Source organism: Rummeliibacillus pycnus, from assembly GCF_050459865.1.
GTDB classification, from domain to species: Bacteria; Bacillota; Bacilli; order Bacillales_A; family Planococcaceae; genus Rummeliibacillus; species Rummeliibacillus pycnus_B.
In genome coordinates this window covers 56,408-97,414 of sequence record NZ_JBCMNM010000047.1, presented here as the reverse complement: position 1 = coordinate 97,414, position 41,007 = coordinate 56,408, and the positions used below count along the sequence as shown (strand labels likewise).

The 41,007-nt window shown below is 34.8% G+C and carries 40 protein-coding genes, 1 pseudogene and 1 riboswitch; of the genes and pseudogenes, 30 read left to right on the top strand and 11 right to left on the bottom strand.

The features are described from left to right. Together ABE048_RS11775 and ABE048_RS11770 are read left to right on the top strand one after the other, a co-directional pair. Nucleotides 1-208 (top strand): hypothetical protein (locus tag ABE048_RS11775; protein WP_430311465.1); only part of this gene is annotated, 208 nt, incomplete at its 5' end. Further along, on the top strand, nt 205-639 hold the full coding sequence (locus ABE048_RS11770) for a VOC family protein (protein ID WP_430311464.1): 435 nt from the start codon (nt 205-207) through the stop codon (nt 637-639). The genes ABE048_RS11775 and ABE048_RS11770, both read left to right, overlap by 4 nt. Before the next feature lie 58 nt (nt 640-697). Here ABE048_RS11770 and ABE048_RS11765 read toward each other — a convergent pair whose 3' ends face one another. Both ABE048_RS11765 and guaC read right to left on the bottom strand, forming a co-directional pair. Then, nucleotides 698-2,659 (bottom strand): methyl-accepting chemotaxis protein, encoded by a 1,962-nt coding sequence (locus ABE048_RS11765; protein WP_430311463.1) that lies wholly within the window; start codon nt 2,657-2,659, stop codon nt 698-700. A gap of 328 nt (nt 2,660-2,987) precedes the next feature. Further along, the gene (gene guaC, locus ABE048_RS11760; RefSeq protein ID WP_430311462.1) at nt 2,988-3,971 is read right to left on the bottom strand and encodes a GMP reductase; all 984 of its coding nucleotides are present in this window, start codon (nt 3,969-3,971) and stop codon (nt 2,988-2,990) included. 341 nt (nt 3,972-4,312) lie between these two features. Between guaC and ABE048_RS11755 the strand changes: the two genes are divergently transcribed. The 4 genes from ABE048_RS11755 to ABE048_RS11740 all read left to right on the top strand — a co-directional run bounded on the left by ABE048_RS11755 (nt 4,313) and on the right by ABE048_RS11740 (nt 8,664). After that, entirely contained in the window at nt 4,313-5,779 is a 1,467-nt protein-coding gene (locus tag ABE048_RS11755; protein ID WP_430311461.1) for a PepSY domain-containing protein, read from the top strand. Between the two features lie 126 nt (nt 5,780-5,905). After that, nucleotides 5,906-6,090: riboswitch (Lysine riboswitch) on the top strand. A 129-nt stretch (nt 6,091-6,219) separates the two neighbouring features. Next, nucleotides 6,220-7,074, top strand: a complete 855-nt coding sequence (locus ABE048_RS11750; RefSeq protein ID WP_430311460.1) for a transporter substrate-binding domain-containing protein — start codon at nt 6,220-6,222, stop codon at nt 7,072-7,074. 83 nt (nt 7,075-7,157) lie between these two features. Further along, the gene (locus ABE048_RS11745; protein ID WP_430311459.1) at nt 7,158-7,907 is read left to right on the top strand and encodes an amino acid ABC transporter permease; all 750 of its coding nucleotides are present in this window, start codon (nt 7,158-7,160) and stop codon (nt 7,905-7,907) included. A gap of 22 nt (nt 7,908-7,929) precedes the next feature. Next, nucleotides 7,930-8,664, top strand: a complete 735-nt coding sequence (locus tag ABE048_RS11740) for an amino acid ABC transporter ATP-binding protein (RefSeq protein WP_430311458.1) — start codon at nt 7,930-7,932, stop codon at nt 8,662-8,664. A 178-nt stretch (nt 8,665-8,842) separates the two neighbouring features. Here ABE048_RS11740 and ABE048_RS11735 read toward each other — a convergent pair whose 3' ends face one another. The 5 genes from ABE048_RS11735 to ABE048_RS11715 all read right to left on the bottom strand — a co-directional run bounded on the left by ABE048_RS11735 (nt 8,843) and on the right by ABE048_RS11715 (nt 13,469). Continuing rightward, a complete protein-coding gene (locus ABE048_RS11735) occupies nt 8,843-9,544 on the bottom strand; it encodes a pirin family protein (RefSeq protein ID WP_430311457.1) in 702 nt (233 codons plus the stop codon). Between the two features lie 155 nt (nt 9,545-9,699). Next, nucleotides 9,700-10,707 (bottom strand): FecCD family ABC transporter permease, encoded by a 1,008-nt coding sequence (locus ABE048_RS11730; protein WP_430311456.1) that lies wholly within the window; start codon nt 10,705-10,707, stop codon nt 9,700-9,702. Continuing rightward, nucleotides 10,704-11,717: a FecCD family ABC transporter permease gene (locus tag ABE048_RS11725; RefSeq protein ID WP_430311467.1), complete on the bottom strand. Its 1,014-nt coding sequence runs from the start codon at nt 11,715-11,717 to the stop codon at nt 10,704-10,706. Before ABE048_RS11725 ends, ABE048_RS11730 begins: the two co-directional genes overlap by 4 nt. Before the next feature lie 28 nt (nt 11,718-11,745). Continuing rightward, the gene (locus tag ABE048_RS11720; RefSeq protein WP_430311455.1) at nt 11,746-12,675 is read right to left on the bottom strand and encodes an iron-hydroxamate ABC transporter substrate-binding protein; all 930 of its coding nucleotides are present in this window, start codon (nt 12,673-12,675) and stop codon (nt 11,746-11,748) included. Next, nucleotides 12,675-13,469 carry an ABC transporter ATP-binding protein gene (locus ABE048_RS11715; RefSeq protein WP_430311454.1) on the bottom strand — a complete coding sequence of 265 codons (795 nt, stop codon included), beginning with the start codon at nt 13,467-13,469 and terminating at the stop codon, nt 12,675-12,677. The genes ABE048_RS11720 and ABE048_RS11715 overlap by 1 nt, the downstream gene beginning before the upstream one ends. A 149-nt stretch (nt 13,470-13,618) precedes the next feature. Between ABE048_RS11715 and ABE048_RS11710 the strand changes: the two are divergent. The 18 genes and pseudogenes from ABE048_RS11710 (at nt 13,619) to ABE048_RS11625 (ending at nt 31,985) form a co-directional block, all read left to right on the top strand. Beyond that, nucleotides 13,619-14,673, top strand: a pseudogene (locus tag ABE048_RS11710) (NAD(P)/FAD-dependent oxidoreductase). 147 nt (nt 14,674-14,820) lie between these two features. Further along, complete coding sequence (locus ABE048_RS11705; RefSeq protein ID WP_430311453.1) at nt 14,821-16,089, top strand: ATP-binding protein; 1,269 nt, start codon at nt 14,821-14,823, stop codon at nt 16,087-16,089. Nucleotides 16,090-16,091: 2 nt separating this feature from the next. Beyond that, nucleotides 16,092-16,988, top strand: a complete 897-nt coding sequence (locus ABE048_RS11700; protein WP_430311452.1) for a response regulator — start codon at nt 16,092-16,094, stop codon at nt 16,986-16,988. A 199-nt stretch (nt 16,989-17,187) separates the two neighbouring features. Beyond that, nucleotides 17,188-18,474 carry a cation:dicarboxylate symporter family transporter gene (locus ABE048_RS11695; protein WP_430311451.1) on the top strand — a complete coding sequence of 429 codons (1,287 nt, stop codon included), beginning with the start codon at nt 17,188-17,190 and terminating at the stop codon, nt 18,472-18,474. A 159-nt stretch (nt 18,475-18,633) separates the two neighbouring features. Then, nucleotides 18,634-19,254 carry a methyltransferase gene (locus ABE048_RS11690; RefSeq protein WP_430311450.1) on the top strand — a complete coding sequence of 207 codons (621 nt, stop codon included), beginning with the start codon at nt 18,634-18,636 and terminating at the stop codon, nt 19,252-19,254. Next, nucleotides 19,251-19,850: a class I SAM-dependent methyltransferase gene (locus ABE048_RS11685; protein WP_430311449.1), complete on the top strand. Its 600-nt coding sequence runs from the start codon at nt 19,251-19,253 to the stop codon at nt 19,848-19,850. The genes ABE048_RS11690 and ABE048_RS11685 overlap by 4 nt, the downstream gene beginning before the upstream one ends. A 160-nt stretch (nt 19,851-20,010) precedes the next feature. Next, nucleotides 20,011-20,433 carry a MarR family winged helix-turn-helix transcriptional regulator gene (locus ABE048_RS11680; protein ID WP_430311448.1) on the top strand — a complete coding sequence of 141 codons (423 nt, stop codon included), beginning with the start codon at nt 20,011-20,013 and terminating at the stop codon, nt 20,431-20,433. A gap of 11 nt (nt 20,434-20,444) precedes the next feature. Then, nucleotides 20,445-21,644 carry an MFS transporter gene (locus ABE048_RS11675; protein ID WP_430311447.1) on the top strand — a complete coding sequence of 400 codons (1,200 nt, stop codon included), beginning with the start codon at nt 20,445-20,447 and terminating at the stop codon, nt 21,642-21,644. A 397-nt stretch (nt 21,645-22,041) separates the two neighbouring features. After that, nucleotides 22,042-23,244, top strand: a complete 1,203-nt coding sequence (locus ABE048_RS11670; RefSeq protein ID WP_430311446.1) for an ABC transporter substrate-binding protein — start codon at nt 22,042-22,044, stop codon at nt 23,242-23,244. 82 nt (nt 23,245-23,326) lie between these two features. Next, nucleotides 23,327-24,202, top strand: a complete 876-nt coding sequence (locus ABE048_RS11665) for a branched-chain amino acid ABC transporter permease (protein WP_430311445.1) — start codon at nt 23,327-23,329, stop codon at nt 24,200-24,202. Between the two features lie 13 nt (nt 24,203-24,215). Next, nucleotides 24,216-25,163 (top strand): branched-chain amino acid ABC transporter permease, encoded by a 948-nt coding sequence (locus ABE048_RS11660; RefSeq protein ID WP_430311444.1) that lies wholly within the window; start codon nt 24,216-24,218, stop codon nt 25,161-25,163. Then, entirely contained in the window at nt 25,156-25,932 is a 777-nt protein-coding gene (locus ABE048_RS11655) for an ABC transporter ATP-binding protein (RefSeq protein WP_430311443.1), read from the top strand. Before ABE048_RS11660 ends, ABE048_RS11655 begins: the two co-directional genes overlap by 8 nt. A gap of 1 nt (nt 25,933) precedes the next feature. Then, a complete protein-coding gene (locus ABE048_RS11650) occupies nt 25,934-26,641 on the top strand; it encodes an ABC transporter ATP-binding protein (RefSeq protein WP_430311442.1) in 708 nt (235 codons plus the stop codon). Nucleotides 26,642-26,782: 141 nt separating this feature from the next. Next, the gene (locus ABE048_RS11645; RefSeq protein WP_430311441.1) at nt 26,783-27,556 is read left to right on the top strand and encodes a tyrosine-protein phosphatase; all 774 of its coding nucleotides are present in this window, start codon (nt 26,783-26,785) and stop codon (nt 27,554-27,556) included. 457 nt (nt 27,557-28,013) lie between these two features. Further along, a complete protein-coding gene (locus tag ABE048_RS11640) occupies nt 28,014-28,763 on the top strand; it encodes a YveK family protein (RefSeq protein ID WP_430311440.1) in 750 nt (249 codons plus the stop codon). Between the two features lie 3 nt (nt 28,764-28,766). Next, entirely contained in the window at nt 28,767-29,468 is a 702-nt protein-coding gene (locus tag ABE048_RS11635; protein ID WP_430311439.1) for a CpsD/CapB family tyrosine-protein kinase, read from the top strand. Between the two features lie 616 nt (nt 29,469-30,084). Beyond that, nucleotides 30,085-31,602: an acetaldehyde dehydrogenase ExaC gene (gene exaC, locus ABE048_RS11630; RefSeq protein WP_430311438.1), complete on the top strand. Its 1,518-nt coding sequence runs from the start codon at nt 30,085-30,087 to the stop codon at nt 31,600-31,602. 20 nt (nt 31,603-31,622) lie between these two features. Continuing rightward, entirely contained in the window at nt 31,623-31,985 is a 363-nt protein-coding gene (locus tag ABE048_RS11625; protein ID WP_430311437.1) for a DUF779 domain-containing protein, read from the top strand. Between the two features lie 160 nt (nt 31,986-32,145). On the opposite strand, the gene ABE048_RS11620 is transcribed toward ABE048_RS11625, so the two are convergent. Beyond that, a complete protein-coding gene (locus ABE048_RS11620) occupies nt 32,146-32,970 on the bottom strand; it encodes an aminoglycoside N(3)-acetyltransferase (RefSeq protein WP_430311436.1) in 825 nt (274 codons plus the stop codon). Between the two features lie 153 nt (nt 32,971-33,123). Here ABE048_RS11620 and ABE048_RS11615 point away from each other — a divergent pair, with 153 nt between their 5' ends. The 3 genes from ABE048_RS11615 (at nt 33,124) to ABE048_RS11605 (ending at nt 36,451) form a co-directional block, all read left to right on the top strand. Continuing rightward, nucleotides 33,124-34,551 (top strand): aldehyde dehydrogenase family protein, encoded by a 1,428-nt coding sequence (locus tag ABE048_RS11615; RefSeq protein ID WP_430311435.1) that lies wholly within the window; start codon nt 33,124-33,126, stop codon nt 34,549-34,551. Nucleotides 34,552-34,671: 120 nt separating this feature from the next. Next, a complete protein-coding gene (locus ABE048_RS11610; RefSeq protein WP_430311434.1) occupies nt 34,672-35,166 on the top strand; it encodes an acyl-CoA thioesterase in 495 nt (164 codons plus the stop codon). Between the two features lie 337 nt (nt 35,167-35,503). Further along, the gene (locus ABE048_RS11605; protein ID WP_430311433.1) at nt 35,504-36,451 is read left to right on the top strand and encodes a hypothetical protein; all 948 of its coding nucleotides are present in this window, start codon (nt 35,504-35,506) and stop codon (nt 36,449-36,451) included. 101 nt (nt 36,452-36,552) lie between these two features. Here the strand turns inward: ABE048_RS11605 and ABE048_RS11600 are convergent, their stop codons facing one another. Next, on the bottom strand, nt 36,553-37,863 hold the full coding sequence (locus tag ABE048_RS11600; protein WP_430311432.1) for a protoglobin domain-containing protein: 1,311 nt from the start codon (nt 37,861-37,863) through the stop codon (nt 36,553-36,555). A 310-nt stretch (nt 37,864-38,173) separates the two neighbouring features. On the opposite strand from ABE048_RS11600, the gene ABE048_RS11595 reads away from it, so the two are divergent. After that, nucleotides 38,174-38,365, top strand: coding sequence for a hypothetical protein (locus ABE048_RS11595; protein ID WP_430311431.1), 192 nt, complete (start codon nt 38,174-38,176; stop codon nt 38,363-38,365). A gap of 75 nt (nt 38,366-38,440) precedes the next feature. Here ABE048_RS11595 and corA read toward each other — a convergent pair whose 3' ends face one another. Both corA and ABE048_RS11585 read right to left on the bottom strand, forming a co-directional pair. Then, the gene (corA, locus tag ABE048_RS11590; RefSeq protein WP_430311430.1) at nt 38,441-39,403 is read right to left on the bottom strand and encodes a magnesium/cobalt transporter CorA; all 963 of its coding nucleotides are present in this window, start codon (nt 39,401-39,403) and stop codon (nt 38,441-38,443) included. 197 nt (nt 39,404-39,600) lie between these two features. Further along, nucleotides 39,601-39,843, bottom strand: coding sequence for a hypothetical protein (locus ABE048_RS11585; protein ID WP_430311429.1), 243 nt, complete (start codon nt 39,841-39,843; stop codon nt 39,601-39,603). A 180-nt stretch (nt 39,844-40,023) separates the two neighbouring features. Between ABE048_RS11585 and ABE048_RS11580 the strand changes: the two genes are divergently transcribed. Together ABE048_RS11580 and ABE048_RS11575 are read left to right on the top strand one after the other, a co-directional pair. Beyond that, nucleotides 40,024-40,341: a DUF4870 domain-containing protein gene (locus ABE048_RS11580; RefSeq protein ID WP_430311428.1), complete on the top strand. Its 318-nt coding sequence runs from the start codon at nt 40,024-40,026 to the stop codon at nt 40,339-40,341. 165 nt (nt 40,342-40,506) lie between these two features. Beyond that, a complete protein-coding gene (locus tag ABE048_RS11575; protein WP_430311427.1) occupies nt 40,507-40,977 on the top strand; it encodes a CtsR family transcriptional regulator in 471 nt (156 codons plus the stop codon). Nucleotides 40,978-41,007: the final 30 nt, after the last annotated feature.

The following is a 41,007-nucleotide window of genomic DNA, read 5'->3' as shown; positions in this document are numbered from 1 at the left end:
CGAGGAGGCTCAACGCTCGCCCGCGGAAAGCGAAGCTGATTCCACATCATGTGTTGAAATGGTCGTATTTAATAACCGAAAATGGATTTATGAAATTGATTTATATGAAAAGTATTTTTATTGTAAATATTTCAAGTTTGACCCAACTAATAGCTTTCAAATAAAATATATATGTACTATAAAAAGGTTAGAGGAGTGTAATCAATGACAGTAAATGCGTATTTAATTTTTAATGGGAATACTCGTGAAGCAGTGGAGTTTTATAGTAAAGCGTTTCAAACAGAAAAGCCTCAAATTATGACATTTGGTGATGCTGACAATGATCCAAATTCTAAATTACCAGAGGAAGCAAAAAATTTAGTAATGCATGCCAATATTAAACTTAGTGGCAGTGATATCATGTTCTCTGATACATTCCCAGGAAATCCGTATACTGTCGGAAATAATATCACTTTAGCTATTGTGAGTGATGATGAAGCGTATATCCGTTCATCGTTTAGTGCATTGCAAGAAGGTGGAGAAGTAACAATGGAATTACAAAAGACATTCTGGAGTCCATGTTACGGAAGCGTGAGAGATCGATTTGGTGTGGAATGGCAGTTTAATTTAGATGATGGAACAGTCTTTCAACCAGAATAACCAACTTTAAACCCAAAAAGCTCTAGCGCAGTTTGAACTGGCTAGAGCTTTTTTATTATTATTTAGTTTTAAATCGACGAACAACATTTTGCAATTCTTCAGACATGTTCAGTAATTGACCAGCAGCTGTTTCCATTGATTCCATAGATGATAATGTTTCCTCAGTAGCAGCAGATACTTCTTCTGAAGCGGCAGCAGTATCTTTGGCATGGTCGTTTAGATTATTGGCAGTACCAGCTATTTCTTGAATAGATGCAGCTATTTGTTGAGATGTTGCAGAAACATTTTCAACTTTTGGTGTTATTTCGCGCATGCTTGAAATAATGGCTTCAAATTTTTGCGCAGTGTCTTGTGAAATGGTAATACCTTCTTCTACATTTTCTAAAGTTTGACTCATAATTTGCACAGCTTCTCCAGAATCCTTTTGCACAGCAGTGATAAGCCCAGCAATTTTTGAAGCGGATTCTTGAGAGCTTTCAGCAAGCTTGCGTACTTCTGAGGCAACAACAGCAAAACCTTTACCATGTTCACCTGCACGCGCAGCTTCAATTGATGCATTGAGTGCGAGTAAATTTGTTTGACCGGCAATGTCTCCCATGATATCTAAAATGGCACCAATTTCTTTTGTACGGTCATATAAAGACTTAATTTTAGTATCTGATTGAGTGACAAATTGATAAATTGAATCCATTTGTGATACAGTATGCTGAATTGATTGTCCTCCGTCTTCCGCTTGTTGTGTAGCTTGCATTGAAAAATTAGAGACTTGTGAAGCATCTTCAGCAATTGCTGTAACACCTGTTGCAATTTCTTCTACGGAATTTGCATTTTGTTCGATTCCGTGTGTTTGTTTTTCGGTACTTATGGTTACTTGTTGCATGGCAGCAGCAATTTGTTGTGATGCAGCAATATTTTGGCTAGCACTTGCTGATAATTCTTCTGATGAAGATTGAACGAGTGTTGAGCTACTATTTACTTTTTGAATTAATAAAGAAAGATTGTTTTTCATCGTGTTAAATGATTTGGCGAGTTCCCCAATTTCATCATTTGAATGAATATCAATTTCCTCTGTTAAGTCCCCTTCACCCATTCTGTGTGCACTAGCTTTTAATTTGTTGATTGGATTTATAATTGAACGAACAATGAAAAGTATTAAAATGCTACCAATAACGATAAAAATGATTTCTACTATTATTTCAATTTGTAACGTCTTAGAAGCAGCGGTTATCGCTTCAGATTTATACGTTGTAGCAATTACTTTCCAACCAGTATCATTATTAGTCTGATATAGTATTTTTTGATCTTGATTATCTATTTGACCAAACGGTTTAGATAAAACTTGATTGATATAGGATTCCTTTGCTGCATTGCCACTCTTATTATGAGGATGCGAAATATAGTTTCCGTTATTATCAATCAAAGAAACAAATCCTAATTTACCAATTTTAACTTTATTAGCGATTTCCTGAAGTTTTTCAATATCAATATCAACACCAACTACACCCGATCCATCCGCTAGTACCTTTGAAATTGTAATGACTAAATTTCCACTTGTAGAGGATGTATAAGGCTCTGTAATTACAACATCGCCGTTACTTTGAAGTGCTTCTTTATACCATGGGCGTTCACGTGGGTCATAGTCCTTTGGATATTCAAAATATGGCATACGAATCATTTTGCCTTTAGATGTACCGACATAAGCCATTGCAGCTTCCGGATGCTCATTGACATATTGGTCTAAAATATTTCGGAGATTTGAATCCTTTGAAGCATCTAATAATGATGATGTTATTTTTTTAGATAAATAACTTACATCATGAGTTTTAGGTTGGACTGTATCCGTAATATTTGAATTTAATAATTTAATGGTTGATTGGGCGCTATTAATTTGTTCAGATTCAATTTGTTTTTTTGTACTGTCATATGAAATTGCACCTAGAATAATAGAAGGAATCACTAAAGTTAGTAAGAATGCAATGAATAATTTTTTGTGGAGATTCAAATTTAATAATTTTTTCAAATAAAGATACCTCGCTATTCTGTTGATTAATTTTAGTATTTCTCGTTTCTCTCCCGTTTGAATCAAGTTCATACTCTAAGTTAATTAGTACAAATTTATTTAATAGCTAGTAGTATTTAATGATTCAAATGATAGAGGTTGATGAGTCAATTCTACCACAATAATATTTATTTGATTGTAAATAAATGAAAATAGTGTAAAAAAGATAAAAAAATATCAAGAATAATATGATTAGTCTGAAAATTATAACGATAAAAAATAATAAAAAACTACACCGCCAATTGTAATAATTGATGATGTAGCTCTAATAGGTATGAAATGGTGTTTCCTAGTACACTTTATCTCCATTGAAAATAGAGTTTTTAACGACTACATAATCTACATTGCGAATCGAATCAAGTTTTGTACCACCGGCATATGAAATAGAAGATTGAAGATCTTGTTCCATCTCAATTAGAGTATCTCTTAAATGCCCTTTATGTTCGACGTGCATTTTTTTACCTTCGACGTTTTTCTTTTCGCCTTTTTGGAATTCAGATGCAGAGCCGAAATATTCTTTATATAATTTACCATCGAGTTCAATAGTTTTACCTGGAGATTCTTCATGACCAGCAAATAGTGAGCCAATCATCACCATTGTAGCACCGAATCGAACTGATTTTGCAATATCACCATTTGTACGAATACCACCATCGGCAATAATTGGTTTTGTTGCGGCTTTTGAACACCAGCGAAGTGCAGCTAATTGCCAGCCACCTGTACCAAAGCCAGTTTTAATTTTAGTAATGCATACTTTACCTGGTCCAATTCCCACTTTTGTTGCGTCTGCGCCTGCATTTTCAAGTTCACGTACAGCTTCTGGTGTACCAACGTTACCTGCAATGACAAAAGTTGTAGGGATTAGTCTCTTAATATGTTGAATCATGTTAATCACGGCATTTGAATGACCGTGAGCAATATCAATTGTAATATAATCTGGAGTTAAATTTGCTTTAGCTAAATCTTCAATAAAAGTGTATTCTTCAGGTTTTACTCCGACACTAATTGAAGCGATTAGGCCACGAGATTGCATATCTTTTATAAAGTCTGCACGTTTTTCAGGATTGAAGCGGTGCATAATATAGAAGTAACCATTTTCAGCTAATTTAATTGCGATATTTTCATCTATAATTGTTTGCATATTTGCAGGAACAACTGGAAGTCTGAATTTGTGACCACCAAGCATTACACTTGTATCACATTCAGAGCGACTATTAACAATACATTTTGCGGGAATTAATTGAATATCTTCGTAATCAAATACATTATCCATCAAACACACTCCTAAAAACGAATATTATTTTTTTATTGAATGAAAATGTTCGTCCTTTGGTAATTTACATTATTTTCATCGCAATGTCAAAATATTTTCTTACATTTTTCAAAGAAATTAATAAAATAGAATTTTGATACGAAATAAAATGATATAGGTTCTGCTAGAGAAGGAACTTTTTTTATCTGAACAACTTAGGACGAACTAACAGATTTATGTTAAAATCAGGTTTTGAGGGATATAGGAAAAAACGAGACATATAAGTTATTTCCTACTTTTACATAAAAAATCAAAAAGATTAAATTTCAATATATAAAGAGATTAATGAGAGGAAGCAACTGATGAAAAATTGGGAAATTGTATTACGAGATTATATCATTGGACGTCCAGTAATTACGATTGAGTATGATGAGGATGATTCTACAGTTGGAGAGATTATAGATGCTCATAGAGAGTTAGTGTATGGTCATATTGAATTATCGGATAATGGGAAACTAACCTCATTTATGATAGATTTAGATGAAATTATGGAAAATAATGATGTTTCTCTAGATGAGTTTGAAGAGTTGACTCCGGATGAATTAATTGGCTGTGCAGAAGATTTTGTACATGAATTTTGCCGCGACAGTCTTCATTTTAATATGATGACAGAATGGAATGGCGAATCCTATTTAATCGTGTTCGAGGCAAAGGACGTAGCCTTAAATTTATTTTTGCCTAATTCAGGAGCGACAATCGAAATTAATAAGCAAGGATTTATTATTTCAGCAACATTATTCCAATCATACTACCAATTATCCTATCCAGATATTCAAATTTCAGCCGATGATGCAAAAGATACCTTATGCCAATATCCTTTAGTGGAACTTGGAATTAACGAAGATAACGGTGAAATGAAATTAGCCTATTTCCCAAAACGTGATTATATGGCAGTCCATGTAGATGGTCATATTGTATCTTCAGGAGGATTTTTGGAAGAGGAAATTGTAGAGGCAAGAACATTTGGAAAAGTAACCGTTACGGAAACAATTGAAAGTTTATTGGGTGTTACAAGTGATATGTATTTGGTAGGAAAGGGAGACAGTCGTTATTGGTATAAAGCAGAAGATGGAGAAAACATCGAACAAGCAGAACCAATTATTAAAGTTGAATATTCTGATGAAATTCAAGTAGATTATGAAGCATCTGTTGATTGGGTAGAATTGGAAAGTGAATTACCTGAGAAAGTTTTAGAAGAAAAGGCAAAAATGTTCTTAGAAACAGTTGTTGGTAATATTCACGAAAAATATTTACTTGAAGATCAGTTAGAATATGATGACGATTTTGATATTTTAAGCGAAGAGGAATTGTCAGAGGAGGAACGTCAATTCTTTGAAGAACTTGAAATGATGGAAGACGATGAAGAAGATTTTGAAGAAGAGGAAATGGACTTTGAGCCATTCACAACATTTACATTTATACGCAATCATAAAGGAATTCGTATTGAAGAATATTCTATACATGTAAACGTTGGTGTCTATACGGGGATTATCCGTGATTGTACAATCCTATTACCAAATGAAGAGAAATTAATATCTTTGGATATGAATCCTGTATTGTCATTAGAACAAGCTGATGCAATATTTAAAAATCAAATACATATGAAACTTGCTCGTACTTCTAGTTATGATGATGAAGAAGAGGAAGTGGCAGTGTACGGTTTAGATTATATAATGTATTTCCCACAAGGAAGAGCGATTGAAAAAATCGATGCTACTACTGGAGAAATTCAATATACTAATGCAGATATTTTAAAAGAGGGAGAATAATCTAGTGGGTAAAAAGAGAAATTAGAAATCTCTTTATTTTATAAATAATCTGATAATGGACAGTTGACAGGTAAATAGCTAGTATTGTAGACTGTTCACAACAAGTAAATACGACCTCACTTATATTGGTGAGGTAGAGGCGCGATATTTAATAGTTCTTAGCGGAGTTAGAGAAAGCGATGAAACTGGGAAGAAGGAAATGTTGCCGAAGTGTGTAATTGATCTCGAGATTACATGCTGGGTCTGCAGTGAATAATTGCAGGACTGTCTCAATAAACTACCCCGGTTTATTGAGTTGTGCTATCTCATTAAGGGATAAAAGTAGAGGATTTAGGACTAGACATATTCTGGGACCTGAGTTCAACTCAGGTTCCTTTTTTATAGTCTTTTTTTCTTATTACACACATATGATAGATATCATTTCTAAAGGAGAGGGAAACATGAAAAAAACATGGGCATTATTATCGGGTGTTTTATTAATGGCCATCCTAGTTTTAGCTGGATGTGGATCAAACGATTCTAAAAAGTCGGAATCATCAGGAAATAAAGATGGTAAAGATACGTTTGCAGTGGGTATGGAAGCAGGATATCCACCATTTAACTGGACTCAATCAGACGATTCTAATGGCGCAGTTGCTATTCAAGGAAATGCAGAATACGCTGGCGGTTATGACGTACAAATTGCAAAGAAAATTGCTGACGGCTTAGGTAAAAAATTAGTTATTGTTAAAACAGAATGGGATGGACTAGTACCAGCATTAACTTCAGGTAAAATTGATGCGATTATCGCTGGTATGTCACCAACTGAAGAGCGTAAACAAACAATTGATTTCTCGGATATTTATTACAAATCAAACTTAGTATTAGTGGTTAAAAAAGGTAGTAAATTCGAAGGCGCAACATCGATTGCTGACTTTAAAGGTGCTAAAGTAACAGCTCAATTAAACACTTTCCACTACTCTGTCATCGATCAAATCGAAGGTGTTAAAAAAGAAACAGCAATGGATAATTTCCCAGCTATGCGTGTAGCTCTTGAATCAGGCAAGATTGATGCTTACGTATCAGAAAAACCTGAAGCAGTATCAGCAACAGCTGCAAACGATCATTTCGCAATGGTTGAATTTGCAGATGGTAAAGGTTTCAAAACTTCACAAGAAGACACTGCTATCGCTGTAGGTGTACAAAAAAATAGTGACTTAACATCTAAAATTAACGAGATTCTAAAAGGAATTTCTGACGCAGATCGTGAAAAAATTATGGATGATGCAATTAAAAATCAACCAGCAGCTAAATAGTTTTTTAAACGAACTTAAGCAGAGCTACCGATTGTGAATGATTGCAATTGGTAGTTCTTATTGTGCTTTAAGGAGGAGTAATAATGAGCTTAGAATGGTTTATCAATATCATTACAAATAACTGGCCGATGTTCTTACGAGGCGCTTGGATGACACTAGTTATATCAACAATTGGAACTATTTTTGGCGCATTAATCGGCTTGATTATTGGCGTCATTAATACGATTCCAAGGGGTAAAAGCGGTACAAAAAAATGGATATTAAAAATCATCAATACAATCTTGACAATCTATGTGGAATTCTTCCGTGGTACACCAATGATTGTGCAAGCGATGGTTGTTTACTACGGTTCTGATTTACTATTTGGTATCGATATGGATCGTACATTTGCAGCCATTCTAATTGTATCGATTAATACAGGTGCTTACATGGCAGAAATCGTACGAGGTGGGATTATCGGTGTTGACCAAGGTCAATTTGAAGCTGCTCGTGCAATCGGTATGAATCACTGGCAAACAATGGTCCATGTAGTACTACCGCAAGTAATGCGCAATATATTACCGGCGACAGGTAATCAATATGTGATGAATATTAAAGATACATCGGTATTAAATGTAATAGGTGTAACTGAGCTATTCTTTCAAACGAAGTCAATTGCGGGGAACAACTTCCGATACTTTGAATCATTCTTTGTCGCATGTATCATTTACTTAGTTATGACGATAATCGTAACGCAAATTTTACGTTACTTTGAACGAAAACTAGCAGGAGATGCAAATTATCAAATGCTAGATGAAACTGTGGTCATTCGTCGACCAGAGTCACCACAATAGGGGTACGAAGGAGAGAAAACAAATGGAAACAATAATTGATATTCGACATCTCAGCAAATCCTTTGGTACACACGAAGTGTTAAAAGACGTTAACTTTTCTGTCAATAAAGGTGAAGTAGTGTGTGTTATTGGTTCATCTGGTTCCGGGAAGTCAACGCTTTTACGTTGTATTAATCTACTGGAAACGCCAAGTGGTGGCGAGATTATTTATAATGGTGAAAATATTTTAGACAATAAACGTAATATTAATACTTATCGTACACATCTAGGAATGGTGTTCCAGCAGTTTAATTTATTTAACAACTGGGATGTTCTAAATAATTGTATTGTTGGTCAAACAAAGGTATTAAAACGCTCAAAAGAAGAAGCAAAAGAAGTTGCGATGAAATACTTAAAAACAGTTGGAATGGATCGCTATTTAAATGCAAGACCAGGTCAACTATCAGGTGGTCAAAAACAACGAGTAGCAATTGCTAGGGCGCTATCTATGCAACCAGATGCACTACTATTCGATGAACCCACATCAGCTCTTGACCCTGAGATGGTTGGGGAAGTATTAAAAGTTATGAAGGAATTAGCAAAATCAGGGCTTACCATGATTATTGTTACACATGAAATGGAATTTGCTCGTGAAGTATCAGATCGAATTGTTTTCATGGATAAGGGTGTTATTGTTGAAGACGGTACTCCAGATGAAGTATTCAACAATCCAAAACATGAACGTACGAAGGCTTTCTTACAACGTGCATTAAAATAAATATTTAACTATAGCTGTCATCTCATTTTGAGAAGGGAGCTAGTTTATTTTAGGCGTTGTTAAATTTGCTTTTTTCAAAACAAATCAGGATAAGATGGTCATTGAAAATGCAACCCAAAAAATCAGAAACGTTGTGAAGAAAACGTTTCTGAAATAATCAATTTAATATGGTTTGTGATTAGTCAACTTTAGCCATTTCAATCACTAGTAAATGTACTGTATCTTCAGCTTTAATATGAATGTCTTCTTCCACAATTTCTAAACCATCACGTGTTTCAAGTGCTACATTATTAATCATGGCATGTCCTTCTATATCTACAAGATAAGCTTGGCGACCTGTTGCTACTTCAAAGTCAATTTCTTTACCAGCTTCTAATTCAATAGCATACAAATTAGCATCTTGGTTTATTTGAATAGGTGCAGTACCATTTTTTTCTGAAACCATATGAAGCCATTTGTTTTTACGATCATCCATTTCAAACAAGAATTCACCATAATGAGGTGTATGACCATATTGATCAGGTAATATCCAAATTTGTAACAAGCGTAATTCTTCGTCACCCATATTATGCTCACTATGGAAAACGCCAGTACCTGCACTCATATATTGCACTTGACCTCGAGTGATTGTATGCTTATTACCCATACTATCTTGGTGAGTAAGTGAACCATTTACTACGTAAGAAATAATCTCCATATCACGGTGAGGATGTAGGTCAAACCCTGTATGTGGTGCAATTAAATCATCGTTAATAACACGTAAAGCACCAAATTGGATATTGTTTGGATTATAATATTCTGCAAATGAAAAATGGAATGTACTGTTTAACCAACCTAGATGGCTTGTACCCATTTGTTTATGATCAACTTTTCTAAGCATTGTAATCTCTCCTTTAAAATATTTCATTTTAAAATATCTCTAATTCGAGATAATTGTAAAACGTTCTTTCAATTAAGTCAAATTTCACTTAGATTTAATTCATTAAAAAAGATGACTAATCAGTTTTTTTAGCTAATTAGTCATCCGTGATTGGATTATTTTTTAAACAATAGATAGATGAAATAAGGTGCACCAATTAACGAAACAATAATTCCTGCTGGTAAAGAGGCTGTACTTAATAAGCTTCGGCCAATCGTGTCAGCAAACAATAATAGTAGGCCGCCTATTAAAACTGAAACAGGTATGAATAACTGATTACGTGGTCCAACTAATGCCTTCGCAATGTGTGGCGATAATAGACCGATAAATGCAATTCCGCCTGTAACAGACACTGCAGAAGCTGATAATGCAACAGCAACAACCAACAAGATGATGCGCTCTTTTTGTAAAGAAATTCCTAAGCCTACAGCAACAGGTTCACTTAGATTTAAGATATTTAAACGATTTGCTTTATATAAAGTAAATGGAATTAATACAACAAGCCAGGGAAGTAGTGCCCAAATAAATGGCCAGTCTGCTCCCCAGATGTTACCAGCTAACCATTTTGAGATGAAATCTACCTTTCTATTATCAGAAGAAGAGATTAAAACGACCATAATCCCAGATAACGCCATTTGGAACCCAACACCAACTAAAATCATTCGTACTGGTTGAAGACCTTCTTTTTTGCTATACGAGAAAATATAAATCAGAATAGCAGTAGTGATAGCACCTAAAAAGGCAACTAAAGGTAAGGTATAAACAAAAGACCCTACTTCTATTGGGAAGTACAAAAAGAAAATAGCAATAGCAACACCGGCTCCGGAATTAATACCGATAATGCCAGGATCTGCTAAATCATTACGTGTAATACTTTGTAAAATAGACCCAGAAAGGGCAAGCGCCATTCCAGCAAGTAATGTAATGATGATTCGTGGTAAGCGAATAGAGAATAGAACAAATTCGTCTTTAAACGTACCGTGCCCAAATAGTGTTGGTATTATCCGATCAAAGGATACAGCAGAAGCACCCATTCCAAGACTTATTACCATAGTACCTAAAATAAGTAACGTTAAAATAAGCAAAACAATACGTTGTTTTCGAATAAAAGAATTTGCAATCATGAGAATGCTTTTCCTCCTTTACGAACGATGACAAGGAAGAAAGGTAATCCTAATATAGCGATGATTGCTGCAAGTGGTGTTTCATAAGGTGCATTAATAGTACGCCCCACAGTATCTGCTAGAAGCATTAAACTTGCGCCAAATATTGCAGACATAGGGATGACATGGCGATAATCTGTTCCAACAAAAGCACGAACCATATGAGGCACCATCAACCCGATAAAAGCTAAGTTTCCTACAAGTGCAACAGAAGTACCAACAAGCACTACAATGACAATGAAGAGAAGCATTTTGACTAGCAATGTGTTTTGCCCTAAGCCTACCGCTACTTCCTCGCTCAAACTTAAGACGGTTAGCTGTCGTGATAATAAGATTGCTATGAAAATACCAACTAGAATTGTAGGGATAACAATTTGTAATTGACCAAACGAAGTACCAACTAAGCCGCCAGATGTCCACATCGATACATCTTTTGAAACTTTAAAAAATAATCCAATGCCATCTGCAATGGCATACAAAAACGCAGAGACTGCGGTACCAGCAAGCACTAAGCGAAGTGGTGAAAACCCACCACGTTGTAACATACTAATACCAAATACAAGGAGGGCTCCAATTGCTGCTCCGATAAAACATGCAAACATAATTCCGAAATAATTAAGCGCAGGGAGTAGTGCCATTGCAAATGCCAAGGCTGCATTAGCACCGGCTGTTAACCCAAGCAGTCCAGGGTCTGCTAATGGATTTCGAGTCATTCCTTGCATTATAGCACCTGCGACGGATAATGCAGCACCAATAAAAATGGCGCCAATTTCCCTTGGTAATCTGATCTCTCGAATCATCGTAACCGTATCATCTATTTTCCCTTGAGAAGTGATTGCAAGCCATACTTCTTTTAATGTAGTATCAGCTGCACCAAATACCATTGCAATTGCAAAGAAGAATACTAATAGAATAAGCCCAACAATCAACTGAATGAGAAAAGGGAATATACGTCGTTTTTGTTGTGTCATCATATCATCGTTTCTTTCGATAAAAGTATTACTTTCCAAGGAAATTCTTCTTGAAGAATTCTAGTTGGTAATCTAAAGTAAGTGGATCATTGAAGTAGAATGCCTTTGCATCTGCTTCGTAAACATGACCGTTTTTCACTGCAGGAATATTTTTGTATGTTTCAGACTTCATGAAAGAAGTATCCCCATCTGAATTTTTGCTTAAGATTAAGTAATCTCCAGCATAGTCACCCATAACTTCTTGAGAAAGTGCATAATAGCCATCTTTATCTGTCATTTCTTTTACCTTTTTAGGCATTTTGAGATCCATAGCCTGGTAAAGAACCTCTGTACCTCGACCCCAATGGTCTCCAAATACATATAGATCTTTATCGAAGTTTTCGATAACAGAAACAGTTGCATCTTCGCCGATTTTGTTGCGAATTTCATCCCCAGTAGCTGCTGCACGTTGTTTAAAGTCATCAACCCAAGCTTGTGCTTCTTTTTCTTTGTTTAATAATTTTCCAATTTCTATATGTTGAGTTAAGTAATCTACTTTTGCATAAGTAAATGTTACAGTTGGAGCAATTTTGTTTAATTTGTCAACGTCTTTAATAGTGGAAAGACCGATGATTAAGTCGGGTTTTAATTCAATAATTTTTTCTAAATCATCTTCTGTTACTTCTTCTGCGTCTTTTAATTTATCTTTGAATTCAGGGTTTGCTTTAGACCATGCATCAACACCTACAATAGGAACACCTAGTTGCATAACATTCCCTGCAAATGATGATAAGACTACAACACGCTTTGGATGTGCTGGAACTTTGATATCACCGTTTTCCGATTTATACGTAATAGTAGTAGGTTCTTTTGTATCTGATTTTGATGAACTATTATCTGAGTTCTTGCTTGAGTTGTTACTACAAGCACTAATAATTAAAACTAGTAATAATAAGAATGGGAAAAGATATTTTTTCATTATTCTACTCCTTTAATAATGTCATATGTTACGCACATTGGTTTTTTTGTTCGAGGATCCCTGCCAATATAAGCATCGATGTTGAATACAGTTTTTAGAACTTCAGGCTTTATGACCTCCTCACAATCCCCAGCTTTAATTATCTTGCCTTCTTTGAGAGCGATTAGATAGTCTGCAAATCGCGCAGCCTGATTTAAGTCATGAAGTACCATAATAATTGTGCGATGTTGCTCTTTGTTTAACTTTTCAAGTAATGTAAGTACTTCTAATTGATGAGCCATATCCAAATATGTAGTAGGTTCATCTAAAAAGATAATTTCTGTCTCCTGTGCAAGTGCCATAGCAATCCATACACGTTGCCGTTGCCCACCTGAAAGTGCATCGACAGGGCGATATTTATAATCGGATGTACCAGTAACATTTAATGCCCAATCTATGACTTCATAATCCTTCTTTGTTAATTTACCAATGCCTTTTTGATACGGAAAGCGTCCGTAAGAAACTAATTCCCCAACTGTTAATCCACTAATGCTTTCAGGTGTTTGTGGGAGAATCGCTATTTTCTTAGCTAATTCCTTTGTCTTCTGTTTTGCAATATTCTCACCATCCAAAATAATCGAGCCCGATTGTTGAGAGATGATTCGAGCCATTGTTTTCAGTAATGTTGATTTGCCACAGCCATTTGAACCAATGATTGTGGTAATTTTCTTATCAGGAATTTCAATATTTAAATTCTGCAAAATCAATTTCTCACCATATCCAACACTTAGATCATCCGTATGCAGACGCACCATTGTTTAACCCCCTTTTTAAAGTAGTGGTTGTTTTTAATTGATATTGAAAATCATTTTCAATTGACACAATCATAATTCTAATTGATAATGATTGTCAATAAGGTTTGCAGAAGAAAATGATAAATTTATAAAATATGGGAGCGAAAATGATGGAACAGAAGGAAATTTTCGATGTCACCATTATCGGTGGAGGACCAGCAGGTTTATATTCAGCATTTTATAGTGGACTAAGAGGTATGAAGACAAAAGTAATTGAATATCAGCCTCAATTAGGCGGTAAACTGCATGTCTATCCAGAAAAGATGATTTGGGATGTAGGTGGTCATAAGCCATTACCTAGTGCTGAGCTTATAGAACAATTGATAGAACAAGGACTAACATTTGATCCAACAGTAGTGTTAGGGGAGAAGGTTGAAACCATTAGCCAGGATGCAGATCTACTCTTTAAGTTGACAACTACTAGAGGGGAAGAACATTTTTCAAAAACGGTAATTGTTGCAGTAGGGAGCGGAATTCTAAATCCCCAAAGCTAACAATAGAGGGTGCAGAACGTTTTGAAGTATCCAATCTAAATTATACGATTAAGTCATTGCAACGTTTTAAAGATCAAATTGTCATCATTTCAGGTGGAGGTAATTCAGCTATAGATTGGGCAAATGAATTGCAGCCGATAGCTAAAAAAGTATATGTAAGTTATCGTAAAGAAAATTTACCAGCACACGAATCACAAGTTGAACAATTATTACAAAGTGAAGCTACCGTTTTTCGTAATACATCTATTACAAAACTATTGGCGGAAGATTCTAATAAAAATCTCATTAAGACAGTTGAACTGACAAATCTTCACAATGGAGAAGCAATTTTTCTAGATGTAGATGCAGTCATTATTAATCATGGTTTTGAGAGAGATTCATCATTACTAAAAAATAGCGCAATTAATGTTCAACTCGTTGATGATTTTTATATAAAGGGAAATGTAGTAGGGGAATCCTCCGTACCAGGTTTGTTTGCAGCAGGAGATATTATTAGTTATGACGGCAAGGTCAATCTTATTGCTGGAGCATTTCATGATGCTGTCAATGCTATAAATAAGGCAAAAACATATATTCAGCCAGAAGCAGCAACCTTCGGTATGGTATCTTCTCATAATGAAGTATTTAAGGAACGCAATCGAAATCTTGTAAATCAAATGTTTAATATATGATAAATAACCTCTACATCATTAGGGATTGTAGAGGTATTTTTCTTTGTAAGGGCTATCTTGCTCGTTTAATAAATATTTTTCTTTATGATAATGGAAATGATAAAATAGTCTATGTAATTTTTAAGTCTTTTAATAAGGTGATTTTACATGAATCCAATGATATCTAAATGGTTAAAATCAGAAACAATATGGGTATTAACAATTGCAATATTAACAGCGGTTAGTAGTGAAATTAAATTAACACCCTTTAATGGAGAGCATTTCCGTTTTGGTGTAGGGAGTATTACTTTCTTGTTATTAATCTTGATTCGTTTACCTAAATCGGTAATCAGAACAGGTGTTATTACAGGATTAACAGTCGTTCTCTTTCGCATATTTTCAAATGTTATTATTTACAATGGTACATTTTCAGCAAGCTTTTTAGAACATTACCCTGCTTTTTTCTACTATTTTGTATATGTTTTATTATTTAGATTTTTAAATGTAGGACGACTAATCGAACAACCTTTTAAGTTAGGTATAATTGCTACATTTATAGAGATAATAGCAAACAGTGCTGAACATATTTTGCGATTCTTCATCTTATCTAATTCCTATTTAGGTTTTTCCGATTGGTTTTTAATCGTGATGGTCGCTATATTAAGAAGTTTCTTTGTAGTAGGATTATATAGTTCTATTACTATTTCCGAACAACGTAAACGATTGGATGAACAACTTACACTTGGTTCAGACTTATATGTCGAAACGCTCTATTTACAAAAAATGATGAACCATATCGAACAAATAATGGCGGACAGCTATGATTTGTATCGAAATTTAAAAAAGCAACAATTACAAGATCAAGGTATAAAGGCATTGCACATTTCCCAGGAAATTCACGAGGTGAAAAAAGATGCACAAAGGATCTTCTCTGGATTGTCGAATATTACAATGCCTAAAACAGAAGATGTATATTATTTATCGAATATTGTAGAATTTGTCGTAACGGCAAATATTAAATATAGCGAGATGTTAAATAAGAAGATTGAGTTTAAAGTGGAGAATACGGTAGATTTTGCATTAACTCAGCAAATTCCTTTACTTGCGATCCTTAATAATATTACTGCAAATGCTATAGAGGCTATAGAGGAAGATGGAAGTATTGTACTTCAAGTATCGGATTATCAAGAATTTATTCACTTTAGAATAAAGGACACGGGAAAAGGAATAGCTGAAGAAGATTTAGATATTATTTTTGAACCAGGTTTCACAACAAAATTTAACCAGCAAGGCGTAGCTGCAACAGGAATCGGCTTATCTCATGTTCAAGGGATTCTCCAAATGTTAGGTGGCAAAATTCGAGTTGAACGGCCAGCTGTAGGAGCTATTTTCCATATTGAGATACCTCGCAAGAACATACAAAAAGGAGTGGAGTAACCTTGCGATACTTTATTGTAGATGATGATGCAGCAAGTCGCCGCATGCTTAAACAAATTATTCTAGAAGGGGATATGGGAGTAATAATTGGGGAAGCTGATAGTGGGATGAATGCATTGGAGCCTATTTTATCGAGTGATCCAGATTTTGTACTAATCGATCTTTTAATGCCGAGGTTAGATGGTATTGAAACAATAGACCAACTTCGGAAGCAAGGATTTAGGGGACACTTCATCATGATTTCTCAAGTTGAAAATAAAGAAATGATTGGTGAAGCTTACGAAAAGGATATTGAATTCTTTATACACAAACCCATCAATCGAATTGAAGTGCAAAGCGTGTTGAAAAAAACTTCTGAACGGCTATTACTAAAAAAATCACTTCTGACAATTCGAAAATCTATATTACATTTTGAACAGGAAACAAAAGAAGAATCTCATCGCACGATAAAGGATGTCGTTTCATCCATACTAAATGATATGGGGATTCTCGGAGAAGTAGGAAGTGATGATATCGTCTCAATTATCGATATTTTATCTTCTAATGAAGAAAAGACAATGCAAATTCCGCCTTTAAAGGATATTTACGAAGAACTTGCAAGCCAGTCGAAATTTAGTAGTACAGAGATTTTAAAAGAAAGTAAAGCGATTGAACAACGAATTCGCCGTACTATCTCTGTTGCTATGAATAATCTAGCTACACTTGGAGTAGTTGATTATACTAATCCAGAATTTGAATATTATGCACCTCGTTATTTTGAATTTGCTGAAATACGAGCATTGATGAAAACAATTCAAGAAAACGAACTAACACCCAAGAAAATCAAAATTAATGTGAAAAAGTTTTTGCAAGTGTTGTATGTAGAGACAAACGAAAAATTCAAACGCCCACCAATATAAGTAATAATATGTAAAAAATGATCGCATTTCGGCATGATACCTATCTATTTTATAGAAAAGTTATATTAAATATGATTTTTTTGAATTTTTATTTCATTAAAAATGTCGGATGATGTCGGATTTCATAAGTCGCTCTTATAATGAAATTATGATTTATTGATTTTTTTTAAAAGCAACTATATTGAAGGGGTGACTTAACATGAAAAAATTTAAACTTGGATTAGCTTGGCAAATTTTGATCGGGTTAATTCTTGGTGTTATAGTTGGAGCTGTTTTCTACGGAAATGAAAACGTAACCAAATATCTTCAACCAGTCGGAACAATCTTTATGAACATGATCAAAATGATCGTTGTACCGATTATTATATCAACATTAATCTTGGGTGTAGCTGGTCAAGGGGACTTAAAAAAACTTGGTAAACTTGGTGTTAAAACGATCGTTTACTTTGAATTGATTACGACATTTGCCATTATTATTGGTATTGCAGCAGCGGATTTCTTCAAACCTGGTGTAGGTGTAAATATGGAACATCTTACTAAAGGTGATATTTCTTCTTACGTTGAAACAAGTAAAACAGTAGCAGAAGGCGGTCACGGTTTTGCCGATACGCTTATTCATATCGTGCCAACAAACATTGTTCAAGCAATGGCAGAAGGCAACATGCTTGCGATCATCTTCTTCTCTGTATTATTTGGGCTAGGTGTTGCAGCAATTGGTGAAAAAGGTAAACCAGTTCTAGCATTCTTCTCAGGTGTAGCAGATGCAATGTTCTGGGTAACAAACACAATTATGAAATTCGCTCCATACGGGGTATTTGCATTAATCGCAGTTACAGTTTCAACGTTCGGGATTCAATCATTGATTCCGCTAGGTAAGCTAGCAGTCCTCGTTTATGTAGCAATGATTTTATTCGTTGTTGTAATACTTGGTGGGGTTGCAAAATTCTGTGGTTTAAGTGTATTCCGCTTAATCCGTATCCTAAAAGACGAATTATTACTAGCATACTCAACGTCAAGTTCTGAAACTGTATTACCACGTATTATGCAAAAGATGGAAAAAGCTGGTGCACCGAAAGATATCGTATCATTCGTTATTCCAACAGGCTATTCATTTAACCTAGATGGTTCAACTTTATACCAATCAATTGCAGCGTTATTCATCGCTCAAATGTACGGTATAGACTTATCATTAGTTGACCAAATTACATTAGTGCTTACATTAATGGTAACTTCTAAAGGTATTGCTGGTGTTCCGGGGGTATCATTCGTCGTGTTACTATCAACTTTAACTGCTGTAAATATTCCAGTTGAAGGTCTTGCATTCATCTTAGGTATCGATCGTATCCTTGATATGGCTCGTACAGTTGTTAATGTTATAGGTAACTCATTAGCATCACTTGTTATGGCTAAATGGGAAAACCGTCTTGATAAAAACAAATACGACAATTATTTTGAAAACGAAGCAGCTGAAGCAGCTACAAAATAAGTTTCTCAAACAAAAAAGGGTGTCCCAAAAATATTTTGGGACACCCTTTTTGCTTATGACTAACGACATTATACCTGATTGACTTATACTTTTTTTAAGAACAACAAATGAACTGCTTTCCTAAAAAATCTTTTCTCTAAAGTAAGTGAGGGATTTCAAATGAATGATCAACAATATGATCAGTTCTTACATATTCACACTACAGAAAATAAACCAAAGTTCCCAAGGTTAGCTCATTATTATCCATATGAACCAACGCCCTACGATGTATTAGATTTATGCTTTGATAAGATTGAACTTGAAAAGAATGATGGCTTTGTTGATTTTGGATCTGGTAAAGGTCGCGTAACTTTTTACGTAAATTATCGATTCCATATCTCAACCGTTGGAATTGAAATGAATGAAAATTATGTACAAGAAGCATTGCAAAATAAAGTTCAATATTCGATGGAACATAATCTACAAAATGAATCGGTAAGATTTCTAAATGCTAAGGCTGAGCAGTATAAAGTACAGCCAACTGATAATATTTTCTTTTTCTTTAATCCTTTTTCAATTCAGATTTTCCGCAAAGTCGTAAATAATATTTTGAAATCATATCAAAAGAATCCTCGTAAAATGTACGTCATGCTATACTATCCCTCGTTTGAATATATTCAGTTTTTACGGAATGAAACACATTTTGAAGTTGTAAGGGATGTTCTAGTATCGAATGATTCTACCTATAATATGCATGAGAGAGTAATTATTTTAGAATATAAGGAGATGATTTTTACATGACAAATACATGGAATGAATGGTTTAATACAGTTGAATATATGTTTGGTGAGGAGCCAAACATTTTTATTAAAAGTTATGCAGCTCAACTCGAGGGGCTAAAAAAAGTAGCAGCATTTGCTGAGGGAGAAGGGCGTAATGCTGTCTTTTTGGCGACATTAGGGCATGAAGTAACAGCTTTTGATTATGCAGAAAGTGGCCTTCGTAAAACAAAACGATTAGCAAAGAAAAATAATGTAGAAGTGAATACTGTTCAGGTGGATTTATTGGAAGGTACTATTCCTACACAACAATTTGATGCTGCTATTATGGTGTTTGGGCATTTTCCAAAAGGGAAACAATCACTGGTGTTCGATAAAATTGTAAATGCCGTTAGACCAGGTGGTAAGATCATGATGGAATTATATTCAGAAGATCAACTAGAATATCAAACCGGAGGGCCAAAGGAATTAGAAATGCTCTATAAGCCCCAAAATCTTTTGGATTGGTGTGAAGGTAGTAAAATACTTCATCTTTTTGTAGGTGAACAGACAAGACTTGAAGGAAAGCTGCATACAGGACTTGCGCATGTGATACAACTTATCATTGAAAAAAAATAAACTAACAGGCAACTCTTTGGGAGTTGTCTTTTTTTATGACATCTATTGTAAGAGAAAAGCAACAATCCCTACAAATTTACTTGAAATTAAGTGTGGATTTTGATATTATGAGAAAGTTCATTTATATTAGTTATCATTGTTAACTATATAGGAGGAGAGTATGTTTACATTTAGAACATTATTTCATCAATTGATTTTGACCTATAGACCATTTGAAACAAGGTTAAATGAGAGACTAGCAAAGCATCATTTACATCGTACAGAGTGGTCAATCTTATATTATTTAGTTACATCTGAATCGATGACATTAGTAGAGATGGCAAGGTTATTAAGTGTAGAAAAGCCAAATATCACGAGGACGATGAAGAGTTTAGTAGAGCAAGGTTATGTCGAAGCCAAAACAGGTAAAGACAAACGTGAAAAGCATATGATTGTCACGGCTAAAGGAATAGAAGTTTATAACGAAATACGAAGCACTGTTGATGAATTTGAACAACAAATGTTAGTTGGTATACCAGAGGAGGAACAATTAGCATTTATTCAAACTATGCAAAAAATCAGAGAGAATTTATTAAATAAATAGGGGGATTATCAATGAGTCATGCAAAAGATAAATTATGGTCAAAAGACTTTATTATTATGTCGATCATTAACTTTATCATTTTAGTTATATTTTATTTGTTAATGGTAACAATTGCCTCATTTGCTGTGAAGGAATACCATGCTTCAACGAGTCAGGCAGGACTAGTTACAGGGATTTATATTATTGGTACTTTAATTGGGCGCCTTGGAACAGGAAGGGTTATTAATCAATTTGGACGTAAACGGGTACTTATTATTGGATTAATATTATTCGTTATTACGATGTCTCTTTACTTCATTCACGCAGGCATTACAGTATTACTTTTATGCCGTTTTGTGAATGGTATTGCTGTAGGTATTGCATCAACTGCAACAGGTACCATTGTAGCGCAAATCTTACCTCAATCGCGTAAAGGGGAAGGAATTGGTTATTATAGTATGAGTGCCACTCTTGGTACTGCAGTTGGTCCATTTATTGGTATTTTGATGAGTCAACATACAACATATAATGTTATATTTTCACTTTGTATGTTATTAGGTGTAATTTGTTTGGCCATTTCTTTTATGGCGAAAGTGCCACCAGTACCAGAGGCTCCAGAATCCAAAGGAGTACAAAAAGGCTTCAGCATTTCTCAATACTTAGAACCAAAGGCAATACCAGTTGCGATTATTACAGTTTTTATAGCTTTTGGCTATGCAGGAATTCTTTCGTTTATTAACTTTTTTGCTAAAGAACGAGATTTAGTAGCAGCATCAAGCTTTTTCTTCTTTGTTTATGCTGTGGCAATCTTAGTAACTCGCCCATTTACTGGTCGACTAATGGATACAAAAGGCGCTAACTTTGTCATGTATCCTTGTTTTGTCCTATTTGCACTAGGGTTACTATTATTAAGTACAGCTCATAGCAGCGTTATATTATTAGTATCAGGAGCAATGATTGGTGCAGGCTATGGTAATCTATCATCAACTGCACAGGCAATAGCAGTAAAACTTACACCTCCACATCGTATGGGGCTGGCTACTTCAACTTACTTCATCGCATTGGATGGAGGGCTTGGTGTAGGACCGTATTTACTAGGCTATTTAATTCCACTATTAGGCTATGGAAAATTATATGTATCATTAGGTATTTTCATCTTTATTACAATTGCATTTTACTTTGTATTACACGGTCGTAAAGATCATTTGATATTAGAAAAAAGCGCAGTGTAAATCTATAAATTTTAAAAAGAAAAGTGAATAATATTGAAAAAGCTGAGAAAAAATAATAATTTTCTCAGTTTTTTTAATAGGGTATGCGTTAACGTGCTGAATTAAAAATACTAAATATTCTTCCCTTTTGAATCGATTTATATCTTAATGGAAAGACATAAAAATACTATTTTAAATAAATAATAATATAAAAATACTATTTTTGATATAAATTTTAAATATTTTAAATTTACTAAAAATTTATATAGACTAAATGATATGAATCAATTACAATATGATTTGTAAAATAGTCTAACAAAGTTGTAGAAAAGTATAAAACTATATCTAGTTATATTTCAGACTTTTTAAAATTATCAGAAATATCAAAAAGATAAGTATAAATAAGGGGGATATTTGGATGAAATCAAAAAACAAATTAAAACGTTATGCTTCAGTATTTTTAGCATCATCATTAGTTGTTGGGGTGTTAGCAGGCTGTGGTGCTAAAGATAGCGCTTCTTCAGGGAGCAATGGAAGTAATAGTAAAGAAATCAAAATTGGTTTGAATCTTGAGCTATCTGGTGCTGTGGCTTCTTATGGTTCTGGTATTTCTAAAGGTGCAAAACTTGCGATCGATGAAATCAACAAAGCTGGCGGTATTGATGGTAAACAGATAAAAACAGTAGAAATTGACAATAAATCAGACGCAGCAGAAGCAACATCTGCAGCTATTAAGTTAGCGACACAAGAAAAAGTTGTAGCACAAGTTGGCTCTGCAACATCAGGGGATACTGTAGCAGCTGTACAAATTGGAAACAAAAATAAGATGCCTATTATTGGACCTTCTGCAACATCTGAAACAGTAACTATTAACGAAAAAGGCGAGTTAAATGAATATGCCTTCCGTACTTGCTTCATCGACCCATTCCAAGGTCAAATAGCGGCAAACTTTGCTTTGAATAATTTGAAAGCTAAAAATGTAGCTATTTTCGCTGACAGCGCAAGTGATTATGCGAAAGGGTTAGCAAAATCATTTAAGGAAACAGTTGAGAAAAACGGCGGTAAAGTTGTAGCAGAAGAATCTTATGTAGCAAAAGATACAGATTTCAAGTCAACGCTAACACGTTTAAAATCTAAAAAGCCTGATTTCATTTATATCCCAGGTTATTACGAAGAAGTGGGCTTAATTATTAAACAAGCTCGTGCTGCAGGTATTGATGTACCTCTTATGGGTGGAGATGGTTGGGATTCTCCAAAAATGGTTGAGTTAGCTGGTAAAGACTCATTAAATAATACGTACTTTACAAACCATTACTCAGCTGAAGATCCAGATGAAAAAATCCAAAAATTCGTAACAGCATTTAAAGCTGCAAATAGTGATCAAGCACCGGATGCATTTAATGCTTTAGGTTATGACACAGTATATTGGTTAAAAGATGCAATTGAGCGTGCAGGTTCAACAGACGGTGAAAAAATCAAAGATGCATTAGCGGATACAAAAAACTTGTCATTAGTTACAGGTACTTTCTCAGTTGATGATAAACACAACCCAGTGAAAACAGCAACAGTTCTTGAATTTAAAGACGGTAAACAAGTGTTCAACTCTAAAGTTAATCCTTAATGTTTTAGATAACAAAAAGGGGGGGCACTGACCTCCCTTTTGTTATTGTATTTTAAAGCTTTTGATAAGGAGTGAGATTTATATGGAGTGGTTGCAACAATTAGTTAATGGTATTTCACTCGGTAGTATTTATGCGTTAATTGCTCTCGGCTACACGATGGTATATGGCATTATCAAGCTGATCAACTTCGCACATGGTGATGTGTTCATGATTGGTGCGTTTGTAGGATTCTATGCAATTTCAAAATGGGAACTAGGTTTCTTTCCTGCATTACTTTTGGCAATGGTTGTATGTGCGATATTAGGGGTATTAATTGAGCGGATTGCTTATAAACGTCTTCGGAATGCGACACGAATTGCAGCATTAATTACAGCAATTGGGGTGTCTTTGCTAATCGAATATACGACAATATTCTTCCGAGGTGCACAACCGGAAGCATATCCAGATGTTATTTCAAACAAATCGTTTCATTTTTTAGGCGCACAAATCAGCATGCAATCTATTATGATTTTATCGGTATCGATTGCACTAATGATCATACTACAATTTATCGTACATAAAACGAAAATTGGAAAAGCAATGCGTGCAGTATCCTATGACGTAGATGCAGCTCGTTTAATGGGGATTAATGTTGATACTACAATTTCTGTAACATTTGCAATTGGTTCTGCATTAGCTGGTGCAGCAGGTGTTATTTTCGGTGTTTACTATACGAAAATTGATCCTCTCATGGGGATTATTCCAGGAGTTAAGGCATTCGTAGCTGCAGTACTTGGTGGTATAGGTATTATTCCTGGGGCTATGGCAGGTGGTATGGTACTTGGCGTTGTAGAAACAATTGTTAGTGCATTAGGTTTCTCATTATGGCGTGATGCTGCAGCATTCGTTATTTTAATATTAATATTAATCTTTAGACCGGCGGGTATCTTTGGCAAAAACACCCGTGAGAAAGTGTAGGTGAGTAGTACTTATGAAAAAGTCTAAAGTTTTTTGGGTTTATGTTGCTATTGCGCTTGTTGTCTATGCAGTTGTGCAGTTTTTGATTTCGAGTGGACAGCTTGATATGTATTATTCAAATCTATTCATTACAATTGCAATTAACATTATATTAGCAGTTAGTTTACATCTAGTTATAGGGATAACAGGTCAGTTTTCTATTGGTCATGCTGGGTTTTTAGCAGTAGGTGCTTATGTTTCAGCGATATTCACTACAAATTTAGGTTGGCCATTCCCTGTAGCTTTAGTAATCGGTTCTATTGTAGCAGCGATTGCAGGGTTAATCGTAGGTATTCCTACACTTCGTTTAAAGGGGGATTATTTAGCGATTGCTACCCTCGGATTTGCGGAAATTATTCGCATAATCTTCTTGAATATTGACTATGTAGGTGGGGCAGCAGGTATGCAAGTTGACTATTTAACCACTTGGACTTACGCATTCTTTGCTGTATTAATCACCATAATTGTCATTTCAAATTTCACAAATTCACGTCATGGTCGAGCTTGTATCGCTGTTCGTGAAGATGAAATTGCTGCAGATGCAATGGGTATTAACACGACGTATTACAAAGTATTAGCCTTTGCAATTGGCTCATTCTTTGCTGGACTTGCAGGTGGATTATTCTCACATAACTTCTTTATCATTCAACCTTCACAATTTGGCTTTTTAAAGTCATTTGATATTTTAATTTATGTGGTACTAGGAGGTTTGGGAAGTTTATCTGGAGCTGTTATTGCGGCAATACTACTGACCGTTATTTCATTATATCTACAAGATTTCCCGGAAACTCGTATGATTATCTACAGTTTAGTATTAATCATTGTAATGCTATACCGTCCATCCGGTTTAATGGGTACAAAGGAAATTACAGATATCTTCAAATTCGGTAAAAAGTCAAAAGGAGGAAATGTACATGAGTGACCTTCTTTTAAAAGTAGAAAATGTAGGGATTCAATTCGGCGGTTTGAAAGCCGTATCTGGCTTGAATATGGAGATGCATCAAGGGGAATTGATTGGCTTAATTGGACCAAATGGTGCAGGAAAAACCACAAGTTTTAATATGTTAACGGGTGTTTATAAACCGACAGAGGGCACCATAACATTTGATGGTAAAAAGACGAACAATATGTCTCCTCACCAGGTGACCAAAAGTGGTGTCAGTCGTACATTCCAAAATATTCGATTGTTTAAAGAATTATCGGTTTTGGATAATGTAAAGGTAGCCAACCATTCACTTGCACATCATTCTGTTTTCAGCTCGATTCTACGTTTGCCAAGTTACTTTTCAGGCGAAGCTAAAATGGAACAAGAATCAATCGAGTTTTTGAAAATCTTTGGTTTAGATAAGTATAAGCATGAATTAGCGAAGAACCTTCCATATGGGATGCAACGTCGCCTTGAAATAGCCCGTGCATTAGCAGCTAAGCCGAAGCTTCTATTGTTAGATGAACCGGCAGCAGGGATGAACCCTCAAGAGACCCATGACTTAATGGAACTGATTGCACTTATCCGTGAAAAATTCGATTTAACGATTCTATTAATCGAACATGATATGGGACTAGTAATGGGTATTTGTGAACGTATTTATGTTCTTGATCATGGGCAACTCATTGCTCACGGTAATCCAGACGAAATTCGTAATAATCCGAAAGTAATTGAAGCTTATTTAGGTGAGGAGGTATCGGAATAAGATGCTGAAAGTAAATGACATCAATGTATTTTACGGTAATATTCAAGCATTAAAAGGTTTCTCCTTAGAAGTAAATGAAGGCGAGATTGTGACATTAATCGGTGCGAATGGTGCAGGTAAGAGTACACTATTAAAAACATTATCGGGCTTATTAAAACCTAAACAAGGAACCATTGAATACCTCGGTAGCTCAATTGCAGGAAAACCTGCACAATCTATTGTTAAAGTTGGTATTTCGCATGTTCCAGAAGGACGTCGAGTATTTGCTAATATGACAGTAGAGGAAAATCTTGAATTGGGTGCTTATTTGCGCAATGATCGTGCAGAGATTGCAAAAGATAAAGAACGTATATTCAAGATATTCCCGATTTTATTAGAACGTCGTAAGCAACTATCAGGTACTCTATCTGGTGGTGAACAACAAATGTTAGCAATGGGCCGTGCAATTATGGCAAAACCGAAACTTCTATTATTAGATGAACCATCCATGGGGTTAGCACCAATAATGGTAAAAACAATCTTTCATACAATAGAAGAAATTCGTAAAGAAGGAACCACAATTTTATTGGTTGAACAAAATGCACATATGGCACTTTCAATAGCCGATCGCGCATACGTTATTGAGACAGGTCGTGTTGTGCTATCTGGTACAGCAAAAGAACTTCAAGAAACTGAACAAGTAAAAGCTGCATATTTAGGCGGATTGTAGTCAATAAGAAAGCCGCATTCTCAGTGTGTTAATTTCATTGAGGATGCGGCCTTTTTATCATATTAATAAAGGGATATTCCTTAACATATAGAAATAAAATAGTTATTACTATCATTCTAAAAAAGAAGGGATATGCAATTTATGATTGATATACATAGTCATATCATTTTCGATGTTGATGATGGGCCAAAAAGCTTGGAAGATTCCATAAAAATGCTTATTCAAGCAACAACAGAAGGAATTACAGAAATTATTTTCACATCACATGCTTTTCATCCGTATTATCATGCTGCAGTTGAAACGGTTATGGAAAGAATAAGCGTACTGCAACATGGATTAGAAATACACGACATTCCATTAAAACTACATCTAGGACATGAAGTACGAATCAATGAACATATTTGCGAGCAAATAGTTGAAGGAAGCGTACTTACATTAGCTAATTCTAAGTACTTACTTCTAGAGCTACCATCATCCGGAGTTCCGCTATATACGTTTGAAATGGTTAATCGAATAGTAGCAAAAAATATCGTACCAATTATTGCTCATCCGGAGCGAAATAAAGGAATTGTAGAAAAACCTGAAAGACTTGAGCAACTTATCCGTTTAGGTGCCCTTTCTCAAATAACCGCTGGTAGTGTTGTAGGGCAATTTGGTAGAGCTGTTCAGCGTACGGCTTTAGATTTAATTGATGCAAATTTAGTACATACATATGGATCGGATGTACATAATTTGCAGACACGGCCGTTTTTATTTGAACAAGGATTAAACTATTTAGAAAAACACAAACGATCTGATTTTGTCGATTTCTTTTTGGAAAATAATAAGCGAATCATTGCTGATACAGAAATAACTGTGTTGGAACCGATAAATGCAGAAAAGAAAAAATGGTGGAATATCTTTGTAAATAAATAACTGGAATTTTTATAAAATTTTTTAGTTACACTTTAAATGATGTCAAATAGGGATAAATGTAGATATCTGAAGAAGAACCATAGTAACTATTGGGGAAATAAAGTTGAACGAATAAGGCTGCTATTAAGAAATGGGGTGTTTTAAACACTTTCTTAAAGTGGTCTTTTAATATTGGTTATAAATTGTGAGAATTATAGACTGAAATAAGATTAGAAATATAAACAGTACGATTCTGCAATTGTGTTAAGGGCAAAGTATTTAACTTTTTTATAAAACGTGCTGGTGTTTTGGTTAGAAAAATCTACCGTATCCTTTTACATAACCTATGGGGAAATGAATGAAGTTCATTACTAGTCTATTGGGAATTTTGATAAAAAGTATGAATAACTTGAGAAATTAAACACTATACTACTAACAGAAGAGAATAGTAGGTGGCTGGAAAAGGAGTGAGAAATAATTGGAAGCAACTATTAAATTAAGTGATCTATTAAAAATTCTAAAAGGACATGCATTTCTAATCATCGCTATAACGGCAGTTTCGATTGGTATAGCCGTAATTATTAGCTATTTTGTGCTGACACCAATTTATACAGCAGATACACAAATACTAGTGAATCAGAAATATGAAAAGAGTGATCAGTATGTAGCGTCATCACAAATTGATGCAGATTTGCAGTTAATTAATACTTATAATGTTGTTATTAAAAGTCCAGTTATTTTATCAAAAGTTATTGAACAACTAGATTTAGATACTACTCCTGATAAGTTAACGGATCAAATAACAGTTTTAAACACGAGTGATTCACAGGTTTTGACGATCCAAATTGAGGATACGAAAGCATCGCGAGCTGTAGAAATATCCAATACACTTGCTGAAGTATTTAAAAAAGAAATTCCAGCTTTAATGAAAGTCGATAATATTAATATTTTATCCTATGCTAAATTGAGTGAGAATCCAATACCTACGAAGCCCAATAAATTACTAAATATGATGATTGCAGCTGTTATTGGTTTAATGATAGGAATAGGTATAGCAATTTTAATAGAAACCTTTGATACAAGAATTAGATCTGAACAGGAAATTGAGGAAATCTTAGGACTCCCGATTATTGGATTGGTAAGTCCGATTATAGAAAAGAAAACCATCCTTTTTGGAAAAACATCAAATAAATTATCAGTTCATTCATCTAGAATAAGGAGGATATAAACGATGTTCCTTTCTAAAAAATCCAAAAAGCTGAAATCTTCGAAATTGGAGCGGAATCTGATTACCCTTTCAGATTCTAAATCAATCATAGCGGAGCAATTTCGGACCATACGAACAAATATTACATTTTCCGCATCTGATCAAGAGTTAAAAACATTACTAGTAACGTCTTCTATTCCAGGTGAAGGAAAGTCAACAAATGCTGCTAATATTGGTATTGTTTTTGCACAAGAGGGTAAAAAAGTTTTACTTGTAGATGCAGATATGCGGAGGCCAACATTACATCATACTTTTCATTTATTAAATACTGACGGCCTATCTAGTGTACTTATAAGGAAGCAACCTGTCCAAAAAGTAATACAAGAAACGGCAATAGTAGGGCTATATGTTATGACGAGTGGTCCTATCCCTCCTAATCCATCGGAATTACTATCATCAAAAACAATGGATACATTTTTAAAAGTTGTGGAGCAGGAGTTTGATCTTATTATTTTTGATTCACCACCATTATTACCAGTTACGGATGCACAAATTTTATCTAATAAATGTAATGGTACATTGTTGATAGTGGATATGAATACTTCAAAGAAAGCAGATGTTAAGAAAGCAAAGACAGCCCTTAATAATTCACAAGCGAAAATTATGGGTGTTGTATTAAATAACTGCGCACTACCTACTAATCATTATCATTACCAATATCAATAAGAGGTAATTTAAAGTGAATAGACTTGAAATAGTTACTGTCAAACGAGTCAGAAAAAATAATTGTTTGACAGTTTTTTATGTACTTGAATCATAAAAATCTTGTATAGCTGTCTTTGTTGATGTGGAATTAGCGAAAATTCTTTTTGTTCTACAGGAACAAGAAGAATTTTCTGCGACGAAGCTAGCGAAGCGATGCAGGAGCAAAGGGTTTTTATGCGACGAGTAACCGCAGGAGTAATCTTTACCTGCGGGAAAGCGAGACAGGTGAGACCCCGCATTGAAGCACGGTACGGGCTTCCGAGGAGGCTCAACGCTCGCCCGCGGAAAGCGAAGCTAATTCCACATCATGCAGAAAGCAGATTAATACGATTAATATTTGCATTTAAACACTAATCAGTACCCTAAACGTAGTGCTATTAAGTCAAAGTTTACTTTATAAGAAAGAATATATATATAAAATCTAGAAAACTTTTAAAATTTAATGCAAAATATTTGAATATTATAGATACATAGAACATTATAATAATTGGAAGCACTCTCGGATAATTGATTAATTGTAAATGTAAGTGAGTTCGAGGGAATGAGTTTTCAATAAATTTTAAGGAGAGATTCTACTATGATTTATGCAAATCCTAATACTGAAGGTGCAGTCGTAAACTTCAAAGAAAAATACGATAATTTTATCGGTGGCGAATGGGTACAACCAGTAAAAGGGCAATATTTTGAAAATAAATCACCAGTGAATGGTGAAGTTTTCACAATGGCGGCTCGTTCAACTGCTGAAGATATTGAAATGGCGCTAGATGCAGCACATGCAGCAAAAGATTCTTGGGGTAAAACTTCTCCTGCAGAACGTGCTATTATCCTAAATAAAATTGCAGACCGTCTAGAAGAAAATCTTGAAATGATTGCTGTTGCAGAATCATGGGATAATGGTAAAGCAGTACGTGAAACATTAAATGCAGATATTCCATTAGCAATTGACCACTTCCGTTATTTTGCTGGTGCAATTCGTGCTCAGGAAGGACGTACATCTCAAATAGACAATGATACAGTTGCTTATCACTTCCAAGAGCCACTAGGAGTTGTTGGACAAATCATTCCTTGGAACTTCCCAATCTTAATGGCAGTTTGGAAGCTTGCTCCTGCATTAGCAGCAGGGAACTGTGTTGTGTTGAAACCAGCAGAACAAACACCAGCATCTATCATGGTTGTTATCGAGTTAATCCAAGATTTACTTCCAGCAGGTGTTGTAAATGTCGTAAATGGTTTTGGGATCGAAGTAGGTAAACCACTTGCTACGAACCCACGTATTGCTAAAATTGCATTTACAGGTTCAACTGCTGTTGGTCGTCAAATCATGCAATATGCAACTGAAAATATCATTCCTGTAACACTTGAACTTGGTGGTAAATCACCAAATATATTCTTTGAAGATGTTCTAGATCAGGATGATGAATTTTTGGATAAAGCAATTGAAGGCTTAGTTATGTTTGCATTAAACTCTGGTGAAGTTTGTACATGTCCTTCTCGTGTATTAATCCAAGAATCTATTTATGATCAATTCATCGAACGTGCATTACAACGTGTTGAAGCAATTCAAATTGGTAATCCACTAGATACTGAAGTCATGATGGGTGCTCAAGCTTCTAACGAACAACACCAAAAGATCATTTCTTATCTAAAATTAGGCAAAGAAGAAGGCGCTGAATGCTTAATCGGTGGTGAAGAAAACAATATTGAAGGTCTTGAAGGTGGTTACTACATCAAGCCTACATTGTTCAAAGGACATAACAAAATGCGTATCTTCCAAGAAGAAATCTTTGGACCGGTTATTGGCGTTACTACATTCAAAGACTTTGATGAAGCGATCGAAATTGCAAATGATACTGTATATGGCTTAGGTGCTGGTGTATGGTCTCGTTCAGGTGATGTCGCTTATCGTGCAGGTCGTGCAATCCAAGCAGGTCGTGTTTGGACAAATACTTACCACCAATATCCAGCAGGTGCTGCGTTCGGTGGTTACAAACAATCTGGTATTGGTCGTGAAAATCACGCTATGATGCTTGAACACTATCAACAAACGAAAAACTTGTTGGTTAGTTATAACCGTAAACCACAAGGCTTCTTCTAAGTCGAAAGGGAGGTATGAACATGGTAGAACGTGTAGTTGCGACTGATGAGGCACTTGTTTTAATCGACCATATTAAAAGCATTCATGGACCTATCATGTTTTATCAATCGGGTGGATGCTGTGATGGCTCTGCACCTATGTGCTATCGTGAGGGTGACTTTATACTAGGGTCTGCAGATGTTTATCTCGGGACTATAGGTGATGTTCCTTTCTATATGCATAGAAGTCAATACGATTATTGGAAACACACCCAATTAATCATAGATGCGCTTGCTGGTAGAGGTGCCACCTTCTCGTTGGATAGTGTGGAAGAAAAACATTTCATTACAAATTCTCGAGTATTCACAGCTGAAGAATACGAAGAAGTAAAAAAGCTTCTTTAACTAAAAAACTCCAGTCAATAATGACTGGAGTTTTTTTCATTCTATTAAAAGTAGAAAATAGTTCTATTCAAATCTGTTGGGGGTTTCACAATATTTAGCAAAGAAAACAGAAGAGATTTTGCATAAGAATCGGGAATTTTTGATTAATTGAAACATGAAGTTATTGTTCCTGTTGAACAGGGTGAGAGTTCAGCCATTCTACACCAAAATCAACTAGAGGTTTCATAGGGATGGTGCGAGTACGAGCTTGACCTAATTTCCCATAATGAATAGAATTCCCAGATTGTGCTTCAAACTCTTTTCCGATAGCGGGGAAACGCTCGGAATTTACATCTAACATATCGTATGTAACCCACTGTCTTTTTCCATTTACAAGCATTGCTGCACCTTGTTTTGAATAATATTTTTGATCTGCTAGATATTCTGCAAGATGTAAAGCTGTACAGGAATCGTAATCAACGCCTATTAAAACTATTTTTACTGATGTTTGATACATTTTCCCTAGTGGTGATTCTAAACCAAAGGAACTTTCAATTGGATGGCTTTTCATCCAATCTTCAGCATTTTGACCCCAGGCCATAAAAGAATGGGCAGGGTGGGCACTTCGAATTGTTTTCGGATGTCTTATAAAACACTCTGCGATTTTTCCCATACCACGTAATGGTGTTAAATGTGGATCAAATGCAGGTAGTGCATCTCGAAGTGGTTGTTGCCAAGCTTCAGGTACTGGTGGTAAGGACCAATAAGAAGGCTCTGAGTTTGCGGTAGATTGTGCTGGCATCACAATCGTACCTTTTGGGGTAATAACTTGCATTAATGCTCCAACTACTGCTTGTTCAGCACCAGCTATCCAACCCATATGACTAAGTGAAGAATGGACGATAATTGAATCACCTTCTTGAATGTCAAGTAAATGGAGTTGCTGAACGAGTGTCTCTATAGATTGAAATTCATTTGTTCTTTGTATGACATCAAATTCTGTCATAATCATCACCTCACTATTCCTATTTATTATAACAAAAAATGTAATATTCAAATCATTCAAATCATTCTAATTGGTGAGCTACCAAACCGTACTTAGATTAATAATCGTGATAGTATTGATAAAAGAGGGCATACATTGTTGGAGGTGTTTTTGTTGAAAGAAACAAAATTATGGATTAATGGTGAATGGGTAGATACAAAAGAAAGTTATGAACTGACATCGCCATATAGTGGTGAAGTGATTGCCAAAGTAGCAAAAGCAACTAAAGAAGATGTTAAACGAGCTATTGATAGTGCATATGAAGCGTATAAAAAGTTTAAATCTTCCACAGCTTATGAAAGAGCTGAAATTTTATATCGCGTCGTAGAAATAATGCGTAGCCGTCGCAGGGAGTTTGCCGAAATTTTAGCACAAGAAGCGGCAAAGCCTATAACTGCAGGTTTGACAGAAATTGATCGTACGATTGCCACGTACCAGTTTGCTGCAGAAGCAGCAAAGCAAGTTAATGGAGAAACAGTCCCAATGGATGCTGCACCAGGAGGATCAGATCGAATTGGCTGGACAAAACGTGTACCTTTAGGAGTTATCTCAGCAATAACGCCATTTAACTTTCCATTTAATCTTGTGGCCCATAAATTGGGTCCAGCATTTGCAGTAGGGAATGCAGTTGTTTTAAAACCAGCTACACAAACACCATTAAGTAGTATTGTTATGGCAGAAGTTTTCAAAGAAGCAGGATTGCCAGATGGTATGCTTCAAATTGTGACAGGTAGTGGAAGTGAGCTAAGTGATTCCTTAGTAACTCATCCTCTAGTTAAAAAAGTGACATTTACCGGTAGTGGGAATGTCGGTTTGAAGATTAAAGAAAAAGTAGGTTTACGTAAAGTTACTTTAGAGCTTGGTTCTAACGCCGGATTAATTATAGAGCCTAGTGCACCAATTGATAAAATTGTCGATCGTTGTGTAGGAGGGGCATTCGGTTTTGCTGGACAAGTATGTATTTCTTTGCAACGCATTTTTGTACATCAATCTATCTACGATGAATTTACAAAAGCGTTCGTAGCAGCAACGGAAAAATTAGTTGTTGGTGACCCGATGGATGAAAAAACGGATGTGAGTGCAATGATCAATCCAAGTGAAGTGAAACGAATTACTGGATGGATTGACGAAGCCAGAAAGCAAGGAGCTACAGTTGCAACGGGTGGTACTTTTACAGAACGCACTTTGACACCAACCGTCATGACGAATGTCAAATCCGATATGAAAATCGTCTGTCAGGAAACATTTGCACCTATTGTGTCGATTGTTTCATATGAAACATTCGACAAAGCTATTGCTTTATTGAACAATTCCGACTTAGGATTGAATGCTGGTATCTTTACCAATAATTTAGAAGATGCTATGAGAGCGGCAGATGAACTTGAAGCTGGGGCTGTTATTATTAATGATGTACCAACATTCCGAATTGACAATATGCCATATGGTGGCGTTAAAAATAGTGGTTATGGTCGAGAAGGTATTAAATATGCAGTAAATGAAATGACAGAAATGAAATTTATCACAATCAAAACAAAACTGTAGTATAATTATTGTATATTAACATATAACAATTTTATATTGTGTATAATAGTTTAAAATTGTTGAATTGATACAGATTTAAGGTTAGCATAGATACAGAGATATTTTATAGGGAGTGTTAATATGCTTGAACCAATTCCGATGAGCCAATCTAAAACCATTCAAACAAGATTAGTATTACCACCGGATACAAATCATATGAATACAATATTTGGTGGTAAAGTTTTAGCTTATATTGACGAAATTGCTGCTATTACGTCGATGAAACATGCCAAAGTGCAAACTGTTACAGCTTCATTCGATTCTGTTGATTTTTATTCTCCTGTACATTCAGGGGAAGTTTTAGAACTTGAAGCAGTCGTAAGTTCTACAGGAAGAACATCTATGGAACTTTATATCGTGGTACAATCGCGAGATATTCATACGGGAGAAAAGAAATTAACGACTGAATCATTCGTAACGATGGTAGCTGTAGATGAAAATGGAAAACCTCAGGAAGTAGCGCCTGTTTTTCCTGAAACAAAAGAAGAAAAAAGATTATTCGAATCTGGTCCGCAACGTCGACAATTTCGTAAAGAAAAACGCGATATGCCTCATAAATTCTTTAATTTGGAGTAATCTCAGTTCATAGAATTCTTTTTTGTGGTATATACTCGAGGCATAATCCTTTTACTATGATGAGTAACCGCAAGTAATTCTTAATTTGCCTTAGGTTTTGACAATTTCTTATACAAAACTAAACGCCAGCTCTTTTTATAAGGAGTTGGCGTTTTTAATTATTGGGCTGTTTATTTTGATTGTTGAAATTAAAAAGGAAAAGGAATCATGTGCTTTCAGTGCAGAAACACTGGAGAAAAAATATCAATAGTATCCATAAAAGATTATTAATATGAAACTATTATTATCTAACTTCCGTAAATAAATTAGAGATTTTTTCTAAGGAGATGGGTAATCCGTGATTGAGGAACTTGATAATGAAATATCTTGTTTAAAATATGAAAAGCATAAAAGAGATCGCGTGCTAAGAAGACAAAAGGCTATTGAGGTACAATTGATTGATGAACAGCTTAGAAAGGATCGTCTTGAACGACAACTTCGTAAAGAAACAAAAGATGTTGAAGCTTTAGATCGTTTTTCTTTTTTTAATATCTTTCGCAAATTAACAGGTAAGCAAGATGAGATTCGCCAAAAGGAAATTGCTGAAATGGCTGCTGCAGAGGCAAAGTGGCGAGAGTCTGAAAAGATGATTACCACATTAGAACGGGATTTAGAGGAAACTAAAGATGAGGCGGCAAATCCAAAATGGGAAAATCTAGATGAGCGATTGGAACTTATAATTACTCAGAAAAAGATGTGGATTTTCGATAATAATTTACCGGAAAGTACCGAAATAAAATCTTTATATCAAAACCAAGATGAGTTACATATTTTGAAAAGGGAAATAGCCGAAGCGTTATCAGCAGGTGATGAGGCAAAAAGAGCCTTGAAGTTTACATTGAGAAAATTAGATAGTGCAGAAAACTATTCATCATGGGATACGATATTTGGAGGGGGATTTATTGCAACAGCATTGAAGCATAGTGAGATAGATGAAGCAGAAGATGCTATTCATAAGGCACAAAGAGCATTACTACGATTCCATACAGAGTTAGTAGATGTAAATGATATTAATTTAGAACCGCTAATAGTAGAAAGAGAAGGCTTCACTAAATTTGCAGATTACTTTTTTGAAGATATTTTCTCTGCATTAGCAATCCATTCTAGAATTCAATCTTCGCAAGAACATGTTGAAGAAATGATAAGCAAGGTTGAGGGGATTTTGAGTTTATTAGCAAAAAGGCAAAGTGAAGTCGAACACAAGGAAGAAGAAATATCGGATCAGTTATCAAAAGTTTTAGGTTAAAAAAGTGACTGATTGAGGTTGGTGTACAACATCTTAATCAGTCACTTCATTTATTCAAAAATGGAATTGAGATTATTGGGATTGGAATATTACTTTTTGATTTATTCTAAATCACTAGCAATATTGGTTAATTGATCAGCAGACGCAGAAACTTGTGTAGCACCTTCACTTAAATCATTTAATAGTTGAGAAATAGTTGTGATATCTTCCATTGTGTCTTCGTTAGTTTCTTTAATACTAGCAACTGCTTCTGCAATTTTATGGAATGAGTTAGATAGCTCATCTTGCATGCTAACGCCTTTTGTAATTTGCGTATCCACACTTTTAACGGAACCAGACATATTCTCTATGTTGTTTTCTGTATCTTGGATAAGCTGTGATACATTTTGTACTGCACTTTTTGTTTCTTCTGCAAGTTTGCGTACTTCATCAGCAACAACTGCGAAACCTTTGCCGTGTTCGCCAGCTCGAGCTGCTTCGATGGAAGCATTCAAAGCCAATAAATTTGTTTGATCTGCAATGTCAGTTACAAGATGTACGATTTCATTTATCTTATGAGAAGATACACGTAATTGGTTCATCGTTTCATCAAGTAATGTTACACTTTTTGACATTTCACTCATTAGCTTTGTTTGCGTATCAAGTAATTGTTTTCCGCCTTCCGATTTTTCTTGCGTAGCAGTGACAAATGAAAGGCCTTGTTGTGTTGACTGAGCAATTTCATCTGCTTGGCTTGCTAGTGACTGAATAGATGCTGTTGTTTCTTGGCTAATTGCACTTAATTCCTCTGCTGTACTTTGAACAGATATTACAACTTTATGTTTAAAATGCTCATTTTGTGTACGTTGGTCTTCTTGTTTGTTTTCATAGGCTTCAATGACAATTTGTTGTTCTAAGTTAATTAGTTTCGAAAAAGCATTTATAGCTAAAGCAGTTTCACATCCAGATAATCCAAGCTCTTGTATAAAATTAGAGAATGTTGTTGTTAAAGATTGGAAAGAATTGATATACCATTTGGATTTTAGTCCAATGTGCACATGAACATGTGCGATTCTTACTCTTTGTTGAACATATGCATCGTTAATTTGACAGTTGAAAATCTCATTAATATGACGTGTTAAAGTAACTTTCAATCGTTCAATTGCGGAATACTCATCTATAATTTGTAGTAGTTCAGGTGATTGGCTTATTACTCCATAAAATTTATCAACCATTTCTACTGTTAAATCCTTTGTAATCGGTTGCAATTGTTTGATAATCGCTAAGTCCTCTGTTGTCAATTGCAATAATTGAATTTGTTTTTGTAATTCGGGGTGCTTTGATAAATCTATTGTTACTTGACCGATATATTGGTCGATATTGAAATAATTTTCATTCTTTTTTGCACTGCGTTTACTAGACCAAAGAGCCACGTTAATTTCTCCATTCTATTATTAGACAATTATCTTTATTATTTCTATTCTATCATTTTTTAAAATAGATGAAAGAATAATGTGTAATTTTACCCTGAGCAATTTGATTTATTTAAAGTTTAACTATTGGGCATAAGTAAATTATTTTATATGTTTAAAGACCTATATAGATAAACGATTTATTCAGAAAAATGGTTATGAATTACTTCGTATTTCCAATAAGAATACAAATTGATAGGGTTTTTAAGTTACGTAAAGATGTGAGCATGCTACAATTAATAAATGTTATGAAGAAAAGGATGAATGGAAAATGGATAAACAGAGAGGTATGAAATTTGCCCTACCACTAGCAGTAGTTGTTGCAGTGTCTTCTATGATGTTGCTAAATTCTAATTATACTGCAGTACCAATAAATCATCGGATCATGATTGCAGTGGGTGCAACAGTTATAACATATATTTTGTCATTTATTTTGTTTGGCTTAAAAGATAAAGAAAAGTAGTTCGTCAAAACAAAGTTTCCTATAAAAAACGCATCTCGAATTGTTTATGAAGCTTAACAATTGGAGGTGCGTTTTTTAGGGTTTAAATAAGTTGAACCAACCTTTATATTTGAACCAAGCGAGCATTGAACCGGCAATGACTAACATGACAAATAGGATGATGAAATAGCCATAATGCCATTCAAGTTCCGGCATATTTTTAAAATTCATGCCATAAACACCGGCAATAAAAGTTAAAGGAATGAATATTGAGGAAATAATCGTCAAAATCATCATAATACCATTCATGCGGCTAGCGTTCATAGACATGTGACTATCTCGCATATCTGCGGTTAGTTCACGATTAGATTCAACCATTTCTGTTAACTTGACTAAATGGTCATGAATATCGCCGAAATATGCACGTTCCTGTTCATCTAGATGGAAGCGATAAGAATTTAAAATTCGATAAAGTAAATCACGCATCGGTAAAATAGTTCGTCGTATATGAAGTAAATCGCTTCTTAGGTCAAATACGTAGCGCATAGACTTCGTGCTATTTTGATAATTCAATTGGTCCTCAATTTCATTTAAATGGTCTTCGATATTGTAGACCATTGGAAAATAACTATCGACAATTTTATCTATTGCCTGATACATCACGAAAAGTGTTCCGCGTTCCCATGACTGTGGACGATTCATCATTCGTTTTCGGACAACGTCAAATTCTGGAACGGATGATTTATGGTAAGTAACAACGAAACTAGGTGATACGAACAAGTTTACTTCTTCAGCTTCAAACGTCTCCTCATTAATCTTATGTGCAACAAGGAAATGATAATCATCATAATAATCTAGTTTTGGACGTTGTAATCTCATTAAGCAATCTTCAATGGCTAATGGGTGGAAATGGAAGAATTGATCTAATAGAACATCTTCTGAAGAGCTAGGTTTTTCGAAATCTACCCAATACCATTCAAATTTTCCTTGTTTAATTTCTTCTAAAGGAAAGTCCATTAGAAGTTGTTGGTCAGTTGTCACTCCAAGTGTTCGAATCATAGATACTCCTCATTTCAACTGTTGTTACTCCTATCCTCTCACAAAAAGGGCAAGGTTACCATGAATTTTATACATGATTCATACTTACATGTTCATTTTTAAGTAATCTGCAACAATGAATAAAAGTGTTAACAATATTTATTAACATAGTTTTTATAAAAAAAGCCACTCTTAAGAGTAGCTTTTGCAATATCCTATTAATGATCGGCAAACCAATTTTCATAAGATTTACTTGTTGAAACTTTTTCTATATAGGAATCCCGTAAGTTAGAGTGCTCTATCGTATTACGGGATAATTTATGTTGGATTGTCTTAGTACAAGTTGTTGTTTGTTCATTGCAATCATGCATTAACGAGCTTTTTAATAAGCAGTATGGCATGCCGATGAAAATGAGTAAGCTGAGCAAAATTGTTCCTACTAACCAAAAAGCCTTTTTCATAGGAGAAAATCCCCCTTACTATGTGATATTAGAAATAACGCAAAAGTAAGATGAAATGTTCCAATGAAAAATAAAACGTTTCTCAAAAATAATTGGTACGGTATGAAACTATTCGCATGATGAAACGTAAATTAGCTATAACAAAATGGTTTTAAAAAATTGAAAGTGAGGTGATTAGATATGGAAGATAAGGGACTGAGAGTGATCTTACATGCAAGTGCATTTTTTGCTCCATGTTTAGTACCAATTCTCTTCTTTATTTTAATAAAAGATGAGGGGATTAAACGTTTATCCATTCAAGCGTTATTATTCCAATTTATTATGTGGTTATTAATAACTATTGGAGGGATTTTGAGCATTACAATTATTTTAGCTATTATAGGAATCCCGATGATGATTATATTTGGACTTATGGTGATTATTGTACCGATTATCGGCATTGTTAAAGTATTGCAAGATGAGGCATGGGAATATCCGATTGTCGGTAAATGGATATAATACGTTAATAACTGAGCATACTGCATTTAACAGTATGCTTTTTGTTTTCTTATGGTAATTAATTTAACAGAAAGAATGCAGAATATTTGCGTCATGATATGTAGCCATTTATAATATAGTCAAAGATAGTCAAAGTCAGTGATGCAAGTGAGGTGGAAGCTAAAAATGCGAAATATCTCTGACATTATTGAAGGGTATTTGAAAGAAGTTATTGAATTAGGTGGTAAAGGACATATTGAAATTAAACGTAGCGAGATTGCAGATAAATTTCAATGTGTACCTTCACAAATAAATTATGTAATTAATACGAGATTTACTGCTGAACGTGGATATTTAGTTGAAAGTAAACGTGGTGGAGGCGGTTATATTCGAATATTACGCATAAAAGCTAGTTCTGAAGCAGAGTTGATTGATGAAATTTTGCAACAGGTTGGCAATTCTATTTCACAAACGATGGCGCAAGACTATATTTTCCGATTAATTGATGAGGATGTAATTACTCGCAGGGAAGCGAAGATGATGATTGCGGCTCTTGACCGTTCAGTGCTGTGCATTAATTTGCCTGCGCGAGATGAATTACGCGCACGAATTTTGCATGCTATGTTATTAGCATTTAAGTATCATAAGCAAACGTAAAGAGGTGCAAGAGATGATTTGTGAAAATTG

Bases quoted from the DNA above. Each gene is read 5' to 3' on its own strand.
- ABE048_RS11770 (WP_430311464.1), top strand. From the start codon at position 205: ATGACAGTAAATGCGTATTTAATTTTTAATGGGAATACTCGTGAAGCA.
- guaC (WP_430311462.1), bottom strand. From the start codon at position 3,971: ATGGATAATGTATTTGATTACGAAGATATTCAATTAATTCCCGCAAAA.
- ABE048_RS11755 (WP_430311461.1), top strand. From the start codon at position 4,313: ATGAAAAATTGGGAAATTGTATTACGAGATTATATCATTGGACGTCCA.
- ABE048_RS11750 (WP_430311460.1), top strand. From the start codon at position 6,220: ATGAAAAAAACATGGGCATTATTATCGGGTGTTTTATTAATGGCCATC.
- ABE048_RS11745 (WP_430311459.1), top strand. From the start codon at position 7,158: ATGAGCTTAGAATGGTTTATCAATATCATTACAAATAACTGGCCGATG.
- ABE048_RS11740 (WP_430311458.1), top strand. From the start codon at position 7,930: ATGGAAACAATAATTGATATTCGACATCTCAGCAAATCCTTTGGTACA.
- ABE048_RS11735 (WP_430311457.1), bottom strand. From the start codon at position 9,544: ATGCTTAGAAAAGTTGATCATAAACAAATGGGTACAAGCCATCTAGGT.
- ABE048_RS11730 (WP_430311456.1), bottom strand. From the start codon at position 10,707: ATGATTGCAAATTCTTTTATTCGAAAACAACGTATTGTTTTGCTTATT.
- ABE048_RS11725 (WP_430311467.1), bottom strand. From the start codon at position 11,717: ATGACACAACAAAAACGACGTATATTCCCTTTTCTCATTCAGTTGATT.
- ABE048_RS11720 (WP_430311455.1), bottom strand. From the start codon at position 12,675: ATGAAAAAATATCTTTTCCCATTCTTATTATTACTAGTTTTAATTATT.
- ABE048_RS11715 (WP_430311454.1), bottom strand. From the start codon at position 13,469: ATGGTGCGTCTGCATACGGATGATCTAAGTGTTGGATATGGTGAGAAA.
- ABE048_RS11705 (WP_430311453.1), top strand. From the start codon at position 14,821: ATGAATCCAATGATATCTAAATGGTTAAAATCAGAAACAATATGGGTA.
- ABE048_RS11695 (WP_430311451.1), top strand. From the start codon at position 17,188: ATGAAAAAATTTAAACTTGGATTAGCTTGGCAAATTTTGATCGGGTTA.
- ABE048_RS11690 (WP_430311450.1), top strand. From the start codon at position 18,634: ATGAATGATCAACAATATGATCAGTTCTTACATATTCACACTACAGAA.
- ABE048_RS11685 (WP_430311449.1), top strand. From the start codon at position 19,251: ATGACAAATACATGGAATGAATGGTTTAATACAGTTGAATATATGTTT.
- ABE048_RS11680 (WP_430311448.1), top strand. From the start codon at position 20,011: ATGTTTACATTTAGAACATTATTTCATCAATTGATTTTGACCTATAGA.
- ABE048_RS11675 (WP_430311447.1), top strand. From the start codon at position 20,445: ATGAGTCATGCAAAAGATAAATTATGGTCAAAAGACTTTATTATTATG.
- ABE048_RS11670 (WP_430311446.1), top strand. From the start codon at position 22,042: ATGAAATCAAAAAACAAATTAAAACGTTATGCTTCAGTATTTTTAGCA.
- ABE048_RS11665 (WP_430311445.1), top strand. From the start codon at position 23,327: ATGGAGTGGTTGCAACAATTAGTTAATGGTATTTCACTCGGTAGTATT.
- ABE048_RS11660 (WP_430311444.1), top strand. From the start codon at position 24,216: ATGAAAAAGTCTAAAGTTTTTTGGGTTTATGTTGCTATTGCGCTTGTT.
- ABE048_RS11655 (WP_430311443.1), top strand. From the start codon at position 25,156: ATGAGTGACCTTCTTTTAAAAGTAGAAAATGTAGGGATTCAATTCGGC.
- ABE048_RS11650 (WP_430311442.1), top strand. From the start codon at position 25,934: ATGCTGAAAGTAAATGACATCAATGTATTTTACGGTAATATTCAAGCA.
- ABE048_RS11645 (WP_430311441.1), top strand. From the start codon at position 26,783: ATGATTGATATACATAGTCATATCATTTTCGATGTTGATGATGGGCCA.
- ABE048_RS11635 (WP_430311439.1), top strand. From the start codon at position 28,767: ATGTTCCTTTCTAAAAAATCCAAAAAGCTGAAATCTTCGAAATTGGAG.
- exaC (WP_430311438.1), top strand. From the start codon at position 30,085: ATGATTTATGCAAATCCTAATACTGAAGGTGCAGTCGTAAACTTCAAA.
- ABE048_RS11625 (WP_430311437.1), top strand. From the start codon at position 31,623: ATGGTAGAACGTGTAGTTGCGACTGATGAGGCACTTGTTTTAATCGAC.
- ABE048_RS11620 (WP_430311436.1), bottom strand. From the start codon at position 32,970: ATGACAGAATTTGATGTCATACAAAGAACAAATGAATTTCAATCTATA.
- ABE048_RS11610 (WP_430311434.1), top strand. From the start codon at position 34,672: ATGCTTGAACCAATTCCGATGAGCCAATCTAAAACCATTCAAACAAGA.
- ABE048_RS11595 (WP_430311431.1), top strand. From the start codon at position 38,174: ATGGATAAACAGAGAGGTATGAAATTTGCCCTACCACTAGCAGTAGTT.
- corA (WP_430311430.1), bottom strand. From the start codon at position 39,403: ATGATTCGAACACTTGGAGTGACAACTGACCAACAACTTCTAATGGAC.
- ABE048_RS11585 (WP_430311429.1), bottom strand. From the start codon at position 39,843: ATGAAAAAGGCTTTTTGGTTAGTAGGAACAATTTTGCTCAGCTTACTC.
- ABE048_RS11580 (WP_430311428.1), top strand. From the start codon at position 40,024: ATGGAAGATAAGGGACTGAGAGTGATCTTACATGCAAGTGCATTTTTT.
- ABE048_RS11575 (WP_430311427.1), top strand. From the start codon at position 40,507: ATGCGAAATATCTCTGACATTATTGAAGGGTATTTGAAAGAAGTTATT.